This window comes from Marinomonas profundimaris, from assembly GCF_000508165.1.
Classification (GTDB): domain Bacteria; phylum Pseudomonadota; class Gammaproteobacteria; order Pseudomonadales; family Marinomonadaceae; genus Marinomonas; species Marinomonas profundimaris.
In genome coordinates this window covers 1-46,646 of the sequence record NZ_AYOZ01000014.1, presented here as the reverse complement: position 1 = coordinate 46,646, position 46,646 = coordinate 1, and the positions used below count along the sequence as shown (strand labels likewise).

At 43.2% G+C, this 46,646-nt stretch carries 43 protein-coding genes; 25 read left to right on the top strand and 18 right to left on the bottom strand.

Translation table 11 applies throughout. The features are described 5' to 3' along the window. Nucleotides 1–312 precede the first annotated feature (312 nt). Nucleotides 313–1,599: an OmpP1/FadL family transporter gene (locus D104_RS28280; protein ID WP_024024037.1), complete on the top strand. Its 1,287-nt coding sequence runs from the start codon at nucleotides 313–315 to the stop codon at nucleotides 1,597–1,599. Nucleotides 1,600–1,721: 122 nt separating this feature from the next. Here D104_RS28280 and D104_RS28275 read toward each other — a convergent pair whose 3' ends face one another. The 6 genes from D104_RS28275 to D104_RS28250 all read right to left on the bottom strand — a co-directional run bounded on the left by D104_RS28275 (nucleotide 1,722) and on the right by D104_RS28250 (nucleotide 9,684). Further along, nucleotides 1,722–3,974: a GGDEF domain-containing phosphodiesterase gene (locus D104_RS28275; RefSeq protein ID WP_024024036.1), complete on the bottom strand. Its 2,253-nt coding sequence runs from the start codon at nucleotides 3,972–3,974 to the stop codon at nucleotides 1,722–1,724. 110 nt (nucleotides 3,975–4,084) lie between these two features. After that, complete coding sequence (locus tag D104_RS28270) at nucleotides 4,085–5,191, bottom strand: DUF1513 domain-containing protein (RefSeq protein ID WP_024024035.1); 1,107 nt, start codon at nucleotides 5,189–5,191, stop codon at nucleotides 4,085–4,087. Between the two features lie 2 nt (nucleotides 5,192–5,193). Beyond that, nucleotides 5,194–6,249 carry an imelysin family protein gene (locus D104_RS28265; RefSeq protein WP_024024034.1) on the bottom strand — a complete coding sequence of 352 codons (1,056 nt, stop codon included), beginning with the start codon at nucleotides 6,247–6,249 and terminating at the stop codon, nucleotides 5,194–5,196. Then, nucleotides 6,249–7,634, bottom strand: coding sequence for a di-heme oxidoreductase family protein (locus tag D104_RS28260; RefSeq protein ID WP_024024033.1), 1,386 nt, complete (start codon nucleotides 7,632–7,634; stop codon nucleotides 6,249–6,251). Before D104_RS28260 ends, D104_RS28265 begins: the two co-directional genes overlap by 1 nt. A 74-nt stretch (nucleotides 7,635–7,708) precedes the next feature. Next, nucleotides 7,709–9,004 carry an imelysin family protein gene (locus D104_RS28255; RefSeq protein WP_024024032.1) on the bottom strand — a complete coding sequence of 432 codons (1,296 nt, stop codon included), beginning with the start codon at nucleotides 9,002–9,004 and terminating at the stop codon, nucleotides 7,709–7,711. Nucleotides 9,005–9,099: 95 nt separating this feature from the next. Continuing rightward, nucleotides 9,100–9,684, bottom strand: coding sequence for a hypothetical protein (locus tag D104_RS28250; RefSeq protein ID WP_024024031.1), 585 nt, complete (start codon nucleotides 9,682–9,684; stop codon nucleotides 9,100–9,102). Nucleotides 9,685–10,079: 395 nt separating this feature from the next. Between D104_RS28250 and D104_RS28245 the strand changes: the two genes are divergently transcribed. After that, on the top strand, nucleotides 10,080–11,210 hold the full coding sequence (locus tag D104_RS28245; protein ID WP_051997755.1) for a BaiN/RdsA family NAD(P)/FAD-dependent oxidoreductase: 1,131 nt from the start codon (nucleotides 10,080–10,082) through the stop codon (nucleotides 11,208–11,210). 95 nt (nucleotides 11,211–11,305) lie between these two features. On the opposite strand, the gene D104_RS28240 is transcribed toward D104_RS28245, so the two are convergent. The 3 genes from D104_RS28240 to D104_RS28230 all read right to left on the bottom strand — a co-directional run bounded on the left by D104_RS28240 (nucleotide 11,306) and on the right by D104_RS28230 (nucleotide 12,886). Then, nucleotides 11,306–11,935, bottom strand: coding sequence for an OmpA family protein (locus D104_RS28240; protein ID WP_024024028.1), 630 nt, complete (start codon nucleotides 11,933–11,935; stop codon nucleotides 11,306–11,308). A gap of 124 nt (nucleotides 11,936–12,059) precedes the next feature. Then, nucleotides 12,060–12,482, bottom strand: coding sequence for a VOC family protein (locus D104_RS28235; RefSeq protein ID WP_024024027.1), 423 nt, complete (start codon nucleotides 12,480–12,482; stop codon nucleotides 12,060–12,062). A gap of 89 nt (nucleotides 12,483–12,571) precedes the next feature. Further along, nucleotides 12,572–12,886: a hypothetical protein gene (locus tag D104_RS28230; protein WP_024024026.1), complete on the bottom strand. Its 315-nt coding sequence runs from the start codon at nucleotides 12,884–12,886 to the stop codon at nucleotides 12,572–12,574. An 86-nt stretch (nucleotides 12,887–12,972) separates the two neighbouring features. Between D104_RS28230 and D104_RS28225 the strand changes: the two genes are divergently transcribed. After that, nucleotides 12,973–14,001 carry a nucleoid-associated protein gene (locus D104_RS28225; protein ID WP_024024025.1) on the top strand — a complete coding sequence of 343 codons (1,029 nt, stop codon included), beginning with the start codon at nucleotides 12,973–12,975 and terminating at the stop codon, nucleotides 13,999–14,001. A gap of 18 nt (nucleotides 14,002–14,019) precedes the next feature. Here the strand turns inward: D104_RS28225 and D104_RS28220 are convergent, their stop codons facing one another. Together D104_RS28220 and D104_RS28215 are read right to left on the bottom strand one after the other, a co-directional pair. After that, nucleotides 14,020–14,664, bottom strand: a complete 645-nt coding sequence (locus tag D104_RS28220) for an HAD family hydrolase (RefSeq protein WP_024024024.1) — start codon at nucleotides 14,662–14,664, stop codon at nucleotides 14,020–14,022. 149 nt (nucleotides 14,665–14,813) lie between these two features. Further along, entirely contained in the window at nucleotides 14,814–15,005 is a 192-nt protein-coding gene (locus D104_RS28215) for a hypothetical protein (RefSeq protein WP_024024023.1), read from the bottom strand. Nucleotides 15,006–15,150: 145 nt separating this feature from the next. Between D104_RS28215 and D104_RS28210 the strand changes: the two genes are divergently transcribed. After that, entirely contained in the window at nucleotides 15,151–15,633 is a 483-nt protein-coding gene (locus tag D104_RS28210) for a DUF2947 family protein (RefSeq protein ID WP_024024022.1), read from the top strand. 80 nt (nucleotides 15,634–15,713) lie between these two features. Here D104_RS28210 and D104_RS28205 read toward each other — a convergent pair whose 3' ends face one another. Then, complete coding sequence (locus D104_RS28205; RefSeq protein ID WP_235075921.1) at nucleotides 15,714–16,361, bottom strand: tRNA-uridine aminocarboxypropyltransferase; 648 nt, start codon at nucleotides 16,359–16,361, stop codon at nucleotides 15,714–15,716. A gap of 373 nt (nucleotides 16,362–16,734) precedes the next feature. Here D104_RS28205 and D104_RS28195 point away from each other — a divergent pair, with 373 nt between their 5' ends. Together D104_RS28195 and D104_RS28190 are read left to right on the top strand one after the other, a co-directional pair. Then, complete coding sequence (locus tag D104_RS28195; RefSeq protein WP_024024019.1) at nucleotides 16,735–17,499, top strand: DUF1499 domain-containing protein; 765 nt, start codon at nucleotides 16,735–16,737, stop codon at nucleotides 17,497–17,499. Between the two features lie 68 nt (nucleotides 17,500–17,567). Beyond that, complete coding sequence (locus D104_RS28190; RefSeq protein WP_024024018.1) at nucleotides 17,568–18,155, top strand: TetR/AcrR family transcriptional regulator; 588 nt, start codon at nucleotides 17,568–17,570, stop codon at nucleotides 18,153–18,155. 5 nt (nucleotides 18,156–18,160) lie between these two features. On the opposite strand, the gene D104_RS28185 is transcribed toward D104_RS28190, so the two are convergent. Further along, nucleotides 18,161–19,918: a DEAD/DEAH box helicase gene (locus D104_RS28185; protein ID WP_024024017.1), complete on the bottom strand. Its 1,758-nt coding sequence runs from the start codon at nucleotides 19,916–19,918 to the stop codon at nucleotides 18,161–18,163. 108 nt (nucleotides 19,919–20,026) lie between these two features. Here D104_RS28185 and D104_RS28180 point away from each other — a divergent pair, with 108 nt between their 5' ends. The 11 genes from D104_RS28180 (at nucleotide 20,027) to D104_RS28130 (ending at nucleotide 30,383) form a co-directional block, all read left to right on the top strand. After that, nucleotides 20,027–20,701 carry a 2OG-Fe(II) oxygenase gene (locus D104_RS28180; protein WP_024024016.1) on the top strand — a complete coding sequence of 225 codons (675 nt, stop codon included), beginning with the start codon at nucleotides 20,027–20,029 and terminating at the stop codon, nucleotides 20,699–20,701. Nucleotides 20,702–20,837: 136 nt separating this feature from the next. Continuing rightward, nucleotides 20,838–21,833, top strand: a complete 996-nt coding sequence (gene trhO / locus D104_RS28175) for an oxygen-dependent tRNA uridine(34) hydroxylase TrhO (protein WP_024024015.1) — start codon at nucleotides 20,838–20,840, stop codon at nucleotides 21,831–21,833. A 210-nt stretch (nucleotides 21,834–22,043) separates the two neighbouring features. After that, nucleotides 22,044–24,296 (top strand): DNA polymerase III subunit gamma/tau, encoded by a 2,253-nt coding sequence (gene dnaX / locus D104_RS28170; protein WP_024024014.1) that lies wholly within the window; start codon nucleotides 22,044–22,046, stop codon nucleotides 24,294–24,296. 12 nt (nucleotides 24,297–24,308) lie between these two features. Further along, on the top strand, nucleotides 24,309–24,635 hold the full coding sequence (locus D104_RS28165) for a YbaB/EbfC family nucleoid-associated protein (RefSeq protein WP_024024013.1): 327 nt from the start codon (nucleotides 24,309–24,311) through the stop codon (nucleotides 24,633–24,635). Between the two features lie 9 nt (nucleotides 24,636–24,644). Further along, a complete protein-coding gene (recR, locus tag D104_RS28160) occupies nucleotides 24,645–25,238 on the top strand; it encodes a recombination mediator RecR (protein WP_024024012.1) in 594 nt (197 codons plus the stop codon). 1 nt (nucleotide 25,239) lies between these two features. Continuing rightward, entirely contained in the window at nucleotides 25,240–26,382 is a 1,143-nt protein-coding gene (rnd, locus tag D104_RS28155) for a ribonuclease D (RefSeq protein ID WP_024024011.1), read from the top strand. 29 nt (nucleotides 26,383–26,411) lie between these two features. Then, a complete protein-coding gene (locus D104_RS28150) occupies nucleotides 26,412–26,705 on the top strand; it encodes a YcgL domain-containing protein (protein ID WP_024024010.1) in 294 nt (97 codons plus the stop codon). Between the two features lie 17 nt (nucleotides 26,706–26,722). Next, complete coding sequence (locus tag D104_RS28145; protein ID WP_024024009.1) at nucleotides 26,723–27,202, top strand: YcgN family cysteine cluster protein; 480 nt, start codon at nucleotides 26,723–26,725, stop codon at nucleotides 27,200–27,202. 52 nt (nucleotides 27,203–27,254) lie between these two features. Further along, nucleotides 27,255–29,126 carry a VWA domain-containing protein gene (locus tag D104_RS28140; protein WP_024024008.1) on the top strand — a complete coding sequence of 624 codons (1,872 nt, stop codon included), beginning with the start codon at nucleotides 27,255–27,257 and terminating at the stop codon, nucleotides 29,124–29,126. Further along, nucleotides 29,119–29,901 (top strand): class II glutamine amidotransferase, encoded by a 783-nt coding sequence (locus tag D104_RS28135; protein WP_024024007.1) that lies wholly within the window; start codon nucleotides 29,119–29,121, stop codon nucleotides 29,899–29,901. Before D104_RS28140 ends, D104_RS28135 begins: the two co-directional genes overlap by 8 nt. 233 nt (nucleotides 29,902–30,134) lie before the next feature. Then, the gene (locus tag D104_RS28130; RefSeq protein WP_024024006.1) at nucleotides 30,135–30,383 is read left to right on the top strand and encodes a hypothetical protein; all 249 of its coding nucleotides are present in this window, start codon (nucleotides 30,135–30,137) and stop codon (nucleotides 30,381–30,383) included. A 137-nt stretch (nucleotides 30,384–30,520) separates the two neighbouring features. Here the strand turns inward: D104_RS28130 and cysK are convergent, their stop codons facing one another. Further along, nucleotides 30,521–31,486 carry a cysteine synthase A gene (cysK, locus tag D104_RS28125; protein ID WP_024024005.1) on the bottom strand — a complete coding sequence of 322 codons (966 nt, stop codon included), beginning with the start codon at nucleotides 31,484–31,486 and terminating at the stop codon, nucleotides 30,521–30,523. Between the two features lie 246 nt (nucleotides 31,487–31,732). Between cysK and hrpA the strand changes: the two genes are divergently transcribed. The 3 genes from hrpA to D104_RS28110 are packed head-to-tail and all read left to right on the top strand — an operon-like array spanning nucleotide 31,733 to nucleotide 37,520. Continuing rightward, entirely contained in the window at nucleotides 31,733–35,608 is a 3,876-nt protein-coding gene (gene hrpA / locus D104_RS28120; protein WP_024024003.1) for an ATP-dependent RNA helicase HrpA, read from the top strand. A 49-nt stretch (nucleotides 35,609–35,657) separates the two neighbouring features. Next, the gene (locus tag D104_RS28115) at nucleotides 35,658–36,476 is read left to right on the top strand and encodes an MlaA family lipoprotein (protein ID WP_024024002.1); all 819 of its coding nucleotides are present in this window, start codon (nucleotides 35,658–35,660) and stop codon (nucleotides 36,474–36,476) included. Between the two features lie 18 nt (nucleotides 36,477–36,494). Continuing rightward, complete coding sequence (locus D104_RS28110) at nucleotides 36,495–37,520, top strand: GGDEF domain-containing protein (RefSeq protein WP_024024001.1); 1,026 nt, start codon at nucleotides 36,495–36,497, stop codon at nucleotides 37,518–37,520. Between the two features lie 36 nt (nucleotides 37,521–37,556). Here D104_RS28110 and D104_RS28105 read toward each other — a convergent pair whose 3' ends face one another. The 4 genes from D104_RS28105 to dusA all read right to left on the bottom strand — a co-directional run bounded on the left by D104_RS28105 (nucleotide 37,557) and on the right by dusA (nucleotide 41,499). Beyond that, nucleotides 37,557–38,678 carry a PQQ-dependent sugar dehydrogenase gene (locus D104_RS28105; RefSeq protein WP_024024000.1) on the bottom strand — a complete coding sequence of 374 codons (1,122 nt, stop codon included), beginning with the start codon at nucleotides 38,676–38,678 and terminating at the stop codon, nucleotides 37,557–37,559. Nucleotides 38,679–38,891: 213 nt separating this feature from the next. Then, the gene (locus D104_RS28100; protein ID WP_024023999.1) at nucleotides 38,892–39,404 is read right to left on the bottom strand and encodes a sugar O-acetyltransferase; all 513 of its coding nucleotides are present in this window, start codon (nucleotides 39,402–39,404) and stop codon (nucleotides 38,892–38,894) included. Between the two features lie 111 nt (nucleotides 39,405–39,515). Continuing rightward, nucleotides 39,516–40,466 (bottom strand): transaldolase, encoded by a 951-nt coding sequence (tal, locus tag D104_RS28095; protein WP_024023997.1) that lies wholly within the window; start codon nucleotides 40,464–40,466, stop codon nucleotides 39,516–39,518. A gap of 4 nt (nucleotides 40,467–40,470) precedes the next feature. Beyond that, entirely contained in the window at nucleotides 40,471–41,499 is a 1,029-nt protein-coding gene (gene dusA / locus D104_RS28090; protein ID WP_024023996.1) for a tRNA dihydrouridine(20/20a) synthase DusA, read from the bottom strand. A gap of 417 nt (nucleotides 41,500–41,916) precedes the next feature. On the opposite strand from dusA, the gene D104_RS28085 reads away from it, so the two are divergent. From D104_RS28085 to D104_RS37165, 5 genes are all read left to right on the top strand, one after another. Further along, the gene (locus D104_RS28085; protein ID WP_152531151.1) at nucleotides 41,917–42,423 is read left to right on the top strand and encodes a hypothetical protein; all 507 of its coding nucleotides are present in this window, start codon (nucleotides 41,917–41,919) and stop codon (nucleotides 42,421–42,423) included. 145 nt (nucleotides 42,424–42,568) lie between these two features. After that, on the top strand, nucleotides 42,569–43,564 hold the full coding sequence (locus D104_RS37010; RefSeq protein WP_024023993.1) for a TIR domain-containing protein: 996 nt from the start codon (nucleotides 42,569–42,571) through the stop codon (nucleotides 43,562–43,564). Between the two features lie 89 nt (nucleotides 43,565–43,653). Continuing rightward, nucleotides 43,654–44,370: a hypothetical protein gene (locus D104_RS28080; protein ID WP_024023992.1), complete on the top strand. Its 717-nt coding sequence runs from the start codon at nucleotides 43,654–43,656 to the stop codon at nucleotides 44,368–44,370. Nucleotides 44,371–44,744: 374 nt separating this feature from the next. Continuing rightward, on the top strand, nucleotides 44,745–45,347 hold the full coding sequence (locus tag D104_RS37005; protein ID WP_024023991.1) for a Rha family transcriptional regulator: 603 nt from the start codon (nucleotides 44,745–44,747) through the stop codon (nucleotides 45,345–45,347). 638 nt (nucleotides 45,348–45,985) lie between these two features. Continuing rightward, nucleotides 45,986–46,156: a hypothetical protein gene (locus D104_RS37165; protein WP_024023989.1), complete on the top strand. Its 171-nt coding sequence runs from the start codon at nucleotides 45,986–45,988 to the stop codon at nucleotides 46,154–46,156. The last annotated feature ends 490 nt before the right edge of the window (nucleotides 46,157–46,646 follow it).

Below are 46,646 nucleotides of genomic sequence, written 5' to 3'. Positions count from 1 at the left end.
CGGGTTCGAGTCCCGTCCATTCCGCCATTTTTATTGCTTATTAGGCAATAAGTGACATTTTCATTTCCTCTATTATTTTCCTGTTTTTATTCATTAAAGCTCATCTGCTTTCTTTTCAATTCGTTTCTGTATGTTGTTCCTGGGTTGTTTTTTGCTGTGTTTCACCTTCTTTTGATAGGATATTTTTAAATATTGTATTGCGGAAGAAATACTTACTGGTAATATCAGGTTATGGGCTTCTATAATAGAAGCGTATAAGTGATTCAGTAATAAAAAATAAAATTCCCAATAAAAATAACAACGGAGCTTATTATGACTACCTCCTCAAAATTCTTGTTTAGAGCAAGTGTTGTTGCGGCCTCTGTGGCAGCAGCGTCTTCTGCGTATTCTGCAGGTTTTGCGTTAAATGACCACAGTGCCACTGCGTCAGGTAAAGCGTTAGCGGGTGTGGCCGCTTCTAATGAAGATATCTCTGCCAGCTTCTGGAACCCTGCGCTCTTTGTGAATGCCAAAGAGACCACTGTTTATGTGTCCGGCGCTTACGTAATGCCGAGTATGGATGTGACAGTAAATTCTGCAACTGATACAAGTCTCGCTGGGTCGAGCTCTCTAGGGACTGATTCAACTGATGATTCTGTTGACAATACATTGGTGCCATCTTTTTATTTTGCCAAGCCGTTGTCTGACAAGACTGTCGCGGGGATTTCTTTAAATGTGCCTTTCGGTCTGTCTGGTGATTATGGTACAGATTGGGCGGGGCGCTTTCATGCTACGGAAACAGGAATTCAGGATATTGCTTTGAGTTTTGCTTTAGCGCATCGAGTTAATGAGTGGACTTCGATTGGCGCTAGTGTACAACTTCATAAAGCAGAAGTGGTTCTAGAGTCTCAAGTTGGCTCTGTTGCAGGTGGAGAAGGTAATGGGCGTATTGAAGCAGATGATATCGCTTATGGTTATAGCTTTGGTGTGGCTTTTGAGCCAAGAAAAGGTACTAGAGTTGGCCTAGGTTATCGTAGTGAAGTTGATTTTGATTTTAAGGGCAATGTTGAATACGATGCTGCAGCTGAGGCTGCATCAGCAACGTTGGTTGATACGACTGTTAGTGACTCAATAACGTTTCCATCATTATTAACTGTTAGTGTAGAGCAGGATTTGACCTCAAAACTTGTTTTGGGTTTAACTGCTATTAAGACCGGTTGGGGTTCAATGGATGGTATTAATATAGATTTCGACAGCACTCAGTCTAATTCGGTACTTACTTTTGGTTTTAAAGATCAGTGGATGTATTCAGCGGGTCTAACGTATACCTACTCGGATAAATTGACCTTGCGCACCGGTGTTGCGATGGATAATTCGCCAGTAACGGATGAATATCGTTCTGCTCGTACGCCAGATGGTGATCGTAAATGGATCTCCATTGGCGGCACTTACGATTTCAATGACATGACGTCTGCCACTTTCGCCTTCACTCACGTGATGATCGAAGATGTGTCTGTTAACCGTGACGGCACGGGAGAAGATCTTGCACGTGGTAAGTTAAACGCAGATTATGAGTCTTCAGCCAATGTTGTTTCTGTCGCGATGAATATGGCGTTCTAATTTATCATTACATAAATTGTTATTGCGTTTAAAAAAGCCAGAGTTCACTTCAATTTGAACTCTGGCTTTTTTATGTCTGTCTTTTGGGAATAATAGCGAATAACTTTGATTTTCGATTTTTACTAATAAACCATACGTAATTCTTTTGCCTTGGCGTTGTCTTTGGCTGTCCAGTCAGAGAGTGGTGAGGGTTTAGCAAAGTAATAACCTTGTAGCGTGTGGCAGCCCAAAGCAGCAAGGAGATTGGCTTGTTCTTTTGTCTCAATGCCTTCTGCGATGACTTTCATGTTAAGGGATTCCGCTAGCTGAATTGTAGACTTCACGATATCAATGTGGCGTTGGTCGCCGGGTAGTGGGGCGATGAAGCGTCTATCAATTTTGAGAATATTAGCGGGTATGTCGACCAATTGCCCTAATGAGGCTTGGCCAGTACCAAAGTCATCAATGGCAATGGAGTAGCCGTACTGTGAGAGGCTTCTTAAGCGTTTGTGTATAAGAGGGTGGGTCATGACTGAGCTGGTTTCTGTAATCTCCAGTTCAAGCATGTTAGTGAGCCAAGGGTTGTCTGCAATTAATGACATTAATAACGCAAAAAAGGCGTCATTCATTAGCTCTTGGCCTGCTAGATTAAAGGCGATTGGGGTGTGAATGTGTTCATCGTTCCACTGAGTGAGTGTCACAACCAATTCTCTTACTAGATTTTCAGCGAGCAAAGGAAGTAAGCCTAAATCTTCAGCAATCTTAATAAAGGTCGTTGGTGGAACGAACTTGCCGTTGTTCTGCCATCTTGCGAGTGCTTCGAATGAAGAAATTTGTCCGTTAGGCGCCACTTGCGGTTGTAGCCAAATGCTTATTTCTTTGTTTTTTATTGCTGAGCTAAGTTTCAGTCCGAGCTTGTGCTCTTCAATGAGTTTACTTTCAAGGTTGTGATTGTAATAGGAAAAGCGATCTGTGCTGGTCGAATATTCTAATGCCATTTCGCAGTGTTCTAATAGCGCTTCAGCGTTTTTTCCATCGGTGTGGTAGTAGGCAATGCCAACGTGATAATCCATATTCAATTTGTTGCCATCGACAGTGATCTGGCTGGGTAAAATGGAATGAATGAGGGTTGATAGGTTCTTTTGGATTAAATAATTTTGGCCTAACGGGACAAAGCATGAAAACTTTACGCCTCTCAGTCGACCAATGATGGCTTGTTCTGATAGCTTTTTTTGGAGCGTTTTAGAAAAATTCAGAATGACTTTGTTCGCGCTGTCTTTTCCATACTGCTTATTGAGTAGCTTAAATTGGCTGATTCGAATGATGAACATGGCGCCTGTTAAATGGCTGTCGTGTTCTTCGATGCGCTGATTTACTTGGCGGCAAAAGTGTCTGTGGTTGGGCAGGAGTGTTAGTAAATCGTAATGAGCTAAACGACTGTTAGTTTGCTGTGTGCTTTCGAGTTCTTGTTGTATTGCTTTTAATTGTGTTGTGTTTTGTAGGTGTAAAACAAAATGCCCGTGTTGGGTGAGTGATGCTCTGCGTATTTCAATGTGCGTGCTGGTATTTTGTTTTAACGTGCATTCGGCGACATTAGATTGCCAGAAGAATTTCCCTGTTTTACCGAGAGGTGATAGCCAGTCGGTAATGGTTGAGTCAGTAAAACTCTTTTGTTGAGAGGTGCTTAGGAGGTCGCGTGCAAGTTGATTTGCTTTAAGGATTTTGCCTTTTTGGTCGCACAATAAAGTTGGCGACCCTGTGTTTTCAAAGAACTCCTCGTACATGGCGTAATTTGCATTCAGTTTTCGATATAGCAGTCTCATGTATGACGCGTTGTTTTCAAGGGTCTGGATGATTCTTGAAACGGCAAGTGGTAAGCCAATATTGAGTGTCACAAAGGTGAGTAACTGGAAATAAAAAGAAGGTGCGAGGCCGGTTTGGCTAATATTAAAACCGCTTGATGTCATTAAATAAAACGGGTAAAGGTTGATCGCCATGGCAACCAAGCATGCTTTAAAACTAAATAGCAGGCGGGTAATTAGAGGTAATGAGTAGAGCGATACAAGTGCGTATTTTTCTGCATAGAACTCATCGCTGAGAGTTAATAAAACAAAGCTAGTCGTCACCAAAGTAAGAAGAAATAAAACAGAGGTTGCTTTAGCGTATTTTTTACTGAAGTAGAGCATGCCAATAAGCAGCAAAAGGTAAGCGCTATTTATACTCAGGAAAGAGAGTTCACCAGGAATAAACAGTGAGCGGAGTTCTGAGACGAAAAATATACCAACTGTGAGCGCAAGTAAGATTCTTAATGCGCTTTGCTGGAAAGTTTTATCGTCTCGTCCCAAAGGTTGTTCGGACTGAACTAAAAAATAATTTTTAAGAAAATCAATAAACATTAAGCAACTTCATAATGCGAAAGAATAAGCTGCACTTATTTGCAGCATGCAATAGACATTACCTAAAAACCTTGAAGTTGACTACGTTAGTTTTAAATTTAGTATAAAAATCATGTTTTTATGTGTCTAAAGTGATTGTCCCAGTGAATGTTTGTGTGTTTTTTAATCATTTTGTTGGAGTTTTGTACAGGGTTGCTGGCAAGTTGGACGCCTGTACCGCTGGTTAATAAAAACTCATGCGCGTTATCCGTTGCAACCAATCCACATACATCGCGACAATTTTCTATTCCCAAAAAGGTTTTAGAATCAATGTGCCAGTAAGCAACTAGGCCGCCTTTTGGTGTGCTGATGGCCAGAACTTCGCCAGATTTATCAAAGCAGACGCTGCCACAATACTGCTTAAATCGTATTCTGATGTCTTCTGGTATTGGAAGGTATTCTATATGGGACTGATTGACCCTTGATAAGCCGAGTAGTGGTACTTGATCTCGTATGTCACCTTGATATTGAAAGCCCAACGCAACAGTGCCTTGCTCATTTACATCAAGATGGCGAATGCTTAACTGATGCAGCTCTTCCTCATGGGATGCTTGATTGATGATGCTGCCGTCTTTAAGGGAAAGGTAAGTCACATTGGGTTTCATTGTGTCAAGGTTGAGTATTTTCCTGTCTTCATCTGGGTGGGTCATTAGTCCGCCATTCGCAATGACTAAGACATGCTGATCTAGAAAAACCGATTCATGCGGACCGATGCCATTACTACTATAAGATTGAATGATGTTGCCACTAGGCCAGTTGCGAACGACAATTTTCCCTTGCCCTGTTGTGTAGTGATTTTCCTGTGTAATGAGGTGTACGCCATCATCAGTAAAAAGTGCATGCCCGTAAAAATGATGGTCTTTATTTGGGGTGATGCGTTTTATTCTTTGATTACTGGATACATCAAAGAAATCAATGTAGAAACCGGGTCTGCGAGCCACAATGCCAATAATGCTCTGGTTTGGATGGATGACAGGTGCATGCGCCCGATCACTGAGAGGTGCGGCCCAAAGTATGTCTCCCTTGCTGTCAAATACGCCAAAAAAATGTTCTTTTTTATTAAGAGAATAAGCCGACGCGTATAAGGTCGCATTTGGATCTTGTTGGGTAATGGTGGCCCATGATGGGGCTGTCATCATTGCGCCGCTTAACGCTAGAAATGAGCGTCTTGATAACATCTTTAATCTCCGTCCCTACTATTAAAGCCTATTTGAAAGCCTAATTGAGTAACCATGCTGGCGAGGTAGGATTGGCTGCTGGAAATGGATTTTACGAGTGGTTTTGCAAGTGCTACTCGATCGTCATGTTGGTCTGAGTGGAAATAGTTACTGGGCAAGAGTAGAGACAATTTTACATTCTGGGTAAGTTGTTGGTTCAGCTTCTCAGCGAGTGTTGGATTTATTTGTTTGGCAAGATCATACAAAGAAGGAGATCCTGCATGATAAATTTCACGATAGGATTGTAGATTTTTTTGTATGGCTTTGAGTGAAAGATCACTTCTATAGAACTCAGCGAGCTTTAGGTTCTCTCGTCCATTATAGCCTATTGGGGTTTCCAGCTTGGCGTCTTTCACCGCAGACATGTGCTCGATCCATTGTTGTAAAAATTGCTCTAAAGCAACTTCCTCAGGATCAAAACCTGTCCCTTCTTCATCAAATACCCAGTCTTGGGCTTTGGCTTCTTGCCATTGTTTAGCAACAGCGTCAGCGCTTTCAAAATGATGGCTGGTCACTTTCTCAAGCAACCGGCAATGATTGGCTGATTGTGTGGGGGCAAAATCAGGGTGGTAAAGCAAACTTTCTACAGCGGTTAAGCCGCGTACGGCGATGCTGGCAGAGGTCCAAAACTTAGGAGCGTCCATGACGGATGGATCACCTTGAGACAACGCTCTCAATTGTCGTTGTGTAACCCCTTTTTTGTCAGGCCAGTATTCAAAGGCGTAATATCGCATGAAGTAGGTTACAGGTCCGAAATTAAGCCATTGTACTTGCTGCCAATCCAATGCATTTGTTTGAAATGCTGTTTGTGCTGCGTGAAGAGTTTGTTCAGAAGGTGAAGAGCATAGCGCATTGCTTTGTTGTTGTAGTATTTTTGAAGACGCGGAATAAGTGTCGTAACCTTTTACAATGACGGTGGATACGATGCCATTAAGTGGGCCTTCCCATTGGCCAGCGGATACAAGTAAAGGGGTTGTTGCGCCAATGGCTAGGGCGATGAGCTTGGGAAAACATTTCATTAAAGCGACTCCAAAAAGTAAATGAGTTTTTTTCGATGTTCTTTGTTTAGTTTTTTGTAATGTTCTTGGCTTTGTTTGGCTTCTCCGCCATGCCATAGAATAGCCTCTTCAATAGTCTGAGCTCTACCATCATGTAAAAAGCTTACTCGACCAGAGACTTTTTTAGACAATCCAATGCCCCATAGTGGCGCTGTTCTCCATTCGTTTGGTGTGGCGGAGAAGCTTTGAAAGCCGCTGGCTAATTTGGGTCCCATATCGTGCAGTAGCATATCGGTAAAGGGGTAAAAAGTACGATTGTTTAGCTCGGCAAAGCTTGAGTTGCTCCCTGTCTTCATTTTTGGGATGTGACAACTTGCACATCCACTTTCATCGAAAACTTTTTTTCCTTCAAGAAATTCTGGTTTGGTAAGGTTTCTCATTGAGGGTGGCGATGACAGAGAGACAAATAGGTCTACGAGTCTTGCTTGTTGCTGATCTACTTCCAAGTTATCTAAATGCGGACTATTTCCATTCGGACTGCTCATGCAGGCTTTCTGTAGCTCAGTACAATCCCCTGTGGGTGAAGGGTTGCGAGGTGTTGACAGTCCTAAGTCTGTATTAAATGCTTGCTGATTTTGAGCGCTTACGCTTGGGGTGGCGGCCTTGTAGCCGAAGCGGCCAATGAGCTTAATATTGTTGTTGCTACTACTGGGAATCCAGCTTATGCGACCACTAATGCCGTCGTTGTTTATGTCGTCGGCATCTGCATTGCGAATAATCATATCATTTGGAATGTTATCTAATAAACCCATTCCAACCAATGCAGGGGATACAAGTGGAGTTACACCTGTGTTTTCTTCGAACTCTCCATAATTAAGGGTTGTCCAGTGAATTACTGGGGCTCGCAATGTCACTTTAGTTCCGTCAGCGAGCCTTTCTATGTGCGTATTATAGCTAAGATAATAATCCCCTTCAGCAGGGATGCCAGGGGAACTTTGCCCTTGAAATTGGTTGCCGTAATGTTTATCGCCAACACTGGGATAAATAAAATCCTTTGTAGGAGGGGGGCTTTTATAGGATTTTCCAAATCGAATTAAAAAAGAGGGGATTGAGGCGCCGTTAATTCCAGCTTCAGGGGCGTGACCGCGGCCATTATTTACATGGCAGCTATTACAGGATCGAGTGTTATAGAGAGGGCCCAGACCATCACTTGCAGTGGTTGAAGAAGGTGAAGGTACCCAAAATTTTTGAAATATACCTTCACCTATATGAAAATCAAGTTTGTTTTCTAGCTCAATCCCTGTAAGAGGGGTTGAGTAATCGCTTGCAATTGCTAGATTCTGAAAACAAAAAAAGCTGGCGTAAACGCCAGCTAAAAAAGAACCATGTTTTAAATTTACTGTCATAAATAGACAAATACCATTAACTGACTAAATGACGCATCCTTACTAACATCCCATTTTTTATTTAGGGAGCTGTTTTACTCAAATACTGCGCTTGGGTTATCTAAGCTATCAGACCCTTCTAAAGCAATGCCTTGAAGGTTAAGTTGATGGATGATTTCTTCTGTCGTGCGTGTTTCATCTACCAAAGAGTCAACAAACGTTTGTACAAGTTGGTTGCCTTTAGTGTTATTCATTGCAATAAGCACATCAAATGTTTGACCTTTCTTTGCGGCTTCTACCATAGCTTGAGCGGCTGCTTCAGTCAGGTTTAGTTTTAGCTTCATTTCGGCGTCTAGCTTAATGTTTTGCTGTGCAACGAGGTTAGATAGGGAGGCGCCTTTTAACCAGCTGCCATCAACTCGCTTGTATTCGCCTAGATAAGCATTTTTTATGCCTTTTGCGTCGTAGTAATGTGACCAATGAGTATTGTCAGAAAAACAATCATGCTCTTCTTCTGGATCATGTAGCATTAGGCCAAGCTTGGTACGCTCTCCACCCAATTCACCATATGCAAGGCTACCCATTCCTGTAAGGATGGTGGAAAGCCCTTCTTCAGGAGTTTGCTCTAATAGAGCAATACGAGCATCGCCGCCTACTTTCCAGTTATTTGTCATTTCTTCGAGATCAGAAATAAGCAAGTCCGTTACTGCGACTAGGTAGTCACGGCGGCGATCACAGTTTCCATTAGAACAATTACTAAGATCGAAATCTGTCGCTGGGCGTTCACCTGCTCCTGGGTTTGTACCATGTAGGTCTTGACCCCAAAGCAAAAACTCAATCGCATGATAGCCACTTGCCACATTGGCTTCTACACCATCGGCTTCTTGAAGTGTGTCAGATATCAGGGCAGGCGTAATATTGGAAGTGTCTACTTTTTTACCGCCAATTGTAAGACTTTTTGACGCTATGACATTGGCGGTATAAAGAGAATTGAGATCAGATTCAGATCCGTAGCTGTCTTTTGCAACATAATCGATTAGGCCTTCATCTAATGGCCAGGCATTTACCTTCCCTTCCCAGTCGTCAACAATGGCATTGCCAAAGCGGTACACTTCACTTTGTTGATAAGGAACGCGAGCGGCAATCCAAGCTGTTCGAGCAGAAGTCAAATTTGCTTCAGTAGGTTCTGTTAAAAGGACATCAATAGAAGAGCGCAGACTTTTAGCGGTTGTTAAAGAGTCGCTGTATATGGCTTCAGCAATATCGGCATAATGAACGACAACAGAATCGGCTGTGGCAGTAGATGATTCATTTTTTACAGCGGCCGGACCGCAAGCTGTAAGCATCGCGCCAGCAATACATACTGCGATAGGTGTTAGTAATCGTTTCATTTTTGTAGCTCCAATATTATTTTGTACTAGCATAATATTAGAAATGAAAACGATTATCAATGAGTGTTTTTGCGGCTTTTCACTACTTTATTGGGTTAGTTATTACACAGATATTGAAATGTATTTCCAGCCGAAGCTTTCAGGTTGTATTCACAGGCGGTTTCTCTTAAAAGGCTTTTGCCTTCCCAAGATACACTCATAGTAATAGGTGACTTGTTTCTATAACTTGGAATGAAGCGATATGCAGCGACCACATCGATTGAGCTATTAGCGCCTAGCTGTATTGACTGGCCGATTAGTCGCTGTCGAGTTTCTGTATTGTATAGCGTGTAATCTGTCGTGTATTCCTGATCGCCATTCCCATGTGAAAAATTAAGCCAAATCTTGCGATATGTTTGTGGCTTGGAGGTTGGATTGGTAAAGCGTAGCTTTGTATAAATTATCTGAGGTTGCGATAAGCTTGATTGAGCGCTTAGGCCAACCTTTAGGTACGATGAATTTGATTCTTGCCAAGGTAAGTTGGTTCCAAAAGAGGCATCTACGATTTGAACGCTCTCTTTTGCGAAATGTGTCTCAGCGAATTTAAATATGTCTTTTGCTGGGGCGTACAAGCCTAAAGAGATCGCGCAAATAAATGCGATTTTATGAATGGTTCGAACTGGTCCTAGTAAATTAATCATATTCACACCCTAATAAATTTATTTAACTGTATTTATATACAGTACTGTATATTCGAACAGTATTTTTGTACAGGGCTATTTATTAAAAATAGTTTGCTTTTTGCAAAAAAAATTTCCTATCTTCGATGTTTGTGTCTTTTTTAAAAATTATTAAATAATGTTTGATTTTATTTACTTTATTGAATTTTAAGTATTTTTTTGTGATTCCCACAGCCTTCTTCACGGTTTCTGTGGACAAGTTTCGGTGCCTCTTTTTTTGTTTTATTTAATGGAAATAAATGGGATTCAATGGCAATAAAAAGGTCAGACACTATAATGCAGCCACTAAATAAGTGATGAGGTAGGTTGTGGATAAAGTGGATGTAGTTGTAATCGGCGCGGGAGCATCGGGGTTGATGTGTGCGGCAACGGCAGGTTATCGAGGGAAGCGCGTTTTAGTGTTGGATCACTCAAACAAGGCAGGGAAAAAAATCTTGATGTCAGGAGGTGGTCGTTGCAACTTTACTAATATGGATGCGTCTCCCAAGCATTTTTTATCAGACAATCCGCACTTTTGTATTTCCGCTTTGCGTCGCTATTCATCGCAAGACTTTGTGGATTTGGTGGATCGTCATGGCTTGGAGTATGTTGAAAAAACACCCGGCCAATTATTTTGTGAACATTCCGCCAAAGATTTACTCGACATTTTATTAACTGAATTAGAATGGTCTGGAGCAGAGCTAAAACTTAATACTCAAATCCTCAGTGTGGCTTTCGAGAATGATCAGGTGTTGATAAAAACCAATCATGGTGATGTTATTTGTGAGTCGCTTGTTATAGCGACCGGTGGTTTGTCGATACCCACAATGGGGGCGACAGGCTTTGGGTATGAACTTGCTAAGCAGGTGGGGCACGACGTGCTTCCAACTCGAGCCAGTTTGGTGCCGATTACGGTACAGCCCGATCGTAAGGTGCAACTTGCAGAGCTTTCAGGAATTGCGTGCGATATTTCAGCTACAGCGAATGGCGTCACCTTTCAGGAGCCTATGTTGTTTACTCATCGCGGCGTTAGCGGGCCATCCATTCTGCAAATTACTAATTTTTGGCAGCCAGGTGAAGCGCTCAGGATTAACATTGCACCGGCCTTGTCTCTGGATGATTTATTGAACGTTCGTCATAATACGCCGAAAAAAAGTTTTGAAGGTTTCTTAGTAAACATGCTTCCAAAGCGTTTGGTCGAAGTAGTGCGAGCGGAATTTCCCTGGTTGACGGAGCGGAGCGCGCAAACATCAAATGATCAAATAGACAGTCTATTTCACTACCTTTCTCACTTTGATATCGCGCCTAACGGAACAGAGGGATATCGTACGGCAGAGGTCACATTGGGTGGCGTAAATACGAATGAAGTTTCATCTAAAACTTTTGAGTCACAAAAACAAAAAGGCTTGTATTTTATTGGTGAAGTGCTGGATGTTACAGGGTGGCTGGGGGGCTATAACTTTCAATTTGCTTGGTCTAGTGGCTTTTGTGCAGGCCAGTATGTTTAATGGTTTAAATGAAAGTGTTTATTGGTATTGATAGGAATGGGCTTCGTGCTTTCAGAACGGCAGGCAATCAGTAAAAAATGACTAATGCCTGCTTATTAATTTCTACTATTTAGTGCTGTGCTGGTATTTTGGTCGACGCTGTATATTGTCCAGCGTTCATTAGCGAGTTGTTCTTTTGCAAATACTTCTGCAACAACTCGGCGATTTTGTCCTCTGCCTGCTGCTGTATTGTTGTCAGCGATAGGGCGTGTTTCTCCATAACCAACACCTTTTACTCGACTCGGTTGTATTCTGAAGCTATCAACAAGTACATCGGCGATTGCGGATGCGCGTTTCTGTGAAAGTGCGCGGTTTAGTTCAGCAGAACCTTTGCTGTCTGTATGGCCTTCAATAACGACAGTGCTTGATGGGTGATCTTGCAGGAATTTTGCAAGGCCTTTAAGCTCTGTATAGAAGCGGGGCTTTATATCGGCCTTACCTGAATCAAAAAGAATGTTTAGTTCAACAGAGAGTAATTTGGTGGTCTGATTTGGACAGCCGTAATTATCAATAGCTGAACCTTCAGGGGTATTTGGGCAAAGGTCCCTGGCATCAATAACGCCATCACTGTCCGCATCAGCAAGACGAGTCTGTACGTTTTTGGCGTATAGACTTTCTGCAGAGGCAAAATTACTCATGGTAATTAATGCCCCAATTAAGCTGATGGTTTTTATGAATGTCTTCATAATGCAATTGGTGCTCTTGTATATGTGTTCAACGATAGGTTAATTTTAAAAAAATCTCGGCTATATAGCTATTGTCTTTTTGTAGCGTTGGTTTACCAAAAACGCATTGCGTAACTTTTTGTAACTACCAGCTGCCTATGTTCTCCATTGAAACCCATGGTTCGATAAGATCGAGAGAGCCATCTTTTTGAAGGAGTTCGATTGAGATGTTGTTTGGGTCTTTAATGAATGCCATGTGACCGTCGCGAGGGGGCCGTAATATGATCACGCCTAGTGATTGAAGTTTTTCACAGACGTGATAAATATTTTCTACTTCAAAGGCTAGGTGCCCAAATTGGTCGCCATTACTGTAACTGCGGTCACTCCAGTTATGAGTAAGTTCTATTTCTGGTGCACCTTTTTCCGTTGCGTAGTAGATCAGTGAAAACTGGCCTTTTTCACTGTCCATGCGTCTTGTTTGGATTAAGCCTAGACCTTGAGTATAAAATTTATGACTTTCTTCTGGCTTATCTGTTCTTATCATGGCGTGTAAATATCGTATGGACATGATAGCTCCTTCATTTGAATGTGTTTAATGAGAGTATTATTACAGTATCGGCTGGGAATTCAAAGAGATAGGGAAAGGCTTTTCGTCGCTTACTCTTCCCATATCCATCTTAAAGGTTCCCCAAAATCGTCATAGATAATGACCTTTTTGGGTTTCTTCTTTGCTTGAGGTTTTGTTGGCGGTGTGTGCTTTCTTTGCTGAATAGCAGCAACAACATGATTTAATGGTGTGCGGTCTTGTTTTGGTTCGTTAAAGCCGATGTGGCTCGTGTTATACTTACCATCTATTAAACCGGATTCGCCCATATTGACTTGCTGGATCGTCCCTTTTTTCTTGATAAACTGATCTACCAGAGACTCAAGTTCTTTCCGTGTTTCTTTTTTTGTAGTCTTGGGTTTTATCATGGTATTCAAATTAGGGGAAGTATCCTGCAGTAAAGATGGGTTAAAAAATGATCGTAATCTTCCATATTAAACGTAAGAGGTAGCTGGTGTCTATTAGCAACTTAATTGTTCATGAGATTCAGAAACATGAAGGTGAGCGTAAGGCTATATTAATCGCTCGCCCAAATGAGAACCCTGTAGATGGTCAAGCAGAAGCGCTTTCTGCTCAGGTGACTAATTTGTTCAATCGCTCAGGTATGAATACAGGTCGTTTTGTTAATCCTCAAGGAAGTGATGAAGGTGCTCAGTTGCCGGCTTTGCTTTACAAGCATTTTAAGAGTGATACGTTTGTTGATTTTGCTGGCTTCACAAAAGATTGTGCGGCGGAGTTTCTTAAGTATTTAGAGCCAGTAGAAGAAGCGGAGGGTGGTTTGTTGTGGTTTAACCATTATGAGCTGCATGGTACGCACTTCCTTTATATTGTGATGTTAAAGCGTAAAAAAGGCATTGGGCTTGGTGCGGATCTTAGTTTGTCTCAGATTGAGCAAATTGAAATGGAAAAATTGCATATGTCGTTGCGTATTAATTTGACGGCGTGGCAATCGGGTGATGAAGGGCGTTATATATCGTTTCGTTTCGGGCGAGCGCCTAAGTTTGAAAGTGAATACTTTACTCAATTTATTGGTTGTGATGAACCCAAAGTAGCGGCGAAAGAAACGCGTAAGCTTGTCGATTTAACATCGGCATTTTGTCAGTCTGAAGGTTTGCCTTCAAAACAGGCGAATGCGTTCAAAAAAGTTGTTTCTGAGCATTGTCAGGCGAAAGCACAAGAACGCGAACCTTTGGCTATTAAAGAGATTGCGTCCGAGGTTGAATCTCGCTTCTCAGTTGAGCAAGCAAATAAGTTTTTGGAAATTGCTGATTCTGATAGCTTTAAAATGGAGAAAGAAATCTTTGTTGAAAAAGCGGCCTTGAAAAAGCTCACGCGTTTATCCGGTAGTTCGCGGGCATTAACGCTGAGTTTCGATAGTGAGTTGTTGGGTGAATCTGTTGTCTTTGATGCGGATTCTGGAACGCTTGTGATCAAAGAGTTGCCAAAGAGCCTGCTTAAGCAACTGCAATCAATGTCGAACTGATATTTTTTAGAAGGTTTGCTAGAGGTCTAATAAAGCCTCTAGCTCTTTCATTGTGTTAAAGCAGTCGGTCGCGCCGGCGGCGATTTGGATTTTAGCGTCAATTGTTTCACTAAAGGCGAGTACTCGCATGCCTGCTGCGCGCCCCGCAGTAATTCCTGCTACGGAATCTTCAATGACTAAACAATCTTTAGGGTCAACCTTGAGTGCGTTTGCTGCCTTCAAATATAGATCTGGTGCAGGTTTTCCATTCTCTACATCTTCAACGCAGAAACGCGTGGAAAATACATCAGATAGATGGATTTTATTGAGTTTGAACTCCATCTCTTGGCGTCGAGCATTGGTGGCCATTGCAATAGGTTTTTTGATTTTACTGAGTAAATCGCAGACGCCTTTTATAGGTTCTAATTCTGTAGAAATAATACGGTGAAAGCGTTCTCTGTATTCTTCATCAAAATTGTCTGGTAGGGCTCTGCCAAGTAATTTTTCGGCGTTTAGTAGGTTTTCTTTGTTGGTGAATCCAGTGAATTTTGCATGAAGTGTTTCATCGTCAAGCTCTAGTCCGTGTTGGCTTAGCATGGCTTTTAAGATCGTATTTGAAATGTTTTCTGTGTCAACTATGACGCCATCGCAATCAAAGATTATCGCTTTGTAGGTATAAATCATGAAAATTACTTCGTTGATAATGAAGTGTGATCATAGCGAATTTAGGTATTGTTAAGGAAGGGAGGGGGTTTTATTATTTTTCTCCCCTTAAAAAGATCTGTTTACGATATACTTATGCCCCATTAATATGGGCTTTATTCTTTTCGAAATTAGTGGCTTGCTTGACCCAGTTGTTGCGGACGAGCGCTTATTTTTTTGATGGTTTTAATGGTTGTTTTGAAAAATGCAACAACGGCTTTTGCACGGCGAGCGCGTTTTTGGCGACGAGCGTGATCTTCAACGGTTGTGTCTGCGTAGCCCCATTTTGCGAGTAATGCTTCGTATTGTTGTTGAGAGTCCATGGTATTCTCCTGTTTGATTTCATAATAAATGTTGTTTTATTACAACATTTTCAATATTAGACAAGCTTGACCGATTGAACAAACGATCCTTTCTCACTTGTTAGATTAGTTTTTTTCATCAATTTTATTTTCTAAGGACATTGTCTTGTACCAACCGTTAGATTGTTTTCCAAAAAGCTGGGTTTTTAAGCGAAATGACCCCAAGGTAGAACCAGCCGATTTACAAGAAATACGTTTATTAAGTGAAGGACGAGCCGGACAAGTTTGGCGTGATTATATTAGTGAAGAGCATACGCATCCCGATCATTTAACGGACAAAGATTGGGTGAAAGCCGTAAAGGCTCAGGTACCGTCAGGAAAGCTTCAGTGGGAGAAAGTATGGGACAGCGAGCAGCTGTCTTTGCCGGATGAGTTTCTTTCGCACTTTGCTGCATGGGGTGATGATACGACGGTTTTCTTTTGCTGCCATAGTGACGTGGTTTTTGAGGTAAAATGGGGTGTGTTTAAGCGAACTTGGAAGGCGTTTCTATTCTTGGATAATGGACCTGTTCTAGTGGGCAAAAAGAAAAAGCAAGCAGCCCAATTTCACTCTAACGGATGGGTGAATTTATTGCTGAGAGCCTCTTAGTTGTAAGTGAGGGTGCGCTTTGTTTCTAGAATTGCATACTCTGTTGTTCTGAAAAGATTTTTTATTTTTGTAATTTACTTTCATGTGTTTGTGCTTTTGTCTCGTTTTCGGCTAATGAGGCAATGTTGATTAAAAACTTGGTAATAACTAAGCAGTGCCTGGCTTTGTTTTTTGTGCCCTAGTGTATCCAGAAGCATAGCGCTGACTTCGGCAGTGGCAAATTGCATCTGATGGCTAGAGTGTCGGACAAGGAAGGAGCGCTGCGCTTCGCTGCTTATTTCAAAATGAGGAATGTCTTTCAGCCAATGGCTCTGATGGAACATTTTACTCGCCTGTTTCCATGTACCGTCCAAAATGATGAAGGTGTGTTTTGTATTGGGCTCTTCTGTGTTTAGCGGGAGTTGCCTTTGTGGTCTTTGTTGTACTTTTGCCGTGTCGGTATTCGGGAATAATAGCGTGCAATGCCCTTGCTTAGCCTCTAGTAGTGTTAAAAGTGCTTTTGACGGCTCTGTTCTGCTCCATAAAAACGCATGTGTTTCATCGGGAAACAAGTCCGCAATAAGTCTGCCGCTGTTGGTGGGCTTGTGAATTTCATCTCGATGAAAAAGTAGAATAAATTCGACTGGCGAGTGTTGATTCATTCTAAAGTGGCAAAAGCAGGCAAATTCCGCCATTAGGCATTGTGTGCAGCGAACGGCGTTGGCGCCTCTTGCTATAAATGGTCTCATAGACTGTTTTTTGCATTCTTCACGGAGTATGTCGACGCAGTGCTTATTTGATGGTGTTGTCATTGTGGTGTGGCTCTTTTCTAGGCTGCGTTATTATCGTTTTTTTGTTGATGATGTCTATGCCTCGTTTGTTTGTCAGTAAAGCGTATAACCCCCTTGGGTTGATGTTTAAAATATTAAAAAACCAAGGGTTAGTTTTTTGTTTTGACGGGGGATTTAAGTCTCTTTTAAGTCTTTTTGGGTTGCTTTTGCGGGAAACTTTACAGAAAATATGCAAATACAAAGGAATGATTTAAAACAAGCTTCTTGCTTCTGTTCGTTGTCTTCAAGTCGCGATATGGTGTGAGATATTATTTTTCGATATGAGCTGTCTATGAGTCGTTATATCTCACCGGTTTTATACATTCTTCTTATGTTAGTAGGGTGTGTGGCATTTATATCAATTGCCGGTGTGCGAGTTGGAATTTTTGAACCATTAACTTGCTTTTCCCTGTTGCGTCAAAGCGTTTTTGCTTCTTTGTTGATTTCCTTTCTTACTGTCCTGTCGTTATGTGTCTGCCGAAAGGAGAAAAACATAGCGAGTCAGCGTTTTTTCTTTCTCGTATTAATAGTTTCGTTTGTTTACAGCGCGATGTGGATAGGTATCTATTTGCAAAAATCTGGGCTTCCTCCCATTAATGATATTACAACCGACACAGTCACGCCGCCTGCGTACTTGAATGTTAATTTTATCCGTAAATACAATGAAAATGACCTTAGCTATAATGCTGAATGGGCGGATATTCAGCACGAATATTATCCGAATGTATTACCTGTTTATAGTGAGAAAGATAAGCCTACTGTATATTCAGAAGTGGTTAGGTTGATTGAAAGTCGTGGTTGGGAAGTGGTGGCGAAGTATTCTCAAGCGGGTATTGTGGAAGCAACTGCTCGTACGCCAATTTTTGGTTTTCGCGATGATGTTGTGATTCGGATCACACAAGTCGAAGGCGATAAAGTAAGGATAGACATGCGTTCCTGCTCAAGAGCGGGTGTTGGCGATTTTGGTGTCAATGCGCAGCGTATTGAGTCTTTTATGCGGGATCTGTCTACTGCGTTAGCCCGATCATCCATGCCCAGTGTTAATTCAGTGCGTTAATTTTCTACTCGTCAATAAAAATCAGACAGGCTAGACTCTCTGGATATCTTACTCAAGGGAATCGACAAGTGAGTCTTCGACAGCAGCAAAAAGCCAACACGCGCGCCAAAATCAAAAATATTGCTAAGCAATCCTTCCTCAAGCAAGGCATTGAAGTAACCAGTACCCGCTATTTGAGCGAGCAAGCAGGAATAGCGGTTGGCACTTTGTTTGTTCACTTCCCAGATAAACTTTCTTTGGTAAAAGATATATTCTTTGATGAAATGGATGTTGCGCTTCGTGCTGCGGTACTTGCGCAAAAAGCCAGTGTATCGCCGATTGATTATTTGCAGCAGATGGCGCAAGTATTGTTTGATTTTTATGATGAATACGTAGAATTTACGCGACAGGTTTTATTGGATAGTTTGGCCACGGGCGGTTTTCATACGAATCAAATGTCGGTGATTTCGGAAGGCATCATTAAGCGTTTTAAGCAAGTTGGTGTAGAGGAGAAAACGGCAAGTATCTTTGCTGAAAATATGATGGCTAACTATTGGTTTGTGTTATTGAGTGGTGTGCCGAAAGGCATATTGGGCCCCGTGGCTATGGAAAATTTAAAACGGATGAACCTTCCGTTTGAAATGTCCTATCGAAACGCACTGAAAAATAAGCGTTAACTGTTTTAGTTTAGTTCATTGGCTTTCCGGTATGGGCCTTTGTAATCAAATAAACGTTCTGTTACTTGCCAGTGCTGTTTTTGCTTTTTGGCTATGACAAAGTCAGGTGCAGGAAGATAAGGTAGAAACTTCTCAACTTCTTCAAGTGTGTCAAACTCAATGGACTGACTGGCGTTAGCCACTCTTCGTCCGAATAGGTCGTTAAAGGCTTGCCGCGATTTTTTATAATTGAATCGAAAGGTCTCTGAAAGTGTAAGTCCATCTTCGTCGTGATAGGTGATTTTAAGGCTTTTGTCTTTCCAAATAATGTCTGACGTGATGTCAGAACAGCGTAGTACCTTATTGTTTTTTAGGTTTAGTGCGCTTCTTAATAAATCGTCAGGGTCTATGAGCTTTTCGGCGCAATGCTGGCATTGTCTGGCGGCAATATCATTTTCTTCATTGCAATACGGGCAGCGCTTAAAGCGAAAGCGGTAAGTGCATTGGTGTTCGCCTTCTGGCGAATCAATTAAACCATGACAACGACGTCCAAAGTGTTCAAGTATGTTGCCTTCCTCGTCTTTTCTTCCCCAAAAGGTATTGGCAAAATCGCATTCAGGGCAGTGAATTTGCACAGCAACAGAATCTGGCGTTGGGCGTTTTTCACCAATTTCAGGCTGAAAAATATTGTAGCCATTGTTGGTGTAATCCAAAACGAGGCAGTCTTTTTTTCCAGGGCTTAGTCGCAGGCCGCGCCCGACAATTTGCTGAAATAAACTAATAGATTGCGTGGGTCGTAAGATGGCAATGACGTCCACATGGGGCGCATCAAATCCTGTGGTCAGAACGGAGACATTAACGAGAAATTTGATTTCTTTGGCTTTAAAAGCCGAAATGAGGGCATCTCGTTGTTTTGTTTTTGTTTTACCTGTAATTAACGCCGTCTTGTCGACGGGTAAATAACCTGCTATTTCAGTTGCGTGATCAATGGTTGCCGCAAAAATCATCACGCCTTGTCTGTCTTGGCTAAGTTGTAATATTTGTTCTGTGACGGCTTTGGTGACGCGAGGGTTTTTGTGAATGAGTTCATTGAGTGCAATGTCGTCGGTGTTTTGTTCGCCATCAAGGCTTTCTGTGAGAAGACTGAAGTCATAATGCGCAATAGCGGCGTCGTAATGAATGGGCGGTGTTAAATAGCCTTTCTTGACCATGTGTTGCAATGGTAGTTCAAAAATACATTTCTTAAAAATCGAATCTGGCCCTTGTCGCGTGTAGCCGTGGTAATGGTGTTGATAAATCCAGCCGCTTCCTAGTCGATAAGGTGTTGCGGTTAATCCGAGGATCTTCACTTTTGGGTTGAGTGTTTTAAAGTGTTCAATGGTTTTTTGGTATTGGCCACTTTCTTCCATGCTGACCCGATGGCATTCGTCAATAATGATAAGGCTAGCTGGTACGTCGAATTCAAGTAGGTTAGCGGAAATGGATTGAATGCTGGCAAAGGTGGTTTTTGAGGCGCTGTTTTTTTGGCTTAGCCCAGCAGAAAAGATGCCAGCAGATGAACCTGTCGCAAGAAATTTTGCATGATTTTGTTCAACCAATTCTTTTACGTGGGCCAAACAAATAACCCGTCCCTTAGCCAATCGGCTTAACTCCGCGATGACCAGGCTTTTACCTGCGCCAGTAGGCAATACAATAATGGCGGGGTCGTCGCTGGCGCGAAAGTGCGCTAAAGACGCTTCGACGGCTTGAGTTTGGTAGTCTCGTAATTGAAAGGGTTGGCTCATGATTGTAGAAATCTTGGTGTGTTGGCGAAGAGGCTACAGTACTATAGCGGTCATGGTAATTTTGCCTTTTTAGAAGTGATAAATCTATCTATGTATAACGATGTCTTGATGACGAAAAAGCTCTATGTGGAAAATTCGATTCCGGCGTTTAGTCGAGAAGCGCCTTTTTCTAATTTGTTAGCAGATTTGCAGACGAAGGGCTGGAGCGTTCAAGATGACTTTTTTTCCGCAGACTTTATTGATGCCCTAATGGATGAGGTTGAAAATATTCAGAATGCTTATATGTTGCAGGCTGGTGTGGGCCGAAAGCAAGATCATCAAATTATACTGGATGCGCGCCGAGATTATATTCAATGGATAGACCCCAACAAGCCCATAAAAAAAGATTTTTTGAAAACAATGGAAGAGTTGCGAGTCGCGCTCAATCGTCGTTTGTTTTTGGGGCTTTTTGATTACGAGGCGCATTTTGCTCGATATGAAGCTGGCGCATTTTATGAAAAACACATAGATGCATTTAAAGGAGAAAGTAATCGAATTTTATCGACTGTTTTGTATTTGAATGACAACTGGCAGGATGGCGATGGCGGTGAATTGGTTGTGTATGATGAAATTGACCCAAACATTGAGCTTGGTCGTTTTTACCCAAAAAAAGGGCGACTGGCGGTTTTTCTGAGTGAATGTTTTTATCATGAAGTTGTTGTGGCAAAGCGCACTCGACATAGTATTGCGGGTTGGTTTCGCGTCAATAACACGACTGGAATGACGCTTGACCCTGACCAGTAGGGCGGTTTGTATTTCTTCGGTATGTAATTTGGCTGTTTTTGTGGAAATGGGCTCGAAAAAAACACCATAAATCTCTATAATGCGCGCCTTAATTAATTGCTCTGGTTTTACGTTCCAGATCGCATAGGAGAGAAATATGTCTAACGTCGTAGTTTGTGCCCTTTATAAATTTGTTGAATTGCCGCACTTTGAATCCATTCGTGAGCCCCTGCAGAAAACATTAGAAGATAACGCCATTCGCGGTACTTTATTGCTCGCAAGCGAAGGTATAAATGGTACGGTCGCAGGTCCTCGTGAAGGTATTGATGCTTTGTTGGCGTGGTTGGATCAGCAGCCAGGGTTGGACAATATTGTTTCTAAAGAATCGTATGATGAAAACATGCCTTTCTATCGCACAAAAGTAAAATTGAAAAAAGAAATTGTTACCATGGGCGTTGAAGGCATTGACCCTAAGCGTGTTGTTGGTACATATGTTAAGCCAACGGATTGGAATGATTTGATTTCTGATCCAGATGTTGTTTTGGTCGATACTCGTAACGATTACGAAGTGCAGATTGGCACATTCAAAAATGCGGTTAACCCAAAGACCGATACCTTTCGCGAATTTCCTGCGTACGTAAAAGACAACCTTGATCCTGCTAAACACAAAAAAGTTGCAATGTTTTGCACGGGCGGTATTCGTTGCGAAAAATCCACGGCGTATATGCTAGAGCAAGGTTTTGATGAGGTTTATCACCTTGAGGGCGGTATTTTGAAGTACTTGGAAGAAGTGCCGAAAGAAGACACCCTTTGGGAAGGCGAATGTTTTGTTTTTGATAATCGAGTGTCAGTAAATCACGACCTTGAAAAGGGCGAATATGATCAGTGTCATGCCTGTCGTATGCCAATTACTGAAGAAGAAAAGCAAAGTGAGCGTTATGTTCAAGGCGTAAGTTGTGTGCATTGTTTTGATAAATACACGGACGAGCAGCGTCAGCGTTTTATCGAACGTGAGCGTCAAGTTCAGCTTGCGCGATCTCGTGGTGAAGAACACATCGGCGCGGAAGTGGTGGACGCCATTGAAAAGCATCGTGAAGAAAAAACACTGGAAAAAGAGCGCCAACGTAAAGCGCGTAAAGCCAAATTAAGCTAATAAGCATCCACTGAGTCAGACGCATCGCTTGGTCATAACGAGCGATGCGTCCGGCAAAAAGTTGTACTAAATTTAAGCTATTGATCTCTATAGTGAAGTTTTTTTGTTATTTTCTCTCTATTACCCGTCGTACAGTAGGCTAAGAGTGGTTCCGAAATTGTTCGTACTGCCGTACAATAAAAAATCGCTTTTTATTAGCCAGTATCCATCATGAGTTATCAAGTTTTAGCACGTAAATGGCGCCCACAGACTTTCCTTGAAATGGCTGGGCAAGACCATGTACTTCAAGCGTTAGTAAATGCTTTACGCCAACAGCGCCTGCATCATGCCTATTTGTTTACCGGAACACGCGGTGTTGGTAAAACCACCATAGCGCGTATTTTTGCGAAATGCTTGAACTGTGAAACCAATGGGATTTCACCTGAACCTTGTGGCACCTGTGACAGTTGTCGTGAAATTACTGAAGGTCGTTTTGTCGACCTTATCGAAGTGGATGCGGCCTCACGTACAAAAGTAGAAGATACACGTGAATTACTAGAAAACGTTCAATACGCACCGACGCGTGGTCGTTTTAAAGTCTATCTAATAGACGAAGTGCACATGTTGTCTACGCACTCCTTTAATGCGTTATTAAAAACCCTCGAAGAACCACCAGAACACGTTAAATTTCTATTGGCGACAACCGACCCACAGAAACTTCCTGTTACGATTTTGTCTCGCTGTTTGCAATTCAATTTGAAAAATATGTCACCACAGCGTGTCGTGGACTATTTGCAAACGGTGCTTGCTACCGAACACGTTAATTTTGATCAACCTGCGCTTTGGCAAATTGGTCAAGCGGCGAATGGCAGTATGCGTGATGCGTTGAGTTTAACAGATCAGGCAATTGCATTTGGCAACGGCACTATTTCTGAATCTGGTGTGACAGCGATGCTGGGTTTGGTAAACCAGGCACAGGTGCTGGATTTACTTGAAAGTGTTTCCTCGAAAAACGCTGCAGAAGTTTTATCTCGTATTGAGAAACTCGCGGATTATCAGCCAGATTTCACAGCGATTTGCGGCAGTTTATTGGATGTCTTACATCGTATCGCAATCGAGCAACAAGTGCCGGGCGCGTTAGTTGATCAACTGGGCGATTTAGCACGTATTCAAGCCATAGCGGCCAATGTGAGCGCTGAAGAAATACAAATTATGTATCAGAGTTTGCTGATTGGTCGTCGTGATTTGCATCTCGCACACTCTGCGCGTGCCGGTTTTGAAATGCTAATGCTAAGGCTTATCGCGTTTCGTCCGACACCGCCAATGGTGGTCAGTCATGCGGCGCCAGCGGTAATTTCAGCAGAGAATACACCGGCTTATCCTGTAGCGGAAGCCGATGTTCCGTTATCAGAAATGGCAGAAAAAAAAACACCAACTGTTGAGTCAGGCTCGGTAGTTACTGCGCCTGCTGAACAAAAAATTGAGCAATCACCGGTGCCGCCTGCTGAGCGTCCGCCATGGGAATATGCACCGGAAACGGCTGTTGTTGAAGAGAAGGTTCTCGATGAAAGCTCTATCATTGAAAATGAAAGCATCAAAGATAAAACCGTTTTAGAGGATGTTACTGACGAAGCTGCACCTGTCGCGGTTGATGATGCTGAAATAGCTGAAATAGCTGAAATAGTTAAAGCGGAAAAGAGTGAGACAGTCACGTCTGCGGATAGTGTGCCGCAAGAAATCGACGCATCGATTGAAGCGCAAGAGCTGCAAGAGTCGGAGTCCCCGACAGAAAGTATTAGCAAGTCAGGGCATGAGTCTACGCCTTTTGTTATCGCAGAAGAAAAATTTGCAGAAGACGTTTTAGATGAAAGCGACGATGATGAGGACGAAGAAGAGGCGGAAGAACGTGCCATCGCCGATGTCATTGATCCTTTTAATCCCGCTGCGGATTTAGTTGATGCGTTGGGGGCGGAACCTTTAGAGTCTTCTGTTATCGAAGAAAGCAACGAGCCTGATACGCGTTTAGCCAAAGTCCCTGATACGATAGCGCAACCGGCATTGGCGATGCCAATGCCGGCGTTGAATCATTTTAATGAATTAACCATGAAGTTGTGGTGGCTGGTGGCGCCGCGCTTACCTTTGACAGGTTTGGTGCAAAACATTTTAATGAATTCCAGCTTAGTGGACGCCAGCGATCAAGGCATTCGCTTAGAAGTGCCTTTGGAATATGGGCACATGCTTAATCAAGTGCGTTATGAGCAAATACAAGGTGCATTGAGCGATTTCTTTGCGATGTCTGTGCCCTTGATTATTGACACGGTAGAAGATACCAGCGGTGTGACGGCCGAAGAGTTCGCCGCGAGCAAACGTGCGGAAGCGCTTCAGGTTGCCATCGAACATTTGAATTCACATCCAGTTGTACAAGCTTTATCGTCGACGATGGGCGCACAACTGGTTTATGACACGGTTAAAATTAAAGCCTAATTGGAGAGAGTTATGTTTAAAGGTGGTATGGGTAACATGATGCGCCAAGCGCAGCAAATGCAAGAAAATATGCAAAAAGCACAAGAAGAAGTGGCCAATATGGAAGTAGAAGGTCAAGCGGGTGCTGGCCTTGTGAAAATTGTTATGACCGGCCGTCATGATGTAAAGCGTGTTTCTATTGATGATTCTTTGTTTGCAGACGACAAAGAAATGCTAGAAGACTTAATTGCCGCTGCGGTCAACGATGCCGTACGCAATATCGAAGTCGGTCAGAAAGCCAAAATGGAAGCAGCAACGGCGGGTATGTCTTTGCCACCAGGCTTCAAGATGCCTTTCTAGGAGTTCGCTTTGTTTAGTCCCTTAATAAAAGAGTTAATTGAATCGTTACGTTGTTTGCCAGGCGTTGGGCCGAGATCGGCCCAAAAGATGGCATTGTATTTATTGGAGCGTGATCATCAAGGGGCGGATAGACTGGCGAATGGATTGCGCGAGGCGCTCGACAAAGTTGGGCGTTGTTCAAGCTGTCGCACATTGACGGAAGAGTCTGAATGTCAGCTTTGCCAAGACCCTGAGCGCGATGCAAAACATTTGTGTATTGTGGAAACACCAGCGGATGTTGTCGCGATTGAATCGGCGGGTACGTATACAGGGCGTTATTTTGTTCTGTTAGGCCACTTATCACCGATAGACGGTATTGGGCCAGAAGAATTGGGTCTAGATCGCCTTGAAGCGTTGGTACAACATAACGAAGTAGAAGAGGCGATTATCGCCACTAACTCGACGGTAGAAGGTGAAGCCACTTGTCACTATATCGCCGAGAAATTAAAAACATTAAACATCAACGTCAGTCGTATTGCTCATGGGGTTCCTATGGGTGGTGAGCTGGAATACGTAGATGGAAACACTCTGGCGTTGGCGCTAGAGGGACGGAAGACACTCTAGAATGAATGATCAAGATGATGCTCTGAATATTGTATGGGTTGCGGATAATGAGTCATTGGTGACATGGTGCGATTATTGGGCAGAATTGCCTGTGATTGCCGTGGATACCGAGTTCATTCGTCGCACAACCTATTTTCCAATTACGGGGCTAATCCAAATTAGTGAAGGTGACAAAGCCGTACTAATTGATCCGTTGAGCATCGATGAATGGGAGCCACTTCGCAGCTTGATGGTAAATCCTGCTGTGATGAAGGTATTCCATGCTTGCTCTGAGGACTTGGATGTTTTTGATCGTCTCTTAGGTGTATTGCCAGCGCCTTTTTATGATACTCAGATCGGTGAAGCGTACGCGAGCGCACAATGGTCGTTGAGTTATGTGAAACTGATTCATGAGTATTTACAGATAGAAGTAGCAAAAGACGAAACGCGTTCTGATTGGATTCAACGTCCATTAACCGATGCCCAAAAACGTTATGCGGCACTCGATGTGGTCTATTTAGCAAAAGTTTACCCGATGCAAATTGCCCGTTTAGAAGCCAAAAATATGCTCGAATGGGCATTGGAAGACTGTGAGTCACTTAAGTGGCAGTATCAGATGAATTCGGATCCAGAGCAAAATTGGGACGGCGTCAAAACCGCGTGGCGTTTATCTCCCGCCGGTTTAACGCTGTTGCGTTTGCTGTTTATTTGGCGTGATGAGCAAGCCCGTAAAGAAGATGTGCCGAAAGGCCAGATTTTAAAAGATCGCACCTTATGGTGTTTGGCGAAAACTTTGCCTACGCATCATAAAGCTGTGTCTGAAGCGGAAGAGTTAACCGGTCGTCAACATCGTCTATACGGTGAGGTGATTTTACAAAATGTTGCCTTGGTGAATGAATTGTCTGAAGACGAATATCAATTGCCATTGGACGTTCCATTGCCGTCTCAGGCGGGTGAACTAACAAAGAAAATCAAAGCATTTGTGCGTGAAAAAGCCGACACGTTAAAAATTGCACCAGAAGCCATGATGAAGCGTAAACTATTGGATCCCTTGGTTCGTCATTTGTTTGACGGCACAGAGGTTGACTGGCAAAACCCAGCGATAACCGGCTGGCGAAGAGATGTTATTGTTGATCCAGTGCTAGATAAATTTAAAAAGTCCTAACATGGCGATAATCTCGCCAAGAGAAAATTATGAAACAGCATTTAATCGTAGAAGTATTTCGTTCATCAAAGCATGATGGAATGTACTTGTATGTGGAAAAAAGCATCGGTCTTAAAAAAGTGCCAGAAGAATTAATGGCACGTTTTGGCAAAGGTATTAGTGCCATGACCATGTTATTAACCAAAGACAGTAAATTGGCCAGAGCCACGCCAGAAAAAGTCATTGTGGGTATTCGTGAAAAGCATTTTTATTTGCAGTTGCCACCAGTAAAAGATGAGTATTTGTTGGATTTATATAAAACACCAACAGAAGCTATTTATTAACTACTTGGGTTAGGGTCATGATTGCAAAGCGTTACGAACCTTTTTGGAAAACCACACCACTGGAAAAAATGTCTCCAGTGGAATGGGAATCTATCTGCGATGGTTGTGGTAAATGTTGTCTTCAAAAATTGCAAGACGATGAAACAGACGAGGTTTTTTATACGGACCTTTCTTGTCATCAGCTCAATGCGGTAAGTTGTCAATGTAAGGTGTATGAAACGCGTCAAACGGAAGTGCCCGGTTGTATTACGTTAACGCCAGATCAGATCGACGAGTTCCAATGGCTGCCAGATACGTGCAGCTATCGTGTGTTACATGAAACGAAAGAGTTGCCAAACTGGCATCCTTTGTTGGTTGGAAGTGACAAGGAAATGCTTCGTCAAGGATTGACTGTTCGTCACTATGCCGTGAATGAACAGACTGTCGACGAAGACGATTGGGAAACTCATATAATCAAATGGGTACATGGCACACCGGAACCGTATGATGTAACTTAATTGCGGTGAATGGTCGCTAATGTCAGCAAAGTAGTTCAAGGAGTTCGCAAACGTGAAGTGGTTGAAAATTAATACTGTGTTGTTAGCGGCTGTTTTTTCTTTTTGGGTGCCGTCGAGTCAGGCGGACACGCAATTCCGCGTGATTGTGGATGCCTCTGGTAGTATGCTTATTAGTGACCCTGATAAGCTAACGTCTGAGGCGCTGCGCCTTATCTCAAATCTTGCTCCTGAAGAAAAAGCCACCTTAGGCATCTGGTTATTTGGTGAAGAGCCTCGAGTACTTCTACCAGAATCCACCGTCAATAAAGCCACTAAATCCAAGTTGGCAAGTTATGTAAATAGCTACGTCACGCAGGACGTTAAAACCGATTTAGAAGCCATCATTAAACTTTTGCTGGATACACCAGATTCAGGCAGTTTGGCGCCGGATTTTAATCGTCATTGGATTTTAGTGACGGATGGTATGGTCGATATTAGCTTGGATGAAGCCGTCAATAAGGCCTCTCGTGATCGTATATTGAATGAGTTAATGGCTCAGCTTGAAGAGCGAGGCATTCACCTTCATACGGTTTCTATGACAGGTTATACCGACAAAGCATTACTGGAATCTCTGTCACTGAGAACCGACGCAACACATACCGAAGTGGCGATTCCAGAAGATCTACTGGATACGTTTGACCGAATTTTCACGCAAGCATCGCCATCCGATGAATTGCCATTTGATGGCAATCAATTTGTTGTTGATGACGCGATAGAAGAGCTAACGCTCGTCGTATTCCATGAAAATGGCATTCAACCGCATGTAATCAAACCCAGCGGATCGTTGTTATCGCTTGTTAATGACAGCCATGTTTCCGTATCGGCGTCCGATCATTACACGCTGATAACGGTGCGTGAGCCAGATGCCGGTGTGTGGAAAGTCAACAATGTGGATCTTGAACGAAGCAGTATTAGGGTTATTACCAATCTAAGTTCACAGGCCACAAAACTGGCTCCGATTGTCTTTGTAAATGAGCCGATTTATTCAACGGTTGGCCTTTTCCAGAAAAATGTCATTATCCAAGATGAAAATATCCTGAGTTTAGTGACAGTAACGCAGTCCTTGATCCGCTTGAGTGGGGAGCAAAAAGACACGGTCTTTTCGCACGAAATGGCTCGAACCAATGGCCAATTTAAACAGCGTTTGGAAGGCATTGCCGAACCTGGAAATTACGAATTAGTCAGCTTAGTGGATGGGAAAACCTTCTCCAGACAGCTTAGCCAATACTTTACCGTGCATCCAGCCATCGATTTCAATGGCACCAGCCCTGGAGGCAACTTAATTGCATTTTCCGCTAAGCCGGTGAATTTAAAACTCAATGTTTTACGCTCAAATGTGAAGCTCGAATTTAATTACAACAATGGCACCATCGAAACGGAAGAAATGCCACTTGTTGGGCAAGGTTATTGGGAAAAAATCATTCCGGTGTCTGCGGATGAGGATGTGAAAGTTCGCGCCAAGCTTGTTGGGATGACACAAACTGGTTTACGTTTCGATTACTGGACGCCTTTCTGGCACTTCAATCGCAAAGGCGACGAAGCGCCGACCGTCAGTTTGGACGATGCAACGCCAGCCAGCTTGCTATTAATGGCAGTGCCTTCCTCCAATAGAGATTTGATGCCTGTCTTAGTGCCGCCTGCCATTTCAATCGTGAGTGAAGAGCAGGAAAAAGAAGGCTTGCCATCCGAGACAGATGCCGTAAAAGCAGACGTGTCAGACGTTGATGAAATGGTTGAAAAAGTGGATGCGATTTCTTCGACAGAATGGGTTATGTATGCCGGGCTTAATTTAGCGGGCATTGCTGTCATTGCTGCGGGCATTTTCTTGTATCGACGCATTCAAAAAAACAAATCCCTTAGAAGTGAAGATATAGACGATGTGTGAGTTATTGGGCATGAGTGCCAATGTGCCAACGGATATTTGTTTTAGTTTTTCCGGTTTACGAGCGCGTGGTGGCCGAACAGGTCCTCACAAAGATGGCTGGGGAATGGCCATGTATCGTGATGGCGATGTATGGACAATACATGACCCAAGACCGAGCGCCGATTCAGACATCGCGGAAGTCATCAGTCATAACTCTTTAAAATGCGACATTGTGATCAGCCATATTCGTCAAGCGAATGTAGGCGGTGTGTGTTTGCTTAATACACATCCATTTAGTCGTTTGTTGTGGGGAAAAACGTGGTCTTACGCTCATAACGGACAGCTTGAAGATGTCAGCGCCTTACCAATCGAACGACATCATCCATTAGGCAGTACAGACTCAGAACGTGCCTTTTGCTGGATTATAGAGCAGCTGCAAGCGCGTTTGGGGGAAGATGAGCCATCGCTAGATGATATCTCGACGGTGTTATCTGAGCTCGCTTTGCAACTGAAAGGCCGAGGCGTCTTCAATATGATGCTGTCTGATGGTGCTCGCCTTTACTGCTTTTGTACGACAAAACTGCATTGGATCACGCGTCGAGCACCGTTCAAAAAAGCGACCTTGTCTGACGAAGACGTCATCATCGACTTCAAAGAAGTGACCACAGACAAAGACGTCGTCACTGTGATTGCCACTCAGCCGTTAACGCAAGACGAAATGTGGAGCCAAATGGAAGAAGGCGAACTGTGCGTCTTTGAAGGCGGTGAAGTGGTTTGCCAGATTAAAGCGAATTAAACCTTTCTTCAGGGGAAGGCGGAAGGTGGCGTTGTTGTTTTCATCCGCAGAAGGTCAAAAGCCTAAATGCTTTTGTCTGTGATGCTATCCGAGAACAAATAACAAGAATGAACCATCATCGCTTAGATTAACCGCACTTTTATGGAAGATCTTAGTACCTTCATTAAGCTATTTTTCTCACGCTTCAATAACTGTTATTCTAGCGCCATTATTGATGCAGCAGAGTAAATAGAATGATTAATGACAACGATGTAATTGAGACCTTAGCCGAACTTGAGACGTTTTTACGTGCGATAGAAAACGGTGGCTTGGGGCTTGCTAATGCGGCTGGCGTTGCGCTGGCGACAAACAATACGGACGGTCGTCCCTTCCTTGCTGTACTGGATGACAATCAGAAATTGCTTTTGGGGCGTTGGGTGAGTGCCGATGTGTATGAAAACGGCAAAGACATGGTTCGTTATGGTACGAAAAAGCTGCATTAATTGGGCTTTTCTTTTTTAAGAGAGTGGTTTGGCTTTTAAGCTTCTCTTGAAAAATATTAGATAAGGACCAAAAAAAATCCCCGCTTAAGTTTCGTACCTGAACGGGGATTTTTGTTTTCTAATGGGCTTGCTTAGTCTTACTGGACGATTTCGTTGTCGGTGAATTCACCTTCAAATAAAGCCGTCGACAAGTAACGTTCGCCAGAATCTGGTAATACAACGACGATTTTCTTATCGGAAAAATCAGCTTGTTGGTTTAATCGTTCTGCGGCAACCACGGCGGCGCCACAGGAAATGCCACACAAAATACCTTCTTCGCGCATCAGACGTTTTGCCATAGCAATAGCGTCTTCATTGGAAACTTGTTCAACGCGGTCAACCATCGTCAAATCAAGGTTTTTAGGAATAAAGCCAGCGCCAATGCCTTGGATTTTATGAGGCGATGGAGTGTGTGCTTCGCCGTTCATTGTCTGTGTAATGACAGGGGACGTCGTTGGTTCCACCGCAACGCTGATGATGGCTTTACCTTGCGTGTTTTTAATGTAACGGCTCACACCAGTGATTGTACCGCCTGTGCCAACACCGGCAACGAAGACGTCAATGTCACCATTGGTGTCTTTCCAAATTTCTGGTCCCGTGGTTTGTTCATGAATTTCTGGATTGGCGGCATTGTCAAACTGTTGAAGGTGTACGAAATTGTCAGCTTGTGCAATCTCTTCTGCTTTGGCAATCGCGCCTTTCATGCCTTTGGCGGGTTCGGTCAATACAATCGTCGCGCCCAACGCTTTCATCACTTGGCGGCGTTCTATACTCATGCTGGACGGCATTGTGATGGTAATTGGGTAACCACGAGACGCGGCAACAAAGCACAGAGCAATACCAGTATTACCGCTCGATGCTTCAACAAGCGATTTTCCTTTGCTCAGAATGCCTTTTTTTTCGGCGTCCCAAACCATGTTGGCGCCGATGCGGCATTTTACTGAAAAAGCCGGGTTACGAGATTCTAGTTTTGCCCAAATATTACCATTGCCGATGCGGTTTAAGCGTACTAATGGCGTATTGCCAATGGTAAGGGAATTATCTTCAAATACATGATGAGACATACCATTTCCTTTTTGTGGTGGATTTGTGGAGGATGGCGACATCGTATTAGATGTGCCGCGAATGTCGTTCACTATAACCCTTAGGTTGGGATTGATGTTAGAATTTACAACTATATAGATAGAGGTTTTAGTACAACAACTTAACGCCACTTTAAGTTCAATACCAAGACATCTAATGCAAACGGCGCTTTATTTATTTTAACGACTTTTTCTGCGCCAAGTAAAAAGGATACAAGTTTACCTATCATGCCGACAAATGCCGTAATGACGCGCGATCGTCATCTAATTGATCAAAAGCAAACGCAGCTAACGAAACGTCAAAAGGAAGGGTTGCCTTTTGACCGTATGCAATCTGAATTGAATGTTTTGATCGAAAAATCCGAGACCTTGCTTCAAGCTCGTGCCGCCAAAATGCCCAAAATTACCTACGATGAAAGCTTGCCCGTTGCGGCTCGTGCCGATGAAATCATCAAAGCGATTCAAGACAACCAAGTCATCATTATTGCGGGTGAAACGGGTTCGGGTAAAACCACACAATTACCCAAAATGTGTTTGCAAGCAGGGCGAGGTATTGCTGGCGTTATTGGTCATACTCAGCCGCGTCGAATTGCCGCTCGCAGTGTGGCGGAACGGATCAGTGACGAGTTACAAGTAAAGTTGGGTGAGCAGGTCGGTTTTCAGGTTCGTTTTAGCGATGAAAGCACAGAAGAAACGCTGATCAAACTGATGACAGACGGTATTTTGTTGGCGGAAATTCAACAAGATAAAATGCTCTACAAATACGACACCATCATCATTGATGAAGCCCACGAACGAAGTCTGAACATCGACTTTTTGCTGGGGTATTTGAAACAAGTTTTAGCGGCGCGCCCTGATTTAAAAGTCATTGTGACGTCGGCGACCATCGACGTTGAACGTTTTTCTGAACATTTTGAAAACGCACCGATTATCGAAGTATCGGGTCGAACTTATCCCGTTGAAGTGCGCTATCAGCCTTTGTTGAGCAAATCTGATTCCGAAGCATTAGATGAAGACCAAAGCATGGAGCAAGGCGTATTAGACGCGGTAGAGCTGTTGATCGCCGAAGAACGTCAGTCTGGTTATCGTGGTGCGGGCGATATTCTGGTGTTTTTGCCGGGTGAACGTGAGATCCGTGAAACGGCGGAAATACTACGACGAGCGGAATTACGATCGACTGAAGTCTTGCCGCTGTACGCTCGATTGAGCGCCAGTGAGCAGCAGCGTATTTTCAAATCCCATTCTGGTCGTCGTATTGTGTTGTCGACCAACGTAGCAGAAACGTCGTTAACCGTTCCTGGGATTCGGTACGTCATCGACCCAGGTTTGGCACGCATTAGTCGCTATAGTGTTCGTTCTAAGGTCCAGCAATTACCGATCGAAAAGATCAGCCAAGCCAGTGCGAATCAAAGAGCAGGGCGATGTGGTCGAGTGGCCGACGGTATTTGTATTCGCCTTTATGATGAAGCGGATTACAGTAACCGTGCCGAGTTTACCGATCCCGAAATCTTCCGTACCAATTTGGCGTCGGTTATTTTACAAATGGCTAATTTGAAGCTTGGGCCGGTTGAAAAATTTCCTTTTGTTGAAATGCCTGAAAAGCGCATGATCAACGATGGTTATCGTGCCTTGACCGAATTGGGTGCGTTGCACAAAGACCGATTAACGCCAATTGGCCGTCAACTTGCCAAGTTACCGATCGATCCAAAGCTTGGTCGTATTTTGATCGCAGCGGAACAGCAAAGTGTTTTAAAAGAAGTGGCAATTATTGTCAGCGCGTTATCTCTTCCTGATCCGCGTGAACGCCCACAAGATAAGAAAACCCAGTCTGACCAAGCGCATGCCGTAGACAAAGACGAAGATTCAGATTTCGCTGTGTTCCTGAATTTGTGGGAGCGATTTGAAACTCAACGCCAAGAACTGTCGCAGAACCAATTACGGCAATATTGTCGCAAGCAATTTTTGAATTTCATGCGCATGCGTGAATGGCGCGACATTCATCGCCAAATCATGATTGCCTGTAAACAATTGGGGTTCAAAGAAGTACAGCACGAAGAGCGCCATTACGAAGCCATTCATCGTTCTTTATTGGCCGGCTTGTTTACGCAAGTGGCGAACAAGATGGAAGACAGTAAAGAAATGCTGGGTTGTCGTTCACGTAAATTGGCGATTTTTCCGGGTTCTATGTTGTTCAAGAAACCACCGCAATGGATTATGGCGGCGGAATTGGTCGAAACCAGCAAGCTTTATGCGCGTGTCACTGCACGTATTGACCCTGCGTGGATAGAGGAATACGCCGCGCCGTTTGTAAAACGCCAATACTTTGACCCACATTTTGAGCGTAGCCAAGGCCGCGTGATGGCGCAAGAGCAAGTGTCTTTGTACGGCTTAGTTATTGTCGCGAAACGCCGAATTGATTTCGGCCATGTGAACCCAGAGGAATCCCGTGAAATCTTTATTCGATCGGGCTTGGTTGAAGGCGAATTGCGCACTAAACAGGCATTTTTCCGAAAAAACAAAGCGCTTATTGACGAGCTCGAAACCCAAGAAGCCAAGTTGCGCACGCGCGATATTTTGGTCGACGACGAAGTGGTTTTTGCCTTTTACGATAAACGTCTGCCAGCGGATGTTCGTAACCTTAAAAGTTTAGAGTATTTTGTTAAAAACTCGCCCGAAGCGCTGTTTATGACGCGTGACGACTTGGTGAACCAAGACGTGAAAGTCGATGACATGGCGTTTCCCGATTCATTCGGTCTGAATGGCGTGGCGTTGCCGATTGATTATCAATTTGATCCGGGCAAAGAAACCGACGGCGCGACGTTAAAAGTCCCGGTTGGTTTGTTACGGCAGCTGAGTTTAGACGATTTGGGTTGGGCGGTTCCGGGTTTCATAAAAGAGCGCTGCGAAGCCTTGTTGCGCGCGTTGCCCAAAGCCTTGCGTCGTCGCTTTGTGCCGATTCCTCAGTTTGTGGATCGTGTGTATCCGAACTTGTCGAAAGAGAAGGGTGATTTACTGGAGCAACTTAGCTTGCAGATTAAGCGTGAAACCTTAATTGATATTCCTCTTAACGAATGGAATGCGGAAAAGCTGGATTCTCACCTTACGCTCAACCTCGAAGTCGTAGATGAACGAGGTAAAATCCTCGGAGTGGGCAAGAACTTAGCGCAGTTACAAACGCAATTTAGTGACCTTGTTGAAGAAAGTTTCGCCAAATTTGGTACCAAGCAGCATGAACAGGATGGTTTGACCGTTTGGCCTGATCAAGACATTCCTGAGCGCCAAGAAATTAAGCAAGCCGGCATTAAGGTGACCGCATTTCCTGCCTTGGTGGCGCAAGGCGAAAAAGTTGCGTTAAAAATGTTTGATGACCGTAATACGGCGATTGAAACACACCGAAAAGGGGTGATCACGCTGCTAAAGTTGACGTTAAGCAAGGAAATGCGCTATCTGCAAAAGAATTTGCCACATTTAAAAGAGTCCATGTTGATCTTTTCGCCATTGGGTCAGAAAGAAACCCTACTGGACGATTTGTTGAATGCGGTGTTGGATAAGGTCTTTTTAGATGGTCGAACATTACCGCGCACAAAAGACGCTTTTGGGCGTTGTGTGACAGACCACAAACCTCAATTGGTGAGCGTTGCCAATAATATGGCGGAGCAGTTGTATCGTGTGTTGTCTTCTTATCAAGGCGTGGCGAAGAAGATGAAAGGCAGCATTCCATTGCCGTGGACCAGAGTGTACGGTGATATTAAAGTCCAGCTAGGGCAGTTGGTTTATCCTGGTTTTATTGGAAATACGCCATTGGTTTGGCTTGGCCAGCTGCCGCGCTATTTTAAAGGCATTGAGGTGAGGTTGGAGCGTTTTCAAAATCATTTAAATAAAGAAAATGCTTATGTGACCGAGCTGGAAGGCTTATGGCAAAGTTATCTTCGTCAGAAAAAGGCGCATGATGAAAAAACGTTATATGATCCTGAATTGGTGAAGTATCGCTGGATGTTAGAAGAGTATCGTATTTCCTTGTTTGCTCAATCTGTTGGGACGTTAGAACCCATATCGGATAAACGATTGGCAAAACAGTGGCAAGAAGTGAAAAAACTGGTTTAGTATCGGTAAGACGTGTCTTGTCCGTGGTGTCGTTGTAAGGATAAATAAAATGCTAAATGTGATCAGTGCTTTGTTTTTGAGTGTGTTGTTGGTGTTTTCACAGGGGACGGTGGCCGCAACAGAAGAGGATCCTTGGGAAGGCTTTAATCGTTCTATGTTTACCTTTAATGATGCCATTGATGGGGCGGTTTTGAAGCCTGTTGCGAAAGGGTATAAGGCCATTACGCCGACACCCGTTCAAAAAGGCGTGAGTAACTTTTTCTCAAATCTTGGCGAAATTGGCAATATCACCAATAATCTATTACAAGGAAAATGGGATCAAACGGCGTCGTCTACCTTTCGTTTTCTGATCAACAGCACGGCAGGTTGGTTTGGTATTTTTGATGTGGCCAGTGAAATGGGGTTAAAGCATTACGACGAAGACTTTGGGCAAACGCTAGGTTATTGGGGTGTGTCGTCTGGGCCTTATCTTGTTTTACCGTTCTTTGGCCCTTCGACGGTTCGCGATGGTTCGGGGTTGGTGGTCGAATACGTTTCCATTGATGAGACTGGCGTTCTTGACCTGAACAGTGATGAGGAGCTTGGCTTGCTCGGATTGGATGTGGTGCAAACTAGAGCACGATACCTGAATGCAGAAGGTATGATTGTCGGCGATCGATACAGCTTTATCCGCGATGTGTATTTGCAAAGTCGCGCCCATGAGGTTTATGACGGTAATCCGCCGCAAAAAGAGTCGATACAAGAAGACAGCTCAGCAGACGACAGCTGGGGTGAGGAGGCTGGAGACGGCTCATGGGGCGAGGATTCATGGGGTGACGAAAGCGCGTCTAATAATGACGAGACTGTTGATTCAAGCTGGTCTGAATAATCGGGTAGATGGCAACGAATGAATAAGCAATTTCCTATATACCATTGGTTTAATAATGACCTTTTTAATGAAACTTTTTTCAAAGGTTTTTTGTCAATTATTGGTGCAACTTGCTTTATTTTTATCAATATTAATTTATTGGTCGGGCATTACATTGTCGCTTTAATAGAAGCCATTCTTCTTATTCTTACTGTTTGTATTTGGTTTATACCGAAAAACTGGCGCTACTATCGGTGGGCTATTCTCTTTTATATATCCTTTATATTTATCGGAATTTTAACGTCCCTTGTCTACTCACCTTTATTTTCAGGTCGGCAAGTGTGGGTGCTGATATTCCCGATGAGTGCCTATTTGATGCTAGGTCGAAAGATTGCTGTTTGGCTCACGGGCATATGTTTGGTCTTGGTGGCCATCATTCTATGTTGGCGTTTTTATGCAGATTATCCCGCTCAGTTACCTGGTGTCGTTATAAACCTGTGTTTTGCCTATCTTTTCTTATGGGGGTTAAGTCACGCTGGGGATAAGATTCATAAAAAAATGTTAAAAGCGTTAATGATCGTTGCAGCGACAGACCCTTTAACAGGCTTAGCCAACCGTCGGAATATGTCGTTAAAATATGAGCAACAGCTTGAGTTGGCAAAGGAAGGCGAAGACGGTCTGGCATTTGTATTGATTGATTTAGACCATTTTAAGCGCGTTAATGATCGTTATGGCCATGATGTTGGTGACGCACTTTTAGTCGATTTCGCCAATAGATTGAGAGCGCATGTAGAGGACAGCGAGCAGCTTTTTAGATTGGGCGGCGAAGAGTTTTGTGTCTTGTTGCCCGTCATGCAAAGCAAGGCTTGGGCGCTGGCGTTTTGCCAATACGTCGATAGCACAGCCTTCGATTTTGAAGGGCAAGACATTCACTATACGGTCAGTATCGGTGTGTCTGCGAGTAATAAAGACGGCGGTGACTTCAAGGATTTGTATTCCATCGCAGATCAGCGGTTATACAAAGCCAAAGACCGTGGCAGAAATTGCGTGGTAGCAGAAGGATAACCTGTAGAAATAAGCGCATTTCGCAATGCGCTTATTTTATTGTTGGAGTATGGTTTCCTGAGCAAGTGTGATTTTTAAGAGCTTCCCGGAATCTGTTCCGATATAAAGCGCCCCTTTTGAATCTTCAGCAATAGAACGAAGTCGTTCCTCTAGATGTTGAAGGTAACGTGTCTCGGTTATTTCCCCATCTTCTTCAATTCTTACTTTGTTCAAATGGCGTAATGCCAGCGCAGTTGATAAAAAATCGCCGTTCCAGTTGGAAAACAATAAGCCTTGATAACGTAATAAACCGCTCGGTGCGATCGATGGTATAAACACGTTTAATGGGTTATCGATGCCGACTTTTTCCGTCCCTTCGCCAATGCTAACCGGTCCCCAATACTCTTTCCCGTACGACACAATCGGCCAGCCATAATTGGCACCCGGACGAATGAGGTTGATTTCATCGCCGCCTCTTGGGCCATGTTCATTTGACCACAATGTGTGGCTGTTGTTGTCATAAAATAACCCTTGAGGATTGCGGTGTCCGTAGCTCCAAATCTCATTGCGGATATTGGCGTGTGTCACAAAAGGATTATTAGCAGGGACTTTTCCATCCAAGTTTAAGCGAATAATACTGCCAGCGTGATTTGTCAGATCTTGGGCGTTTTCTCTTACGCCTCGATCACCAATAGAGAAAAAAACATGCTCTTGATCGTCAAAGGCAATGCGACCTCCGTAGTGCTTGGTTTCAGCGCTTGCTGAGTCAGAAACTAATAAATCGTGCCAATTGATTAGGGTGTTATTGACCAGCTTTGCTCGTGCAAGCGTCGTACGAGAACCTTCGGCGGAAGGTTTTGAATAAGTGAAATACAACCAGCCTTGCTCGTCGAATATTGGCGATTTGGCCACATCCAATAAGCCACCTTGGCCTCTGTTATCAACTTTAGGTAGGCCAGTCAGTGGTTGTTTTTCACCGGTGGCTAAATTCACGCGATAAGCATTCCCTTGTTTGATGGTAATAATGGCTTCAGCATCGTTCAGTAGGGAAATACCCCAAGGTGTACCGTTGAACTGAGCGACTTGATTAACAAGCAAAGAATCATCGCTAATGGTGTGATCTGAGGCGTGCGCACCCAATGCCACAAGGCTGGCTAAACATAGAATCCAATTTTTCATAGGGCGACCTCTCTCGCGAATTTCCGTGCAGTATATAGAAAATAGACGAGTTTAGAGGGCGTGTGGGGAGATTTCCTTCACAATTGCCGATTACTTACCTAGTTGCAGGAAGAGTTCAGATAACCGCGTGATAAAGCACGAAGATGCTGTGTTTTAGAGGGATTATGCAAAAAGACACATTGTACAGCTCATCATAATGGCCTGCGAAAAGCGCTAGCCGAAATAGCGCTCGTTGTCTGCAACGTTGCGTGTGACAACCGCATTTGCGGCAATAATGGCGTTGTCGCCGATTTCTATACCAGGAAGGATTTTTGCCCCACCGCCAATCCACACTTTGTTGCCAATTTTGATGGATTTGGCTGAACATTCGCCTGACGCGCGCAAGTCTGCGTCTCTTGGGTGATCGACGGTATAAAGGTGCACCGCAGGGCCGATCAAGACATCGTCGCCAATGTGAATGGGTGCGCTATCAAGAAAAACACATTGGAAGTTAATAAACACATTTTTACCAAGGTGAATTTGAGAGCCATAATCGCATTGAAAGCCTGGTTCAATAACAACACTGTCAAAGGCTGCAAACAAACGGGTAACATGGCGCAAATTGCCTTTACTTGGGTGCGAATTGAACTTTGCACAAGCAAGACGAGTCGCTTCACGGCGCAGTCGAAGGTCCAGATCAATGGCATTAAAGGATTCACCGCGGGTCATCTTTTCAAATTCAGTCATTATCAATGGCTCGTTATCGTATTGGCTTTGATGGAAGCGTAAAGCATAAAACAGAAGGGCACAAAAAACGCGACCTAAGTCGCGTTTTTCAAAAACACTGCTTTGTTATGCTTAAAGCATAGAAGCCAAAGTGACTTCTAGCTTACGCTGATCCGCTGCGAAGTTACGAATGCCTTCAGACAATTTTTCTGTCGCCATCGCGTCTTCGTTCATTGCCCAACGGAACGCTGCTTCAGTGATGGCAGCAGGCGCTGGTTTCACGTTGGTTGTTGGGATCAATTTACGCTCAAGTTTGCCTTCATCTTTCTTCAGTTCTTCCAGCAAGTTCGGGCTAATCGTCAAACGGTCACAACCTGCAAGTTGCTCGATTTCACCAAGGTTACGGAAGCTTGCGCCCATTACAACCGTGTTGTAACCGTGCTCTTTGTAGTAGTTGTAGATTTCAGTCACAGAAACCACACCTGGATCTGTTTCTGCAGTGTATTCTTGGCCAGTTGATTTTTTGTACCAATCAAGAATGCGACCCACAAAAGGAGAGATCAGGTAAACGCCCGCTTCGGCACAAGCTTTTGCTTGAGCGAAAGAGAAAAGCAAAGTCAGGTTACAGTTGATGCCTTCTTTTTCTAGCTCTTCTGCGGCTTTAATGCCTTCCCAAGTTGACGCGGCTTTGATCAAAACACGTTCACGAGAAACACCAGCGGCTTCGTATAGCGCGATCAATTTGCGTGCTTTTGCAAGTGTCGCTTCTTTGTCGAAAGACAAACGCGCGTCTACTTCAGTAGAAATGCGGCCTGGAACGTATTTCAAAATTTCAGTACCAACGATCACAGCAAGCATGTCACCAGCGTCTAAAATTTGCTGATCTTTGTCGTTACTTTGTGTTTTCGCCCAAGCAACCGCTTGGTCAAGGAAAGGAGCGTATTCTGGAATTTGCGCGGCTTTAAGCATCAAAGATGGGTTGGTTGTTGCATCTTCTGGTAAAAAGTCTTTGATTGCCGTGATATCACCGGTGTCAGCTACAATGGTCGTGAACTCTTTTAGTTGAGATAACTTGTTGCTCATTGCTTTATCCTTTTTGTTGATGATGTTTGACCAATTCAATGGCCTCTAATAATACATTTACCTTTGCGTCGGCTTTATGACCGTTTTCAGAAAGATAACGACGGAACTGTTTGCCGCCAGCTTCTCCTTGAAAAATACCCAAAATATGTCGAGTAAGGTGCAATAACCGCTCGCCTTCTTCTAACTTTCGTTCTACGTACGGAACAAATGCTTCTAAGGCTGCATAGCGATCTTGAATGAGGGCGTGACCGCCAAATAACTGTTCATCGACTTGGCTAAGCAACCAAGGATTGTGATACGCCTCGCGCCCAACCATCACGCCATCGACGTGTGCTAATTGCTCTTCGCATTCTGCTAATGTTTTTATGCCGCCGTTTAAAATGATTTCAAGGTCTGGAAAATCTTTCTTCAACTGATGAACATAATGGTATTTCAGTGGCGGCACTTCGCGGTTTTCTTTCGGGCTCAAGCCTTGCAAAATCGCATTGCGCGCGTGAACAATAAAGGTCGTGATGCCCGTTGTCGCCACATCGCCGACAAAATCACGCACCACGCTGTACTCTTCTTGGTCGTCTAAGCCAATGCGATGCTTAATCGTCACAGGAATACTGCACGCATCTTGCATTGACTTCATTGCGTCTTTTACTTTGTCTGGGTGTGCCATTAAACACGCGCCGATCAAACTGTTTTGTACGCGGTCACTTGGACAACCAACATTCAAATTAACTTCATCAAAGCCAGCGTGCTCCGCCATTTTTGCGCATTTACCCAACGCAGCCGCGTCTGAACCACCTAACTGCAACGCAATAGGGTGCTCGCACTCATCGTATCGTAAGAATCTTTCAGGATGATTGCCCTGAAGCAACGCACCCGTGGTCACCATCTCGGTATAAAGCAGCGTATTCTTCGTCAATGTTCTCGCGAAGACTCGGTAATCGCTGGTTGTCCAATCCATCATGGGTGCAATGGAGAAGCGGCGATCAAGCTTAGCGCTTGGGCTTACTGGGGCGGTTGACCCGTTTTCTAATGGCATTTTATCTTGTATCGAATAAGTTCAAAAAAGCGTCGCTTATAAGGGAGAAAGTCTCTTGCGACAGATGGCAGATATTATGTCATAAAATTACAAGATTTCTAAGAGACAAGTGAATCTAGTTTTAGATTAATGGAAAAAGTGTGCTGATCCGCACCGCTCATCATGGCGGGTTATAGAGGAAGAGCAAGAAGAAATAGAAGAGTTGGAACAAAGGGAAAGACACTAGGAAACAGTGAGCGACACAGTCGAATTGGTAACCGACTCGCAGGCCTAAGAAGTTATGAAGACCAAATTTCAGACCGTAACAACCCAACCAAACGCGCCAGCGCAGGCGGCCGCTTTGGCAGGTTGGGCAAATTTGGAAAACTCGGTGCCTTAAAAGGCGCAGGGTGATTCTTTCGGCCACTGGACATGGCCATGCAAGGTGTCAGCCTTGCTTCTGCCATGTCAGGCGGCAGCGGCACCGAAATAGGCGCGACCGCAGGCGACATGGTAGGGGGAATGGGTGGCGCCGCGGCTGGCGGGTTAGCCGGTGCCGCCATTGGTTCCGTCGTGCCCATTATCGGCACCGCCATTGGGGGAATCGTCGGCTCCATCGCAGGCGGCATGGGCGGCGGCGCTTTGGGGGAATGGGTCGGTACTTCACTAGGTAAATTGGTAGGCACATGGTTCACCGACGACAAAACCGACCAACCCGCACCAAAAGCCATTGCGCAACAAACCAAACAACTGCAAAGCAACAACAAAAGCATGACCTTCGCGCCAACCATCCACCTAACCCCAACAGGCAACCCAGCCTACGACCAACAAGTAAGCGACCAAATATTAGAAAGGCTCAAAGCCGAATTTGCACAGGGAATGATGGGCAACATGGACGTCGCCACAAGGGCGGATGGGAGCTTGACGGATAAGAGAGGGAGCTAGGGCGGGGGATTTATCAGTGATTTGTAAGGGTTTTTCTGGTGTTGGAGGATGAAGAGATTTAGGATTAATGTATAAATAATACAGGTTAGTTTTTCATCAGACCTCAGATAGCATTAGTCATCTAACAAAAATGGAGATCAGCACTTTGACGCATAAGTACGATTTAGCAATTTCTTTTGCAGGTGAAGATAGGGCCATAGCAAAGGAAATTGCAAACCAGATTAAAAAAATGGGTTATAGCGTGTTCTATGATGAGTTTGAGAAAGCTCATTTGCTGGGGAAAAATTTAATAGAAGAGTTTCTTGATATTTATATGAATCAGTCATCATATTTTGTCCCTTTAATATCGCTAAGTTATAAAGATAAAGTGTGGACAAAGCATGAGTTTCGAGCAGCTTTAAGCAGATCCCTAGAGCAAGAAGGAGAGTACATTTTACCTTTTCGATTAGACAATACCCAATTGCCTGGCTTAAATCCTCATATAGGCTATTTAAGTATTACAGATACTCCAATAAATGAGTTTATTGAAATTCTTTCAAGTAAACTTGCCCAAGGTATTGGAAAGATCCTTAAAGACACTGGTATTTCGGCTTTATTGATTAAAGTCTATACAAATACCCTGTTTGATTCGAACTATGTCTCTTCTGGCACTGACATGATTTCTCTCGATAAATCTAATGCACTATTAAATGAGTTAAATAGTCGGATTCACCTAATGTCAAACTCATTTGCCCCAAAAGATATAATACTATTAAAGCGTTTTATGGATGATATTTTTCATATTCAACAGACAAATAGATTTCGTGACATAACAAGACATCCTGAGTTTCGTACATGGCTATTTTTAGGTGGAAGTTATCCTGCTAATAAAGCAAAATCCTGTGAAAGTTTTTTGAAAAAGTGCTTTGTACTTCCACCTGATGGATTCAATAATGTCAACTTTGATATAGATAAAATTGAGCACTTATGGAATGAGCAAGAATCTAAATGTCCGAATGTAGAAACGATTCCTTCTACTGAAATTTCCTGTCCTGAAACTGGAGTGTTTTTCTACGATACATCAACAATTAGTGAATTTTGCACTGTTTCGGACGTGTTTAAGGAAGGGACTCATGCAAGAATATTTTGGGAGCTAACTTAAACTTTTTTAGTTTTTAGTAAGATGAGAAACAGAATGGTTTTTCATCTTACCCCCTCAGTAGCTACAATTAGAAGTGGGTTTTATTAAATATGATTTTTGAAGATAGTTGGAATCTATTTTTCCAAAATACAGCAATGTATGTTTCCAACTTTATTGGGAAGGGAGCATATGATAGTTTAATTGCATCTATTATAGTATTTTCAATTTCATGTTTTTTTTCGATTGTTTTCTTTTTTGTGAAAATAATTTTACAAAAAAGGAAGGCTAGCTTGATCTGTGGGTTTTGGGTTGGGATAAACCCAAGTTTTGATAAAGCTAGAGAAAATATTTCTATAGATTTGTTGTATATTTCACCAAGAAGTAATGAGGTGAAAATTAAACACTGGTATTACCATTATACTGGTGATACTTATCGGTATAATGGAAAAGGTGTATTTGAAAATAATGAGTTAGTATCATATTACCGAGGAATAGGTGATTATTCGAATGAGGTTGGTGTAACAATCTATAGATTTATAAAGGGGCGACTAAGTGGAAGCATGATCCAATATTCTTCTCAAGTTAGTGATGATGTTCGTTTGATATTTGAAGAAAATAATAGCAATCTTTATAAAGTTAAAGTTCCTGTTTTATTTAGAGTGAATAAGCTTTTTTTTAATAAATATTTTTCTAATTTTAATAAGGCATTCGATTTTATTTCAAAAGAAAAAAATTACTTTCATATTAAAACTATTGAATTTTCTAAGGAATCAATCCCAGCTCTTACTATAAATAAAAATGATATTGGTCGAGAGAGGAATTCATAATATTTTAAATGTAAATATTAAAAACTTTTTATATCCAAAGCCTTTTTTGTAGCTGTGGCTGTATTTATCTGACCCTTCACTATTTATTTTATTTGTCCTAATTTTTCCATTGACCCCACCCGAATCTTGATCTAAAATTCTCCTTGCACTGGCAAAATCCAGTGCTCGGGATTGGCATTCCGAAATCACAGCGGATACAAACGCCGCTTTATGCGGCTTTTCTGTGTCTGGCGTATAGCTTTCCTGTTATGGGTGAGCTGTGCGGGGCGTCTTCGGACGCACCAGCCCTGTGACTGGTATGCCAACCCGTATGGCTTGCCCACCTTAATTGGCATTGAGGTGGTCTTAATAAGACAAATCACAGGAGGCCAAATATGGCTATGGACATTATCTCAAGCATTGACGCACCCGTTGTACAAATCATCAACGATCAAATCACTACCACCTCAACTGATCTTGCCAAGTGCTTTCATAAGCGCCATGACAACCTTTTACGCAAGATAGAAAGCCTTGAATGCAGTGCAGATTTTCATGCCCTCAATTTTGAGGAGATGATAATTGATGTGGAAGTAGGCAAGGGCGCAACTCGCCAAGACCGAGCGTATCGCATCACCCGCGACGGTTTCGTTTTCTTGGCCATGGGCTTCACCGGCACCAAAGCCGCCCAGTTCAAAGAAGCCTACATCAACGCCTTCAACCAAATGGAAAAACAGCTCAACGAGCAAAAAAAACTTCCCGCCACCACAGACAACCTAGCACTAGCGGAAACCGACAAATACCAACTGCTCAACAGCATCGTCAAATCCATGCAGATACAAAGCGACCCCGTCGTCGTTCCATCAAAAGAACTCATCGACCTAATCCAAGCCGTCCGCATGTACCAACAGCAAATAGCACGACTACAAACACCAGACTGGGTAAACGACAACATCACCCGCGTCAAAGACTACGCCCAACGCAACTTTGTAGACCTCTAAGCCAAAAGCAACTAAAGCCTGCGAAAGTGGGCTTGAGTTGTTGTTTTGGCTGGCAGGAAACGACAAAGTCTTTTAGTATCAGTGGATGTGTAAACGCGCATGCGTATTATTAAAATTTTATAGGTCATTATGAATATCGTAGTTACTCGTGAGGCATGTTGTGGACAGGACGATCAGATTGGGCCACTAAAAATCAACTTAAGCTCAGCTGAGCTAAATACGATTCAAAGTTTGGCTCGCCAGATAGATGAATCGAAATTTCTACAGTTTTCATCACCGCTTAACGTAATAGAAGTTAGGTCGGGTGGGCAGTTACTATTTAATATTCCTGCCTTGAGCCACAATAACGGGGAGGTTAAGTACTTTGTTGAAAAAACAGATAAAGCAAATTCATATATTGTCGACGGGGTAATTAAATGCACATGGCCAAAAAGTCTATAACAAAGCTATCATAAAACGTTCCGGCGCAAATATTTACTTAACAGCTACCTTTTAAAGCCAGTCAAATAGAGTTTGGGGTTCTTCATCTACTCCAAACAACACTACGAGCAAAAACAACTACAGACAACCTAGCGCTAGCGGAAACAGACAGCTATTCCTTCCAAGGAAAGCAACCGCTCAACAACATCGGCAAATCCATGCAGATACAAAGCGACCCCGTCGTCGTTCCATCAAAAGAACTCATCGACCTAATCCAAGCCGTCCGCATGTACCAACAGCAAATAGCACGACTACAAACACCTGAATGGGTAAACGACAACATCACCCGCGTCAGAGACTACGCCCAACGCAACTTTGTAGACTTCTAAGTGACAGACCACTAAAGCCTGCGAAAGTGGGCTTTAGTTGTTGTTTGGGCTAGTAGGAAACTAGAAAGTCTTTTAGTATTAATGGATAAGAATATCCGCATCAGAAATAACGTGCTGTGGATAAATCTGTAAAAGCGCATGCTCGTTTTTCCAGTTTCGTACATTGTTAATATCTATATTAATGGCTTTAGAGTCAGTGATTTAGAGGGATGTTAAGAAGGTGTTAAATATGTGTAAACGAGCATGCGCATTAACAAAATGTTAAGTGTCCTAATTAAATCCCAGCATTATAAGGAGTTGTAGAAGTTGCTTAAAATAATGAAAGAATCTATTCAGAAGGTTAAAGAATCTATTCAGAAGTTTATTGATTTTGAATTTGCGGATGAACAAGGAACAATTAAAAAAACATTAGGTAATGTTTTTATATTTCTGCATTTTGTTATGGGTTTTTTCACCCTTTGGTTAAGGAAACTGCGATTAAGTCCCCAAT

Excerpts from the sequence above, each read along its gene's own strand:
- D104_RS28280 (WP_024024037.1), top strand. The coding sequence starts at position 313 with ATGACTACCTCCTCAAAATTCTTGTTTAGAGCAAGTGTTGTTGCGGCC.
- D104_RS28275 (WP_024024036.1), bottom strand. The coding sequence starts at position 3,974 with ATGTTTATTGATTTTCTTAAAAATTATTTTTTAGTTCAGTCCGAACAA.
- D104_RS28270 (WP_024024035.1), bottom strand. The coding sequence starts at position 5,191 with ATGTTATCAAGACGCTCATTTCTAGCGTTAAGCGGCGCAATGATGACA.
- D104_RS28265 (WP_024024034.1), bottom strand. The coding sequence starts at position 6,249 with ATGAAATGTTTTCCCAAGCTCATCGCCCTAGCCATTGGCGCAACAACC.
- D104_RS28260 (WP_024024033.1), bottom strand. The coding sequence starts at position 7,634 with ATGACAGTAAATTTAAAACATGGTTCTTTTTTAGCTGGCGTTTACGCC.
- D104_RS28255 (WP_024024032.1), bottom strand. The coding sequence starts at position 9,004 with ATGAAACGATTACTAACACCTATCGCAGTATGTATTGCTGGCGCGATG.
- D104_RS28250 (WP_024024031.1), bottom strand. The coding sequence starts at position 9,684 with ATGATTAATTTACTAGGACCAGTTCGAACCATTCATAAAATCGCATTT.
- D104_RS28245 (WP_051997755.1), top strand. The coding sequence starts at position 10,080 with ATGTGTGCGGCAACGGCAGGTTATCGAGGGAAGCGCGTTTTAGTGTTG.
- D104_RS28240 (WP_024024028.1), bottom strand. The coding sequence starts at position 11,935 with ATGAAGACATTCATAAAAACCATCAGCTTAATTGGGGCATTAATTACC.
- D104_RS28235 (WP_024024027.1), bottom strand. The coding sequence starts at position 12,482 with ATGTCCATACGATATTTACACGCCATGATAAGAACAGATAAGCCAGAA.
- D104_RS28230 (WP_024024026.1), bottom strand. The coding sequence starts at position 12,886 with ATGATAAAACCCAAGACTACAAAAAAAGAAACACGGAAAGAACTTGAG.
- D104_RS28220 (WP_024024024.1), bottom strand. The coding sequence starts at position 14,664 with ATGATTTATACCTACAAAGCGATAATCTTTGATTGCGATGGCGTCATA.
- D104_RS28215 (WP_024024023.1), bottom strand. The coding sequence starts at position 15,005 with ATGGACTCTCAACAACAATACGAAGCATTACTCGCAAAATGGGGCTAC.
- D104_RS28205 (WP_235075921.1), bottom strand. The coding sequence starts at position 16,361 with ATGAGACCATTTATAGCAAGAGGCGCCAACGCCGTTCGCTGCACACAA.
- D104_RS28195 (WP_024024019.1), top strand. The coding sequence starts at position 16,735 with ATGAGTCGTTATATCTCACCGGTTTTATACATTCTTCTTATGTTAGTA.
- D104_RS28185 (WP_024024017.1), bottom strand. The coding sequence starts at position 19,918 with ATGAGCCAACCCTTTCAATTACGAGACTACCAAACTCAAGCCGTCGAA.
- D104_RS28180 (WP_024024016.1), top strand. The coding sequence starts at position 20,027 with ATGACGAAAAAGCTCTATGTGGAAAATTCGATTCCGGCGTTTAGTCGA.
- trhO (WP_024024015.1), top strand. The coding sequence starts at position 20,838 with ATGTCTAACGTCGTAGTTTGTGCCCTTTATAAATTTGTTGAATTGCCG.
- dnaX (WP_024024014.1), top strand. The coding sequence starts at position 22,044 with ATGAGTTATCAAGTTTTAGCACGTAAATGGCGCCCACAGACTTTCCTT.
- D104_RS28165 (WP_024024013.1), top strand. The coding sequence starts at position 24,309 with ATGTTTAAAGGTGGTATGGGTAACATGATGCGCCAAGCGCAGCAAATG.
- rnd (WP_024024011.1), top strand. The coding sequence starts at position 25,240 with ATGAATGATCAAGATGATGCTCTGAATATTGTATGGGTTGCGGATAAT.
- D104_RS28150 (WP_024024010.1), top strand. The coding sequence starts at position 26,412 with ATGAAACAGCATTTAATCGTAGAAGTATTTCGTTCATCAAAGCATGAT.
- D104_RS28145 (WP_024024009.1), top strand. The coding sequence starts at position 26,723 with ATGATTGCAAAGCGTTACGAACCTTTTTGGAAAACCACACCACTGGAA.
- D104_RS28135 (WP_024024007.1), top strand. The coding sequence starts at position 29,119 with ATGTGTGAGTTATTGGGCATGAGTGCCAATGTGCCAACGGATATTTGT.
- D104_RS28130 (WP_024024006.1), top strand. The coding sequence starts at position 30,135 with ATGATTAATGACAACGATGTAATTGAGACCTTAGCCGAACTTGAGACG.
- cysK (WP_024024005.1), bottom strand. The coding sequence starts at position 31,486 with ATGTCTCATCATGTATTTGAAGATAATTCCCTTACCATTGGCAATACG.
- hrpA (WP_024024003.1), top strand. The coding sequence starts at position 31,733 with ATGCCGACAAATGCCGTAATGACGCGCGATCGTCATCTAATTGATCAA.
- D104_RS28115 (WP_024024002.1), top strand. The coding sequence starts at position 35,658 with ATGCTAAATGTGATCAGTGCTTTGTTTTTGAGTGTGTTGTTGGTGTTT.
- D104_RS28110 (WP_024024001.1), top strand. The coding sequence starts at position 36,495 with ATGAATAAGCAATTTCCTATATACCATTGGTTTAATAATGACCTTTTT.
- D104_RS28105 (WP_024024000.1), bottom strand. The coding sequence starts at position 38,678 with ATGAAAAATTGGATTCTATGTTTAGCCAGCCTTGTGGCATTGGGTGCG.
- D104_RS28100 (WP_024023999.1), bottom strand. The coding sequence starts at position 39,404 with ATGACTGAATTTGAAAAGATGACCCGCGGTGAATCCTTTAATGCCATT.
- tal (WP_024023997.1), bottom strand. The coding sequence starts at position 40,466 with ATGAGCAACAAGTTATCTCAACTAAAAGAGTTCACGACCATTGTAGCT.
- dusA (WP_024023996.1), bottom strand. The coding sequence starts at position 41,499 with ATGCCATTAGAAAACGGGTCAACCGCCCCAGTAAGCCCAAGCGCTAAG.
- D104_RS28085 (WP_152531151.1), top strand. The coding sequence starts at position 41,917 with ATGCAAGGTGTCAGCCTTGCTTCTGCCATGTCAGGCGGCAGCGGCACC.
- D104_RS28080 (WP_024023992.1), top strand. The coding sequence starts at position 43,654 with ATGATTTTTGAAGATAGTTGGAATCTATTTTTCCAAAATACAGCAATG.
- D104_RS37005 (WP_024023991.1), top strand. The coding sequence starts at position 44,745 with ATGGCTATGGACATTATCTCAAGCATTGACGCACCCGTTGTACAAATC.
- D104_RS37165 (WP_024023989.1), top strand. The coding sequence starts at position 45,986 with ATGCAGATACAAAGCGACCCCGTCGTCGTTCCATCAAAAGAACTCATC.